53 protein-coding genes (2 of these 53 running past the window's edge) are annotated in these 56,415 nt (G+C 57.3%); 35 read left to right on the top strand and 18 right to left on the bottom strand.

Annotated elements, in window-relative coordinates; translation table 11 throughout:
* Positions 1-2,680: the 5' portion of a two-component sensor histidine kinase BarA gene (barA, locus tag O1721_RS21935; protein ID WP_017692749.1), read on the bottom strand. Its footprint begins 80 nt before the window's first position; only the first 2,680 of its 2,760 coding nucleotides appear in the window; its start codon is at positions 2,678-2,680; its stop codon lies off the left edge, out of view.
* 57 nt (positions 2,681-2,737) lie between these two features.
* Here barA and rlmD point away from each other — a divergent pair, with 57 nt between their 5' ends.
* From rlmD to eno, 5 genes are all read left to right on the top strand, one after another.
* Positions 2,738-4,036 (top strand): 23S rRNA (uracil(1939)-C(5))-methyltransferase RlmD, encoded by a 1,299-nt coding sequence (gene rlmD / locus O1721_RS21930; protein WP_032649329.1) that lies wholly within the window; start codon positions 2,738-2,740, stop codon positions 4,034-4,036.
* 51 nt (positions 4,037-4,087) lie between these two features.
* Positions 4,088-6,319: a GTP diphosphokinase gene (gene relA / locus O1721_RS21925; protein WP_003862722.1), complete on the top strand. Its 2,232-nt coding sequence runs from the start codon at positions 4,088-4,090 to the stop codon at positions 6,317-6,319.
* A 67-nt stretch (positions 6,320-6,386) separates the two neighbouring features.
* A complete protein-coding gene (gene mazG, locus O1721_RS21920; protein ID WP_017382826.1) occupies positions 6,387-7,178 on the top strand; it encodes a nucleoside triphosphate pyrophosphohydrolase in 792 nt (263 codons plus the stop codon).
* Between the two features lie 223 nt (positions 7,179-7,401).
* Entirely contained in the window at positions 7,402-9,039 is a 1,638-nt protein-coding gene (gene pyrG, locus O1721_RS21915; RefSeq protein ID WP_003862718.1) for a glutamine hydrolyzing CTP synthase, read from the top strand.
* 82 nt (positions 9,040-9,121) lie between these two features.
* Entirely contained in the window at positions 9,122-10,420 is a 1,299-nt protein-coding gene (gene eno, locus O1721_RS21910; RefSeq protein WP_006811784.1) for a phosphopyruvate hydratase, read from the top strand.
* A gap of 52 nt (positions 10,421-10,472) precedes the next feature.
* On the opposite strand, the gene O1721_RS21905 is transcribed toward eno, so the two are convergent.
* Positions 10,473-11,297: a MurR/RpiR family transcriptional regulator gene (locus tag O1721_RS21905; RefSeq protein ID WP_015571725.1), complete on the bottom strand. Its 825-nt coding sequence runs from the start codon at positions 11,295-11,297 to the stop codon at positions 10,473-10,475.
* A gap of 166 nt (positions 11,298-11,463) precedes the next feature.
* On the opposite strand from O1721_RS21905, the gene O1721_RS21900 reads away from it, so the two are divergent.
* The 3 genes from O1721_RS21900 to queE are packed head-to-tail and all read left to right on the top strand — an operon-like array spanning position 11,464 to position 14,456.
* Positions 11,464-13,023: a maltose/glucose-specific PTS transporter subunit IIC gene (locus O1721_RS21900; protein WP_017382825.1), complete on the top strand. Its 1,560-nt coding sequence runs from the start codon at positions 11,464-11,466 to the stop codon at positions 13,021-13,023.
* Complete coding sequence (locus tag O1721_RS21895; RefSeq protein ID WP_032649326.1) at positions 13,023-13,730, top strand: N-acetylmannosamine-6-phosphate 2-epimerase; 708 nt, start codon at positions 13,023-13,025, stop codon at positions 13,728-13,730. The genes O1721_RS21900 and O1721_RS21895 overlap by 1 nt, the downstream gene beginning before the upstream one ends.
* Before the next feature lie 54 nt (positions 13,731-13,784).
* Positions 13,785-14,456, top strand: coding sequence for a 7-carboxy-7-deazaguanine synthase QueE (queE, locus tag O1721_RS21890; protein WP_006811780.1), 672 nt, complete (start codon positions 13,785-13,787; stop codon positions 14,454-14,456).
* A 17-nt stretch (positions 14,457-14,473) separates the two neighbouring features.
* Here queE and O1721_RS21885 read toward each other — a convergent pair whose 3' ends face one another.
* Both O1721_RS21885 and O1721_RS21880 read right to left on the bottom strand, forming a co-directional pair.
* Positions 14,474-15,871: an MFS transporter gene (locus tag O1721_RS21885; protein ID WP_032649324.1), complete on the bottom strand. Its 1,398-nt coding sequence runs from the start codon at positions 15,869-15,871 to the stop codon at positions 14,474-14,476.
* A gap of 27 nt (positions 15,872-15,898) precedes the next feature.
* Positions 15,899-17,068, bottom strand: a complete 1,170-nt coding sequence (locus tag O1721_RS21880) for a M20 aminoacylase family protein (RefSeq protein WP_023304334.1) — start codon at positions 17,066-17,068, stop codon at positions 15,899-15,901.
* 171 nt (positions 17,069-17,239) lie between these two features.
* On the opposite strand from O1721_RS21880, the gene O1721_RS21875 reads away from it, so the two are divergent.
* A complete protein-coding gene (locus tag O1721_RS21875; protein ID WP_032649322.1) occupies positions 17,240-19,594 on the top strand; it encodes a helix-turn-helix domain-containing protein in 2,355 nt (784 codons plus the stop codon).
* Here the strand turns inward: O1721_RS21875 and queD are convergent.
* A complete protein-coding gene (queD, locus tag O1721_RS21870; protein WP_006811776.1) occupies positions 19,579-19,944 on the bottom strand; it encodes a 6-carboxytetrahydropterin synthase QueD in 366 nt (121 codons plus the stop codon). The two genes, O1721_RS21875 and queD, sit on opposite strands and share 16 nt — an antisense overlap.
* Before the next feature lie 303 nt (positions 19,945-20,247).
* Here queD and cysJ point away from each other — a divergent pair, with 303 nt between their 5' ends.
* The 3 genes from cysJ (at position 20,248) to cysH (ending at position 24,599) form a co-directional block, all read left to right on the top strand.
* Positions 20,248-22,053, top strand: a complete 1,806-nt coding sequence (gene cysJ, locus O1721_RS21865) for an NADPH-dependent assimilatory sulfite reductase flavoprotein subunit (protein WP_032649320.1) — start codon at positions 20,248-20,250, stop codon at positions 22,051-22,053.
* Positions 22,053-23,765, top strand: coding sequence for an assimilatory sulfite reductase (NADPH) hemoprotein subunit (gene cysI, locus O1721_RS21860; protein WP_015571717.1), 1,713 nt, complete (start codon positions 22,053-22,055; stop codon positions 23,763-23,765). Before cysJ ends, cysI begins: the two co-directional genes overlap by 1 nt.
* 99 nt (positions 23,766-23,864) lie before the next feature.
* The gene (cysH, locus tag O1721_RS21855) at positions 23,865-24,599 is read left to right on the top strand and encodes a phosphoadenosine phosphosulfate reductase (RefSeq protein ID WP_017382820.1); all 735 of its coding nucleotides are present in this window, start codon (positions 23,865-23,867) and stop codon (positions 24,597-24,599) included.
* A gap of 93 nt (positions 24,600-24,692) precedes the next feature.
* Here the strand turns inward: cysH and O1721_RS21850 are convergent, their stop codons facing one another.
* Entirely contained in the window at positions 24,693-25,736 is a 1,044-nt protein-coding gene (locus O1721_RS21850) for an aminopeptidase (protein ID WP_015571715.1), read from the bottom strand.
* A gap of 237 nt (positions 25,737-25,973) precedes the next feature.
* Between O1721_RS21850 and cysG the strand changes: the two genes are divergently transcribed.
* The 11 genes from cysG (at position 25,974) to O1721_RS21795 (ending at position 34,682) form a co-directional block, all read left to right on the top strand.
* Complete coding sequence (gene cysG, locus O1721_RS21845) at positions 25,974-27,332, top strand: siroheme synthase CysG (protein WP_023304331.1); 1,359 nt, start codon at positions 25,974-25,976, stop codon at positions 27,330-27,332.
* Positions 27,333-27,341: 9 nt separating this feature from the next.
* Positions 27,342-28,250, top strand: a complete 909-nt coding sequence (gene cysD / locus O1721_RS21840) for a sulfate adenylyltransferase subunit CysD (RefSeq protein WP_006811770.1) — start codon at positions 27,342-27,344, stop codon at positions 28,248-28,250.
* A gap of 9 nt (positions 28,251-28,259) precedes the next feature.
* Positions 28,260-29,684, top strand: a complete 1,425-nt coding sequence (gene cysN, locus O1721_RS21835; RefSeq protein WP_032649318.1) for a sulfate adenylyltransferase subunit CysN — start codon at positions 28,260-28,262, stop codon at positions 29,682-29,684.
* Positions 29,684-30,289 carry an adenylyl-sulfate kinase gene (gene cysC / locus O1721_RS21830; RefSeq protein ID WP_015571713.1) on the top strand — a complete coding sequence of 202 codons (606 nt, stop codon included), beginning with the start codon at positions 29,684-29,686 and terminating at the stop codon, positions 30,287-30,289. The genes cysN and cysC overlap by 1 nt, the downstream gene beginning before the upstream one ends.
* A 58-nt stretch (positions 30,290-30,347) precedes the next feature.
* Positions 30,348-30,674, top strand: coding sequence for a DUF3561 family protein (locus O1721_RS21825; protein WP_032649313.1), 327 nt, complete (start codon positions 30,348-30,350; stop codon positions 30,672-30,674).
* A gap of 79 nt (positions 30,675-30,753) precedes the next feature.
* Positions 30,754-31,065, top strand: coding sequence for a cell division protein FtsB (gene ftsB, locus O1721_RS21820; RefSeq protein WP_003862095.1), 312 nt, complete (start codon positions 30,754-30,756; stop codon positions 31,063-31,065).
* A 19-nt stretch (positions 31,066-31,084) separates the two neighbouring features.
* Positions 31,085-31,795: a 2-C-methyl-D-erythritol 4-phosphate cytidylyltransferase gene (ispD, locus tag O1721_RS21815; RefSeq protein ID WP_032649312.1), complete on the top strand. Its 711-nt coding sequence runs from the start codon at positions 31,085-31,087 to the stop codon at positions 31,793-31,795.
* The gene (ispF, locus tag O1721_RS21810) at positions 31,795-32,274 is read left to right on the top strand and encodes a 2-C-methyl-D-erythritol 2,4-cyclodiphosphate synthase (protein ID WP_015571711.1); all 480 of its coding nucleotides are present in this window, start codon (positions 31,795-31,797) and stop codon (positions 32,272-32,274) included. The genes ispD and ispF overlap by 1 nt, the downstream gene beginning before the upstream one ends.
* Positions 32,271-33,320, top strand: coding sequence for a tRNA pseudouridine(13) synthase TruD (gene truD, locus O1721_RS21805; RefSeq protein ID WP_017382817.1), 1,050 nt, complete (start codon positions 32,271-32,273; stop codon positions 33,318-33,320). The genes ispF and truD overlap by 4 nt, the downstream gene beginning before the upstream one ends.
* On the top strand, positions 33,301-34,062 hold the full coding sequence (gene surE, locus O1721_RS21800) for a 5'/3'-nucleotidase SurE (protein ID WP_017382816.1): 762 nt from the start codon (positions 33,301-33,303) through the stop codon (positions 34,060-34,062). The genes truD and surE overlap by 20 nt, the downstream gene beginning before the upstream one ends.
* A complete protein-coding gene (locus O1721_RS21795) occupies positions 34,056-34,682 on the top strand; it encodes a protein-L-isoaspartate(D-aspartate) O-methyltransferase (protein ID WP_015571709.1) in 627 nt (208 codons plus the stop codon). Before surE ends, O1721_RS21795 begins: the two co-directional genes overlap by 7 nt.
* Before the next feature lie 94 nt (positions 34,683-34,776).
* Here O1721_RS21795 and O1721_RS21790 read toward each other — a convergent pair whose 3' ends face one another.
* Complete coding sequence (locus O1721_RS21790) at positions 34,777-34,917, bottom strand: peptidase (protein ID WP_223230135.1); 141 nt, start codon at positions 34,915-34,917, stop codon at positions 34,777-34,779.
* Between O1721_RS21790 and nlpD the strand changes: the two genes are divergently transcribed.
* The gene (gene nlpD, locus O1721_RS21785; protein ID WP_223259309.1) at positions 34,850-35,923 is read left to right on the top strand and encodes a murein hydrolase activator NlpD; all 1,074 of its coding nucleotides are present in this window, start codon (positions 34,850-34,852) and stop codon (positions 35,921-35,923) included. The two genes, O1721_RS21790 and nlpD, sit on opposite strands and share 68 nt — an antisense overlap.
* 59 nt (positions 35,924-35,982) lie before the next feature.
* Positions 35,983-36,975 carry an RNA polymerase sigma factor RpoS gene (gene rpoS / locus O1721_RS21780; RefSeq protein ID WP_013098493.1) on the top strand — a complete coding sequence of 331 codons (993 nt, stop codon included), beginning with the start codon at positions 35,983-35,985 and terminating at the stop codon, positions 36,973-36,975.
* Between the two features lie 50 nt (positions 36,976-37,025).
* Here rpoS and O1721_RS21775 read toward each other — a convergent pair whose 3' ends face one another.
* Positions 37,026-37,403, bottom strand: coding sequence for a DUF4440 domain-containing protein (locus tag O1721_RS21775; RefSeq protein WP_015571707.1), 378 nt, complete (start codon positions 37,401-37,403; stop codon positions 37,026-37,028).
* On the bottom strand, positions 37,400-38,602 hold the full coding sequence (locus O1721_RS21770; protein WP_032649309.1) for an MFS transporter: 1,203 nt from the start codon (positions 38,600-38,602) through the stop codon (positions 37,400-37,402). The genes O1721_RS21775 and O1721_RS21770 overlap by 4 nt, the downstream gene beginning before the upstream one ends.
* A 109-nt stretch (positions 38,603-38,711) precedes the next feature.
* Here O1721_RS21770 and O1721_RS21765 point away from each other — a divergent pair, with 109 nt between their 5' ends.
* Entirely contained in the window at positions 38,712-39,599 is an 888-nt protein-coding gene (locus O1721_RS21765) for a LysR family transcriptional regulator (protein ID WP_022649179.1), read from the top strand.
* On the opposite strand, the gene O1721_RS21760 is transcribed toward O1721_RS21765, so the two are convergent.
* Complete coding sequence (locus O1721_RS21760; protein WP_023304324.1) at positions 39,596-40,003, bottom strand: MarR family winged helix-turn-helix transcriptional regulator; 408 nt, start codon at positions 40,001-40,003, stop codon at positions 39,596-39,598. The genes O1721_RS21765 and O1721_RS21760 overlap by 4 nt on opposite strands.
* A gap of 173 nt (positions 40,004-40,176) precedes the next feature.
* On the opposite strand from O1721_RS21760, the gene O1721_RS21755 reads away from it, so the two are divergent.
* The 3 genes from O1721_RS21755 to O1721_RS21745 are packed head-to-tail and all read left to right on the top strand — an operon-like array spanning position 40,177 to position 42,428.
* A complete protein-coding gene (locus O1721_RS21755) occupies positions 40,177-40,779 on the top strand; it encodes a non-oxidative hydroxyarylic acid decarboxylases subunit B (protein ID WP_017692764.1) in 603 nt (200 codons plus the stop codon).
* Positions 40,769-42,196 carry a non-oxidative hydroxyarylic acid decarboxylases subunit C gene (locus O1721_RS21750; RefSeq protein ID WP_032649307.1) on the top strand — a complete coding sequence of 476 codons (1,428 nt, stop codon included), beginning with the start codon at positions 40,769-40,771 and terminating at the stop codon, positions 42,194-42,196. Before O1721_RS21755 ends, O1721_RS21750 begins: the two co-directional genes overlap by 11 nt.
* 10 nt (positions 42,197-42,206) lie before the next feature.
* Positions 42,207-42,428 (top strand): non-oxidative hydroxyarylic acid decarboxylases subunit D, encoded by a 222-nt coding sequence (locus O1721_RS21745; RefSeq protein WP_003862116.1) that lies wholly within the window; start codon positions 42,207-42,209, stop codon positions 42,426-42,428.
* 140 nt (positions 42,429-42,568) lie between these two features.
* On the opposite strand, the gene mutS is transcribed toward O1721_RS21745, so the two are convergent.
* Together mutS and O1721_RS21735 are read right to left on the bottom strand one after the other, a co-directional pair.
* Positions 42,569-45,130: a DNA mismatch repair protein MutS gene (mutS, locus tag O1721_RS21740; protein ID WP_017692766.1), complete on the bottom strand. Its 2,562-nt coding sequence runs from the start codon at positions 45,128-45,130 to the stop codon at positions 42,569-42,571.
* Between the two features lie 113 nt (positions 45,131-45,243).
* Positions 45,244-45,474 carry a SymE family type I addiction module toxin gene (locus tag O1721_RS21735; protein ID WP_017692767.1) on the bottom strand — a complete coding sequence of 77 codons (231 nt, stop codon included), beginning with the start codon at positions 45,472-45,474 and terminating at the stop codon, positions 45,244-45,246.
* Positions 45,475-45,649: 175 nt separating this feature from the next.
* On the opposite strand from O1721_RS21735, the gene O1721_RS21730 reads away from it, so the two are divergent.
* Complete coding sequence (locus O1721_RS21730) at positions 45,650-45,994, top strand: nitrous oxide-stimulated promoter family protein (RefSeq protein WP_022649174.1); 345 nt, start codon at positions 45,650-45,652, stop codon at positions 45,992-45,994.
* A gap of 61 nt (positions 45,995-46,055) precedes the next feature.
* On the opposite strand, the gene flhA is transcribed toward O1721_RS21730, so the two are convergent.
* The 6 genes from flhA to hypA all read right to left on the bottom strand — a co-directional run bounded on the left by flhA (position 46,056) and on the right by hypA (position 51,803).
* Entirely contained in the window at positions 46,056-48,128 is a 2,073-nt protein-coding gene (gene flhA / locus O1721_RS21725) for a formate hydrogenlyase transcriptional activator FlhA (protein WP_017382808.1), read from the bottom strand.
* A 62-nt stretch (positions 48,129-48,190) separates the two neighbouring features.
* The gene (gene hypE / locus O1721_RS21720) at positions 48,191-49,201 is read right to left on the bottom strand and encodes a hydrogenase expression/formation protein HypE (protein WP_017692768.1); all 1,011 of its coding nucleotides are present in this window, start codon (positions 49,199-49,201) and stop codon (positions 48,191-48,193) included.
* A complete protein-coding gene (hypD, locus tag O1721_RS21715) occupies positions 49,198-50,319 on the bottom strand; it encodes a hydrogenase formation protein HypD (protein WP_032649304.1) in 1,122 nt (373 codons plus the stop codon). Before hypD ends, hypE begins: the two co-directional genes overlap by 4 nt.
* Before the next feature lie 3 nt (positions 50,320-50,322).
* Positions 50,323-50,595: a HypC/HybG/HupF family hydrogenase formation chaperone gene (locus O1721_RS21710; RefSeq protein WP_023295333.1), complete on the bottom strand. Its 273-nt coding sequence runs from the start codon at positions 50,593-50,595 to the stop codon at positions 50,323-50,325.
* Positions 50,586-51,449 carry a hydrogenase nickel incorporation protein HypB gene (gene hypB, locus O1721_RS21705; RefSeq protein ID WP_023304320.1) on the bottom strand — a complete coding sequence of 288 codons (864 nt, stop codon included), beginning with the start codon at positions 51,447-51,449 and terminating at the stop codon, positions 50,586-50,588. Before hypB ends, O1721_RS21710 begins: the two co-directional genes overlap by 10 nt.
* Positions 51,450-51,452: 3 nt before the next feature.
* Positions 51,453-51,803: a hydrogenase maturation nickel metallochaperone HypA gene (gene hypA, locus O1721_RS21700; RefSeq protein ID WP_032104344.1), complete on the bottom strand. Its 351-nt coding sequence runs from the start codon at positions 51,801-51,803 to the stop codon at positions 51,453-51,455.
* A gap of 210 nt (positions 51,804-52,013) precedes the next feature.
* On the opposite strand from hypA, the gene hycA reads away from it, so the two are divergent.
* The 5 genes from hycA to hycE form a co-directional block, all read left to right on the top strand.
* Positions 52,014-52,478 carry a formate hydrogenlyase regulator HycA gene (gene hycA, locus O1721_RS21695; RefSeq protein WP_017382804.1) on the top strand — a complete coding sequence of 155 codons (465 nt, stop codon included), beginning with the start codon at positions 52,014-52,016 and terminating at the stop codon, positions 52,476-52,478.
* A 73-nt stretch (positions 52,479-52,551) separates the two neighbouring features.
* Positions 52,552-53,160 carry a 4Fe-4S dicluster domain-containing protein gene (locus tag O1721_RS21690; protein ID WP_032104345.1) on the top strand — a complete coding sequence of 203 codons (609 nt, stop codon included), beginning with the start codon at positions 52,552-52,554 and terminating at the stop codon, positions 53,158-53,160.
* Complete coding sequence (hycC, locus tag O1721_RS21685; protein ID WP_032104347.1) at positions 53,157-54,971, top strand: formate hydrogenlyase subunit 3; 1,815 nt, start codon at positions 53,157-53,159, stop codon at positions 54,969-54,971. Before O1721_RS21690 ends, hycC begins: the two co-directional genes overlap by 4 nt.
* 1 nt (position 54,972) lies before the next feature.
* On the top strand, positions 54,973-55,896 hold the full coding sequence (locus O1721_RS21680; RefSeq protein WP_032104348.1) for a respiratory chain complex I subunit 1 family protein: 924 nt from the start codon (positions 54,973-54,975) through the stop codon (positions 55,894-55,896).
* Between the two features lie 15 nt (positions 55,897-55,911).
* Positions 55,912-56,415: the start of a formate hydrogenlyase subunit HycE gene (hycE, locus tag O1721_RS21675; protein ID WP_032649302.1), read on the top strand. The gene runs 1,206 nt beyond the window's last position; only the first 504 of its 1,710 coding nucleotides appear in the window; the start codon lies at positions 55,912-55,914; its stop codon lies beyond the right edge, outside the window.

Raw genomic sequence — 56,415 nt, 5'->3', positions numbered from 1 at the left:
CGGATTCTGGCGTACCGGCGCGGAGCTGCTGTTCAAGCAACTGGCAGAGATTTTTCAACCGCGGTACGCCGCTGTAGCCGCAGCTGCCATGCAGTTTATGAATGGCTTCCAGCAGTCCTTCGGGGTTTTCACCCACCAGCTGTTCTTCAACCTTGTTACGGATCTCAGGCAGGAAGTCCACCAGCATTTGCAGCATATCGCGGGCCAGATCGGGTTTGCCTGCCGCCTGGCGCAGCGCCAGTTGCCAGTCAAACGTGGCGTTCTGGTTAACGCTGATCTCCGGCGATTCAGCTGTAATGGTGTATGTCCCGCCAATGTGCCCCGGCTTGTAGCGCAGCAGCAGGCTGTGCAGCTTCTCTTCGTCGATCGGTTTCGCCAGATAATCGTTCATGCCCGCACCCAGCAGTTTCTCCTTTTGCCCCGCCATCGCGTGCGCCGTCACGGCAATCACCGGCGTCTGCTGCTGGTGCGGAAGCTGGCGAATCAACTCGCAGGCGCGGATGCCATCCATGCCCGGCATCTGAATATCCATCAGGATCAGGTCGAACTGCATCTGTTTGGCTTGTTCCACGGCTTCGGCGCCGCTGGTACACAGCTCAACATGCTGAACCTGATCCTCAAGCAGCACGCCAATCAGCTTCAGGTTCGCCGGGTTATCGTCCACGGCCATCACCGTCATCGGCAGCTTATGTTCGTCGTTTTCCAGCGGCAGGGACTGATGCGTCAGACGGCAATATTCGGTCAACGCAGGTAACAGCCGTGTGGCGGTGAGGGGTTTCAGCAGACACGCCGCCGCTCCGTCGTTTTTCAGCTCTTCGGCGTTGATTTGGGCGTGGCACGGCAGCGCCAGCAGCAGGTAGTCCGTCATTGAGGCCGCCTTCGCCAGGCGTTCCTGCTGCATGGTCAGTTCTCCGGTAAACGTCACCGGAATCCCCAACAACAGGATATCGTAATGATCGTTCGCCAGCGCGGAGAAGGTCGGGCTGTAGATGACCTCCAGCGGCGTGCTGCTTAATACATCAAGCGTACACTGCGCCGCCGCGGCGTTCGGTTCCACATAGGCCAGACGCATCCCCTTCAGGCAGCCGGTGACCGGGCCGTCGGTCTGCACGTTCGGGTTAAGATCAAGGTTGATATGGAACCAGAAGGTTGAGCCCCGGTTAGGCTGGCTGTGGAAGGAGATATCGCCTCCCATCTCTTTCACCAGCTTTTGGGTGATCACCAGCCCCAGGCCCGTTCCGCCGTGACGACGGGAAATGCTCGCATCGGCCTGGCGGAAAGCCTGGAACAGACGCGTCTGATCGCGCTCCGGAATACCGATGCCGGTATCCCGGATCTGCACTTCAATCTGGACTTTGTTATTACTGAGCGCCCTTTTTTCGACCAGAATGTCGATGTTGCCGCTCTCGGTGAACTTAATCGCGTTGCCCACCAGATTGGTAATGACCTGTTGCAGGCGCAGCGGGTCGCCAATGACGTTATCCGGCACATCATTTTTAATATTGAGCGTCAGTTCCAGACCCTTATCATGCGATGAGTGGGCAAGAAGCGTGACCACGTCATCCAGCGTGCTGCGCAGCGGGAAGGGAATACTCTCCAGAATCAGCTTGCCCGCTTCCAGCTTCGAGAAGTCCAGTACGTCGTTAATAATGGTCAGCAGGTTGTTGGCTGAGCGTTCAATGGTATGCAGATGGTCACGCTGGGTCGGGTTCAGCTCGCTTTTGAGCGTCAGACGGGTGAAGCCAATCACCCCGTTCAGCGGCGTGCGCAGCTCGTGCGACATGTTCGCCAGGAACTCAGACTTAATTCGTGCCGCCTCCTGCGCACGTTTTTTCGCCAGATCCAGCTCCACGTTCTGGATCTCCATCTGCTCCAGCGTTTCGCGCAGGTCAGAGGTGGCCTGGTCAACGTTGTGCTGCATCTCTTCGTGATAAGCCGCCAGCGACATCGCCATTGAGTTGATGCCATTTTTCAGCATATCCAGCTCGCCGAGCATAAAGCCTTCCACGCGGCTGTCGAGCTGACCCCGGCGGATCCGGTCAACGGTATTCACCATGTTGCGGATAGGCCCGGTGACGTCGCGCATCAGTCGCCAGCCGAAGATCAGCGCGATGCCGATACAGAACAGCATCATCACGCCGGAGATGAAAATTTCTTTGTACTGCTGGAGCCGCACCGACTTGAGATCCAGCTCCAGCGCCACATATCCCAGCATATTATTGCTGGACTTCGCATCGGACTGGGCGGATTCGTCGGGTGAATAGCTTTCGGAGATAATCGGCGTGCGCAGGATCATGATATCGCCGCGCCGCAACACCGTAAGGTGACGCGGGAAGGGGGTACCCTCCGGGATTTTCAGCGACGTGGGATCCAGATGGAAATTCGAGGTGACGAACAGACGGTTATGCTCATCATAAACGGAAATGGCGCGCACGATCTCTGAATGACGGCGGTGCAGCACGCTGATTAACTGACCAATAGATTCACGGTTTTGCAGGTTCATGCCGTACTCGCTGGAGACGGCCAGCGGTTCGATAATGCTGGCCCCGGCATCTTCAAGCTGTCTCTGCAAATCGTTATAGCGATGCACCACAAAGAAAATGCTCAGCAGCAAACCGATGAGAACGGTAGGAGCGAGGATCAAAATCATCATGCGCGCGCGCAGGCTGTAGTTGGTCATGGAGTTCCGTTATGGGACAATCAGGCTAATTATGTTTATTTGAGAACAATCTCGGCGATGGCGCAATTCTACTCTGCAAAACGACGCGTGACGACGCGTCAGATCATAACTGTTGAAGCCACGGACCTCGATCCTTTTGGACAGGGGGTGGCGCGTCACAAGGGTAAGACACTGTTTATCACAGGTTTGCTGCCAGGAGAACGCGCAGATATTACGCTGACGGAAGACAAACGTCAGTATGCGCGCGGTCAGGTCAAGCGCCGTCTTAATGATAGCCCGGAGCGCGTGACGCCTCGCTGCCCCCATTTTGGCGTCTGCGGCGGCTGCCAGCAACAGCATGCCAGCACAGAATTACAGCAAAAAAGTAAAAGCAGCGCGCTGGCCCGCCTGGTCGGACACGACGTGAATGACATCATTGCCGATCGGCCCTGGGGCTACCGTCGCCGCGCTCGCCTGAGCCTCAGCTACCAGCCCAAAACCGAGCGGCTGGAGATGGGTTTTCGCAAAGCTGGCTCCAGCGATATCGTCTCTGTCACGCAGTGCCCTGTTTTGGCGCCCCATCTTGGGGCGTTGCTCCCGGACGTGCACCACTGTCTTGCATCGCTGGATGGCGTGCGTTCGCTGGGCCATGTCGAACTGGTGCTGGCCAACAGTGGCCCGCTGATGGTGCTGCGCCACACCGCGCCGCTGTCAAAGGCGGATCGCGAAAAACTGGAACGCTTTTCGCATTCTCATGAGCTTGCGCTTTTCCTCGCGCCGCAAAGCGAGATACTTGAGCAGGTCAGCGGAGAAGCGCCCTGGTATGCGTCAGACGGGCTACGCTTAACGTTCAGCCCGCGGGATTTTATCCAGGTTAACGACGGCGTGAACCAGCAGATGGTAGCGAACGCGCTGGCGTGGCTGGACGTACAGCCCACCGATCGGGTGCTCGATCTGTTCTGCGGTATGGGGAACTTTACCCTGCCGCTGGCCCGCAAAGCAGCAAGCGTGGTCGGGGTGGAAGGCGTTGAGGCGCTGGTGGTGAAAGGCCAGGAAAACGCCCAACAGAACGGCTTGCAAAATGTGACATTCTTTCATCAAAATCTTGAGGATGATGTTACTCAGCAACCGTGGGCTAAGCAGGGCTTTGATAAGATCCTGCTCGACCCGGCGCGCGCAGGTGCGCCGGGCGTGATGCAGCATATAATTAAACTCGCGCCTGAACGCGTGGTCTATGTTTCCTGTAACCCGGCGACGCTTGCCCGTGACAGCGAAGCATTATTGAGCGGGGGTTACCAGATTCGACGTCTGGCAATGCTGGACATGTTCCCGCACACTGGTCATCTGGAATCGATGGTGTTGTTCGAGCACATCTAATGAGTTTGGCTTGTCGACTTCGACAGGCCCTTGTCCCTAAAGGAGAGGACGATGGTTGCGGTAAGAAGTGCACATTTAAATAAAGCTGGTGAGTTTGACCCTCAAAAATGGATCGCAAGTCTGGGGATTTCCAGCCAGCAGTCGTGTGAACGCTTAACCGAAACCTGGGCCTATTGTTTACGCACAACGCAGGGGCATCCGGACGCTGAACTGCTGTTGTGGCGCGGCGTGGAGATGGTTGAAATTCTCTCCATGCTGAACATGGATATCGAAACGCTACAGGCCGCACTGCTGTTCCCCCTGGCGGACGCCGACGTGGTGACGGAAGACGTCCTGCGTGAAAGCGTCGGCCAGTCCGTCGTGGCGCTTATCCACGGCGTGCGTGACATGGCAGCCATTCGTCAGCTTAAAGCCGCGCAAACGGACTCTGTCTCTTCCGAGCAGGTGGATAACGTCCGTCGCATGCTGCTGGCGATGGTAGATGATTTCCGCTGCGTGGTTATCAAGCTGGCCGAACGGGTTGCCCATCTGCGTGAAGTGAAGGATGCGCCGGAAGACGAGCGCGTCCTGGCCGCTAAAGAGTGTACGAATATCTATGCGCCGCTGGCGAACCGTCTCGGTATCGGGCAACTGAAGTGGGAGCTGGAAGATTACTGCTTCCGCTATCTGCATCCGGCGGAATACAAACGCATTGCAAAATTGCTGCACGAACGCCGCATTGACCGCGAGCACTATATCGAGGAATTTGTCAGCGGGCTGCGCCAGTCGATGAAAGAGGAGAATGTGCGCGCCGAGGTCTACGGGCGTCCGAAGCACATCTACAGCATCTGGCGCAAAATGCAGAAGAAACATCTCGCCTTTGACGAGCTGTTTGACGTGCGCGCCGTACGTATCGTGGCGGAGCGTCTCCAGGACTGCTATGCCGCGCTGGGGATAGTGCATACTCACTTCCGCCATCTGCCGGATGAGTTCGATGACTACGTCGCCAACCCCAAACCAAACGGCTATCAGTCTATTCATACCGTGGTGCTCGGCCCTGGCGGCAAAACGGTGGAAATTCAGATCCGTACCAAACAGATGCACGAAGACGCCGAGCTGGGCGTGGCGGCGCACTGGAAATACAAAGAGGGTACCTCCGGTGGCGGTCGCTCCGGTCACGAGGACCGTATCGCCTGGCTGCGTAAGCTGATTGCGTGGCAGGAAGAGATGGCCGACTCCGGCGAAATGCTCGACGAAGTGCGCAGTCAGGTCTTCGACGATCGCGTCTACGTCTTTACCCCGAAAGGGGACGTGGTTGATTTGCCGGCAGGCTCCACGCCGCTCGATTTTGCCTACCACATCCACAGCGATGTGGGACACCGTTGCATCGGGGCGAAGATCGGCGGACGTATCGTACCGTTTACCTACCAGCTCCAGATGGGCGATCAGATTGAAATCATCACCCAGAAGCAGCCAAACCCAAGCCGCGACTGGCTGAATCCGAACCTCGGTTACGTTACCACCAGCCGTGGGCGCTCTAAAATCCACGCCTGGTTCCGCAAGCAGGATCGTGACAAGAACATCCTTGCCGGTCGTCAGATCCTGGACGACGAGCTGGAACATATCGGGATAAGCCTGAAAGAGGCGGAGAAATTCCTGCTGCCGCGCTACAACTTCAACGAGCTCGACGAACTGTTAGCGGCGATTGGTGGCGGCGATATCCGCCTGAACCAGATGGTGAACTTCCTGCAAGCGCAGTTCAACAAGCCAAGCGCAGCGGAGCAGGATGCGGCGGCGCTGAAACAACTCCAGCAGAAAACCTACGCTCCGCAGCAGCGCAGTAAGGACAATGGCCGCGTGGTGGTTGAAGGGGTGGGTAACCTCATGCACCATATTGCCCGCTGCTGCCAGCCGATCCCGGGAGACGATATTGTCGGCTTTATCACCCAGGGGCGCGGGATCTCGATTCACCGCTCCGACTGCGATCAGCTTGCAGAGCTGCAATCGCATGCGCCGGAACGTATCGTGGAAGCCGTCTGGGGGGAGAGCTACTCGGCGGGTTACTCGCTGGTGGTGCGCGTCACTGCCAACGACCGCAGCGGCCTGCTGCGCGACATCACCACCATTCTCGCCAACGAGAAGGTCAACGTGCTGGGCGTTGCCAGCCGCAGCGATACCCGCGAGCAGCTTGCCACCATCGATATGACTATCGAAATCTATAACCTTCAGGTGCTGGGCCGCGTACTCGGCAAACTGAATCAGGTGCCGGATGTGATTGACGCGCGTCGTCTGCACGGCGGCTAAACATCCTCTTCTGTAGGCCGGGTAAGGCAACGCCGCCACCCGGCTCAGGCATTTAATGGAATTTGTTATGACTCAAATCGACCGCCTGCTTGGCATCATGAAACGCCTGCGCGACCCGGAAAACGGCTGCCCGTGGGATAAAGAGCAGACTTTCGCCACCATTGCGCCTTACACGCTGGAAGAGACCTACGAAGTGCTGGACGCGATTTCGCGCGAAGATTTCGACGACCTGCGCGGTGAGCTGGGCGACCTGCTGTTCCAGGTTGTGTTCTACGCGCAGATGGCGCAGGAAGAGGGGCGCTTTAACTTTGACGATATCTGCGCCGCTATCAGCGACAAGCTGGAGCGTCGTCATCCGCATATTTTTGGCGATGCCTCCGCAGGCAACAGTGCGGAAGTGCTGGCGCGCTGGGAGCAGATAAAAAGCGCCGAACGCGCTGAAAAATCCCAGCACTCGGCGCTGGACGACATTCCCCTGAACCTTCCCGCGCTGATGCGCGCGCACAAAATTCAAAAGCGCTGCTCGGCGGTAGGGTTTGACTGGAACTCTCTCGGCCCGGTGCTGGAAAAAGTGCACGAAGAGATCGACGAAGTGATGCATGAAGCGCAGCAGGCCGTTGTGGATGAAGCAAAGCTGGAAGAGGAGATGGGCGATCTGCTGTTTGCGACCGTCAACCTTTCGCGCCACCTCGGTGTAAAAGCGGAAACCGCCCTGCAAAAAGCGAACATTAAATTCGAACGACGCTTTCGCGAAGTTGAGCGGATTGTGGCCTCGCGCGGCCTGGAAATGAGCGGGATTGACCTCGACGCGATGGAAGAAGTCTGGCAGGAAGTAAAACGCCAGGAACATGATCTCTAACGAGATTTTGCGATCAAGCGCAATTTGTGTGATTTTTTAAATGACAAGCGCTTGATTTGCGTCAAAAACATTTACCCAAAAGGGGCTATTTTCTCACTCCTTATGTTTGTCATGGCCTGGAGTGGAGACGGAGAATGAAAGTTTGTGGCGCTCGTCGTGTTCGGGTATACTACTTTCCCGTCCTGGTTATTCCATCGTTTCACCCTAACTTCTCAGGTTCAGCATGACAACGAACTATATTTTTGTGACCGGCGGGGTCGTATCCTCTCTGGGTAAAGGCATTGCCGCAGCCTCCCTCGCAGCCATTCTTGAAGCCCGTGGCCTCAATGTGACCATGATGAAACTGGATCCGTACATCAACGTCGATCCTGGCACCATGAGCCCAACCCAACACGGGGAAGTGTTCGTTACTGAAGACGGCGCTGAAACCGATCTGGATCTTGGCCACTACGAGCGTTTCATCCGTACCAAAATGACCCGTCGTAACAACTTTACGACTGGCCGTATCTACTCTGACGTTCTGCGTAAAGAGCGCCGTGGTGACTACCTGGGCGCGACCGTGCAGGTCATCCCACACATCACTAACGCCATTAAAGAGCGTGTCCTTGCCGGTGGCGAAGGGCATGACGTTGTGCTGGTTGAAATCGGCGGTACCGTAGGGGATATCGAATCCCTGCCGTTCCTCGAAGCGATTCGTCAGCTGGCGGTAGATATTGGTCGTGAGCACGCGCTGTTCATGCACCTGACGCTGGTGCCTTACATGGCGGCAGCAGGTGAAGTGAAAACCAAACCGACTCAGCACTCTGTTAAAGAGCTGCTCTCCATCGGTATTCAGCCTGACATCCTGGTTTGCCGTTCCGATCGCGCGATTCCGGCGAACGAACGCGCGAAAATTGCATTGTTCTGTAACGTGCCTGAAAAAGCCGTTATTTCAATGAAAGATGTCGATTCCATTTATAAAATCCCGGGCCTGTTGAAATCACAGGGTCTGGACGATTATATTTGTAAACGATTCAGCTTGAACTGTCCGGAAGCTAACCTGTCTGAATGGGAGCAGGTGATTTACGAAGAAGCCAATCCGGGCGGCGAAGTGACTATCGGTATGGTCGGCAAGTACATCGAACTGCCGGATGCCTATAAGTCAGTTATCGAAGCGCTGAAACACGGTGGTCTGAAGAATCGCGTCTCTGTGAACATCAAGCTGATTGATTCACAGGATGTGGAGACGCGCGGCGTTGAAATTCTTAAAGATCTGGATGCTATCCTCATCCCTGGCGGCTTCGGCTACCGTGGTGTTGAAGGCAAGATCGCCACTGCACGCTATGCGCGTGAAAACAATATTCCATACCTCGGTATCTGCCTGGGTATGCAGGTTGCGCTGATTGAATTTGCGCGCAACGTAGCGGGAATGGAAAACGCGAACTCTACGGAATTTGTGCCAGACTGTAAGTACCCTGTTGTGGCGCTGATTACGGAATGGCGCGACGAAGACGGTAACGTCGAAGTCCGTACCGAGAAGAGCGATCTGGGTGGCACCATGCGTCTTGGCGCACAGGCCTGCCAGCTGTCCGACGATAGCGTGGTACGCAAGCTGTACGGCGAGCCGGTCATCACCGAGCGCCATCGTCACCGCTATGAAGTCAACAACATGTTGTTGAAACAAATTGAAGCTGCGGGTCTGCGTGTTGCGGGCCGTTCCGGGGATGATCAGTTAGTCGAGATCATCGAAGTGCCTAACCATCCGTGGTTCGTGGCCTGCCAATTCCACCCGGAATTTACTTCAACGCCGCGTGACGGGCATCCGCTGTTTGCAGGCTTCGTGAAAGCCGCCAGCGAGTACCAGAAGCGTCAGGCGAAGTAAAAAAAGTTAGAACGGCAACGCGTACCTTTGGTACGCGTTGTTTGTCTGGAGTTTTAGTTTAACTTGTACTGAGGAAAATCTAATGTCCAAAATCGTTAAAGTCATCGGTCGTGAAATCATCGACTCCCGTGGTAACCCGACCGTTGAAGCTGAAGTTCATCTGGAAGGTGGTTTCGTCGGTATGGCAGCGGCTCCATCAGGTGCTTCTACAGGTTCCCGCGAAGCGCTGGAACTGCGTGATGGCGACAAATCCCGTTTCATGGGCAAAGGCGTACTGAAAGCGGTTGGCGCTGTTAACGGTCCTATTGCTCAGGCTATCGTTGGCAAAGATGCTAAAGATCAAGCTGGCATCGACAAGATCATGATCGATCTGGACGGTACTGAAAACAAATCTAACTTCGGTGCGAACGCAATCCTGGCCGTTTCCCTGGCGAACGCCAAAGCGGCAGCGGCAGCTAAAGGCATGCCACTGTTCGAGCACATCGCTGAACTGAACGGCACCCCAGGCAAATACTCCATGCCTGTACCAATGATGAACATCATCAACGGTGGTGAGCACGCAGACAACAACGTTGATATTCAGGAATTCATGATTCAGCCAGTTGGCGCGAAAACCCTGAAAGAAGCGGTACGTATGGGTTCTGAAGTGTTCCACAACCTGGCTAAAGTTCTGAAAGCTAAAGGCATGAACACGGCTGTTGGTGATGAAGGCGGCTACGCGCCAAACCTGGGTTCTAACGCAGAAGCACTGGCTGTTATCGCTGAAGCAGTTAAAGCAGCAGGCTACGAGCTGGGCAAAGACATCACCCTGGCGATGGACTGCGCAGCATCTGAATTCTACAAAGACGGTAAATACGTTCTGGCCGGCGAAGGCAACAAAGCGTTCACCTCTGAAGAGTTCACCCACTTCCTGGAAGACCTGACCAAACAGTACCCAATCGTTTCTATCGAAGACGGTCTGGACGAGTCTGACTGGGATGGTTTCGCATACCAGACCAAAGTACTGGGCGACAAAATCCAGCTGGTTGGTGACGATCTGTTCGTAACCAACACCAAGATCCTGAAAGAAGGCATCGAGAAAGGCATCGTTAACTCCATCCTGATCAAATTCAACCAGATCGGTTCTCTGACCGAAACGCTGGCTGCGATCAAAATGGCGAAAGACGCTGGCTACACCGCGGTTATCTCTCACCGTTCTGGCGAAACTGAAGACGCTACCATCGCTGACCTGGCTGTTGGTACCGCTGCTGGCCAGATCAAAACCGGTTCTATGAGCCGTTCTGACCGTGTTGCTAAATACAACCAGCTGATTCGTATCGAAGAAGCGCTGGGCGAAAAAGCACCTTACAACGGTCGTAAAGAGATCAAAGGCCAGGCATAAGCCTGAACCTTCGTTCTTATGAAAAAACCCGCTTCGGCGGGTTTTTTGTTTTCTATAGCAGAAGCGGCAACGTGGCGCTTGCCGTTTGCTGGCTAACGTCACCGTAATGGCTGTCTACTGCAATAAGGGAAGTGGTTAGCAGTTCAACCAGTAGCATCACGCCAACCTTGGCGTTGAGCGCACCCGCGCTCAGCGGTCCCTCGGGTTTGGCTGCAACCAGCTGTAAATCGCTCAGGGAGGCCAGCGGGCTGCGAGGCGTATTGCTGAGTGCCAGTACCTTAACGCCCCTCTTGCGGGCGAGTTTCACCACGTGAAGCAGATCCCGTGTAGAGCCGGAACTTGAGATGGCCACCACCAGCGTCTCTTTCGAGAGCGTCGTCGCATTCATGGCGGCGCGATGCATATCGCTAAACAGCTGTGCAGGTTTGCCGAGTCGCAGCAGCTTGTAATGCAAATACTCCCCCAGAATCGCGCTGGCCGCCACTCCGTAAATTTGCACTGACTGCGCCTGATGCAGGGCCAGTGTCGCCTGTTCAAGCTGGGCCCGGTCGAGGAGTTTTGCGGTATCTTGCAGCGCCTGGACAGACTCATCCACCACGTTATCTATTGCATCTCCTGCCTGACGCTCCGGCAAACCCTGCTGAATATCCAGCGCAAGCGCCATTTTAAATTCGTTATATCCCTTACAGCCCAGCGTGCGGCAAAGGCGTGTGACGCTGGCCTCGCTGGTGCCGCTTTCACGCGCCAGCTCGGTGATCGTCAGGTAGAGCACCCTGGCAGGATCGTTGAGGACAAACTCCCCCAGTTTTTGTTGCGTTGGGCTGTACCCGGAAGCCTCCTGGCGTAGCTTCAGCAGCAGGTTTTCATGGTCCGACATGCTAGATCCTTAATGCGTTTCTCTGCCAACTAGTGTGGCGGAAAGCGGGGGAAAGATGCCAGTCATTTCGAAAAAGTATGATCGGTGTCCTGGTTTTTGGTGGTAATTTTCACAATTAAAAATATATATGGTAAAAATTTTCATCAATAACCAGGGGGATAAAAAAATGATGCAAATGTTCAGCGGAGCGTCTTCCGGCGGATGGTTTGAAAAAGCGCAGCGCTTCGGCAAATCCTTTATGTTACCCATCGCCATACTGCCCGCAGCAGGTCTGTTGCTGGGGATCGGCGGGGCGCTATCGAATCCAAATACGCTTACTGCGTATCCATTTTTAGACGTTGGCTGGCTACAGGCCATCTTTACCATCATGAGCAGCGCAGGCTCGATTGTGTTTGCAAACCTGTCGGTACTGTTTGCTGTTGGGGTCGCCGTTGGGCTGGCGAAAAATGATAAAGGCACGGCAGGGCTGGCGGCGTTGCTCGCTTATCTGGTGATGAATGCCACTATCAATGCGCTGCTGATCCTGACCGGAAAACTGGCGCATGAGAACCCGGGCGCCGTAGGGCAGGGCATGACGCTGGGTATTCAGACGCTTGAAACGGGCGTGTTTGGTGGGGTAGTTATTGGGCTGGTGACCTGCGCACTGCATCATCGGTTTAATAAAATCGCGCTTCCGCAATTCCTGGGCTTTTTTGGCGGCTCACGCTTCGTTCCCATTATCAGCTCACTGGCGGCGATACTCGTCGGCGCGCTGATGACCGTGGTCTGGCCGCATTTTCAGAAGCTGATCTTTGGCCTCGGCGGGCTGGTGGATGCCACCGGCTATCTGGGGACGTTGCTGTACGGCTTCATCCTGCGCATGCTTGGCCCGTTTGGTTTGCACCACATCTTCTATCTTCCGTTCTGGACCACCGCGCTTGGCGGCAGTGAAATTGTTAACGGTCACCTGGTTGAGGGCACGCAGCGGATCTTCTTCGCCCAGCTCGCCGACCCGAACACGCAGCATTTCTATGAGGGCACGTCGCGCTTCATGTCCGGGCGCTTTATTACCATGATGTTTGGTCTGCTCGGCGCCTGCCTTGCGATGTACCACACGGCCAGGCCGGAGAACAAAAAGCGGGTTGCCGGGCTGCTGCTCTCTGCGGCGTTAACCTCATTCCTGACGGGAATTACCGAGCCCATAGAGTTCTCATTCCTGTTTATTGCCCCGGTGCTGTACGTCATTCATGCGCTGTTTGACGGGCTGGCGTTCATGCTCGCGCACATGCTGCACATCACCATCGGACAAACATTCTCCGGCGGGTTTATTGATTTCGTGCTGTTCGGCATTTTGCAGGGGGAAGCGAAAACTAACTGGATGTTCGTACCGCTGGTGGGCGTACCGTGGTTCTTCCTTTACTACTGTACCTTCCGCTATCTGATCAAACGTTTTGATTTTGCCACGCCGGGCCGTGAAAAGGAGGCGTTGGCTGACGAGGCTACCCTGCCGCAAAGCGAGCGCGCCGCGGCGGTGATCGCCGGGCTGGGAGGAAAAGACAATCTGGATGACGTTGACTGCTGCGCCACGCGCCTTCGCGTCACGGTTAAAGACGGTAGCAAAGTCAATGAATCTGCACTGAAAGCGACCGGCGCCCGCGGCGTAATCGTCCGCGGCAACGGTGTCCAGGTCATCTATGGCCCGCACGTCACCATTATCAAAAACGAAGTAGAAGAGATCTTATCGTAATGAAAACTGTACTGGATAACCTGAAAGGAAAACTGGTCGTCTCCTGCCAGGCGCTGGAAAACGAACCGCTGCACAGCCCGTTTATTATGTCGCGAATGGCGCTGGCGGCGGCCCAGGGCGGTGCCGCTGCGATCCGCGCCAATAGCGTGGTGGATATCGAGGCTATCAAAGGGCTGGTCTCACTGCCGGTAATCGGCATCATCAAACGAGACTATCCGGACAGCGAGGTGTTCATCACCGCAACGCTCAAAGAAGTGGATGAGTTGATGGCGGTCGCCCCGGAGATCGTTGCGCTGGATGCGACCGCCCGGAAACGGCCCGGTGGCGGATCGCTGGACATGCTGATCGCGCAGATCCGCACCCGTTACCCTTCGCTGCTGCTGATGGCGGATATTGCCACCGTGCAGGAGGCCGTGGCCGCGCAGGCGCTGGGGTTTGATTGCGTCGGAACCACCCTTTACGGTTATACGGCGGAGACTGCGGGCCATTCGCTACCGGAAAATGACTGCGCGTTTTTGAAAGAGGTGCTGTCTGCCGTCACGATCCCCGTGATTGCTGAAGGTAACGTGGATACGCCTGAACGCGCGGCCAGGTGTCTGGCGCTGGGGGCGCACACGGTTGTCGTCGGCGGGGCGATCACCCGACCACAGCAAATTACGGAACGGTTTATGGCGGCAATTGGCGCGCAAAGCACCGATGGAGCATGATCATCTGACGGGGATCTGCGATACTTATCGTTTATCCCCTTAACAGAGTTGACTATGCAGTACCCGATTAACGAGATGTTCCAGACCCTGCAAGGCGAGGGTTACTTTACCGGCGTTCCCGCTATCTTTATTCGTTTACAGGGATGCCCGGTTGGCTGCGCCTGGTGTGATACCAAACATACGTGGGATAAGCTCGCAGATCGGGAAGTATCGCTGTTCAGCATTCTGGCGAAAACCAAAGAGAGCGATAAATGGGGCGCGGGTAGCGCAGAAGATCTGCTTGCCATTATTGGTCGTCAGGGCTGGACGGCGCGGCACGTGGTGATCACCGGCGGGGAACCCTGCATTCACGATCTGATGCCGCTCACCGAACTGCTCGAGAAGAACGGCTATAGCTGTCAGATCGAAACCAGCGGCACCCATGAAGTGCGCTGCTCCCATTCAACGTGGGTAACGGTTTCACCAAAAGTGAATATGCGTGGTGGGTATGACGTACTGTCGCAGGCGCTTGAGCGAGCTGATGAGATCAAACATCCGGTGGGGCGCGTGCGTGACATCGAAGCGCTGGACGAACTGCTGGCGACGCTGACGGACGAAAAGCAGCGCGTGATCGCGCTACAGCCTATCAGCCAGAAAGACGATGCGACCCGTCTGTGCATTGAAACCTGTATCGCCCGCAACTGGCGGCTGTCGATGCAGACGCACAAATATCTGAACATTGCCTGATACTTTTGTGGCCCCGCTTAACGCGGGGCTTTTGTTGTTGGCAGTAAAGCCCAGGTCACGACTGCCGACCCAAGGCAAATCGCACTGTTGAAAAGCAAGGCATACTGCGCGGCACTGGCCGTTCCCATCGGCAGCCATAGCGCGTACAGCGATGCGGTGACCGCGATACCCATTGCGCCGCCCAGGGAACTGCCCATCTTATAGATCCCAGAAGCCACCCCCACTTTGTTTTCAGGGGCATTCATTACCGCCGTGTCCGTTGAGGGCGTGGCGTAACATCCGAGCCCCAGCCCGAATAAAATATTGCTCAGAAAAACGGTAACAATGTAGACCTCTTTGCTTAAGAAGGTGCATGAAATCAGCGAAATACCTGTTGCGGTCAGCAGCGGGCCGGTCATCATCGGCAGCCTGGCACCATAGCGCTGAAGCAGTTTTTCACCCACCCGGATCATCGCCAGTACGGTAACCAGATACCCCAGCGTCATCATGCCGGTCTGTAGCGGTGACAGATGATGGCCCTGCTGCAACCAGATGCTGGCGATCATCATGGTGCCAATGCAGCCGTTGAGCAGGAAATTTGAGAATACCGAGGCGCTATAGGCCCGGTTTTTAAACAGGGCGAAATCGATCAGCGCCGCATCGCCTTTCCGCCGCCCGGTAACGATAAAGCACATCAGTGCAATCACGGCTCCACACAGTACAAGAAGCGATAAACTGCTGCTCCAGCCCCAGCTGTGTCCTTTGCTGATAAACAGATTGAACAGCACCAGCATAAGGACAAAACTCACCAGGCCGCTGATATCCAGTTTGTGTCGACACGCATCAGGGCAGCGGCTTTCCGGCGTGGCGCGGATAAGCAATAGCGCGACCAGCGCTACCACCATCGACAAAATAAAAATCCAGCGCCAGCCCAGCGTGGTGGCGATGGCGCCCCCCACAAACGAGCTCAGGCCACTCCCGCCCCATGAACCGATAACCCAGAAACTGATTGCGCGCTGGCGTGCTTTACCTTCATACCAGGTTTTAATCAGCGCCAGCGTGGCGGGCATAATGCAGGCCGCTGATAGCCCCTGTATCGCTCGTCCCAACAGAAACAGGACGGGCTCCCATGAAATGAACAGCAGACCACTCCCGATCATGCTCAGGATCAGGCCAATCATGGTCAGGCGCATGCGCCCAAACTTATCGGCAAACCCACCGCAGGCGACGACAAAACAGCCGCTGAACAACGCGCTCAGGCTGACGGCCAGCGTAAGGGTTTCGAGGGCAATATCGAGGCTATTCTGCATGGCCGGAACCACGTTGATAACCGACTGGGCAAACAGCCAGAATGTCAGAACGCTCATGACGATACCCGCCAGCAGCCGATCGTTACCGGCGTAGGCAGATGCGCCTGTCAGGGAAACGGTACTCATAGTGCAGCCCTCCCGGGAAGGTGCGAATCAGCGCAGATAGTGTTCGGTCAGTGCGGCCCACAGCGCCGCGCCGGTGAGGAGAATGTTGTCGTTAAAGTCGTAGCCCGGGTTATGCACCATGCAGCGGTCAGGCTCATCCCCGGCGCCAAGCGTGAAATAGCAGCCATTGGGATTTTTCTCGAGCATGAATGCAAAGTCCTCGCTGCCCATAAACGCATTCACCTCCGCGACGGCATCCTGACCGAACAGATCGGTGGCGACGCTGCGCACCATCTCGTTGGCTTGCGGATTGTTTTTCAGCACCGGGCTGCCGTTAATGTGTCGAATGGTGGCCGTCGCATTGAAACTTTCCGCCTGTGCAACGGCGATATCATGGATACGCTGTAGCACGGTTTGCCGCACGCTTTCATCCAGCGTGCGCACGGTAAGTTTCATCAATACTTTGTCGTTGATAATGTTAGGGGCGTGCCCGGCCTGAATGCTGCCTACGGTAACGACGGCTGGCTGGAAGGGGGTAATGTTGCGCGAAACAATGGACTGCAACGCGATAGTGATATGACAGGCAACCAGGGTGGCGTCAACGGTATGTTCTGGCACCGCGCCGTGACCACCCACGCCGTTAACCTCAATATGAAGGGTGTCGGAAGAGGCCATCATGGCGCCATCGCGCAGACCAATTTTTCCGAGGGGCTGTGACGGCATATTGTGTAGACCAAAGATGTGGTCGCAGGGGAACAGGTCAAACAAACCGTCCTCTACCATAACGCGTCCGCCATACAGAAGTTCTTCCGCGGGCTGAAAAATAAGGTGCAGCGTGCCGTTAAAATTACGGGTGCGTGCCAGGTACTCCGCTGCATACAGGAGCGTTGTGGTGTGGCCGTCATGACCGCAGCCGTGGAATTTACCCTCAACGGTACTGCTCCACGCCTTGCCGTTGTTTTCCTGCATTGGCAGCGCATCCATATCGGCGCGCAGACCCAGGCGTTTATGCCCGTTACCCACCTTCAGTGTGCCGACCACACCGGTTTTCGCCAGGCCGCGATGAACCTCATATCCCCATTCCTGAAGCAGCGCTGCAACGCGATCGCTCGTGTTGTGCTCCTCAAAACCAATTTCAGGATGCTGATGAAAATAGTGACGTAATTCAGTGAACCGGGCTTCGTTGCCACGCAGAGCTTCGATAATTGGATGTGTCATTTTTGTTATCCTTTTTCTGCCAAACGATGATAATTTCGAGTCTATGACGATCGTCCCGCCTGAAAATGCATTTTTTTGTTGTAAAGCGACGGCTTTATTTTGATTGTTTTTCATACAATTCAGTTATGACAAAAAAGATCAGGTCATTTTTTGTCTTTGGTGAGGGGTAAGATGGCGCAACGGGGAGATAAGTTTTGGATAGAGATTCAGGACATTCGCCACTGCGTGGAGGATGAAGGCGATACGCTAACGTTGCTCTGGGTGCTGGAAGGGCGGGCAGAGCTGAACACCGATGTGGGACATGACATCCTGGAGGCCAATACCCTTGCTATCATCAACCGTCATCGGCGCTGGCAGTTCACGAGCGAAACGGCAAATGTCACCCTGCGCGTAACCCTTTCCGGGCGCTGGGTCGTCCAGCTCTGCAATGATTTTTTTGCCCATGATTATGCTGTACCGGCAGAAGCCGGAGGCGTCTGGCCCCAATGCGATGCGCTTCGCGATCTGCTGCGCCAGCTTCTTGTGGTCACCCTCATCAACGACCCGCACCGCTACCGGCTGGAGGCGTACCGCTGGCTGAGCGAGATATTGCTGTTGCTGACCAGCCGCTTTCAACAGCCCGCCCGTATGCTGTCCCGGGAACTTTCATCAGCGCACAGCAAACGCATCGCCCGGGTGATAGAGCGGATCAATGCCAGTTATTCCCGCCGTATTACGCTTGCGGAAATCGCCGCGAGTGAATATGTCTCTGAAGCCTGGCTCTCTCGTCTCTTTCGCAAGGAGGTGGGGATCAGTTTCATGCAGTACATCACCCACCTGCGGCTGGAAAAGGCGGCCGACGCTCTCCGGCTGACGAACCGACCGCTGCACCAGATTGCGCTTGAGCAGGGTTTCGCCAGCACGCGTATGATGAGCGATCGGTTCAGGCGTGTTCACAATATGTCTCCGGGTGAGTTTCGTAAGGCCCGGCGCCAGCACCCGGAGGCGGCACGTATTCGGACGGACAGGCGTGAGCAGCGCTATCCGGTCGCCGTGGACAAGCTGTTTAGCCTGCTCAATGAACCGGTGGCGCGCGGTTGGGGAGCCTCGCCGCTCATCGTTCATCCGCAGCAGGAGCAGAGCCTGGATCTTGAGCAGCTTAATCCTCTTTCTGCCTCGCTGCGCCGTATGCGGGTGGTCATTACCCTGCGTGAGCTCGACGATTTGCTGCGTGAGGACGTTCGACAAAATCTGGAGGCGATAAATGAGGCCATTCCCATTGAGGGGATTGATATCGCCGAACCTTTTCTCAGCAGTCGTCTGTTTGCCACCGGGTGGGATGACCCCCAGATGGCGGGCTACGCCTGCTGGTACAATCTGCATCAGCTCTTCACCTGGCTGGCAAAAAAGCAGTGGACGGTGCTACTGCACACCGGCGTAACGACCCGTCGCGATCTTCTTACCCGTTTTTTACAACAGTCGGTTAATCATTTTTCGCCAGAGATCACCGCGGGCTGGCACTTCGTCATGCACTGGTCAACACAGGCAAGTGAGGAGACCCGGGAGCAGGTCTGGCTGGCCCAGCAAAAGGCAATACGAACTTATCTTCCGCAGGCAAAGTTTGGTTTATGGCACCGATTTGCCCCCGTCAGCGCGGGCGTAAGCGACGATACCCTGTTCAGTTCAGCCATCCTGATGCAGGCCGATTTTCTTGCCTGTTCTGCCGATGCTAATGAACTTCTCGATCCCGCGCAGCTGGAGGCAACCCCTCTCTCTTCAACGGAAAATTATCCGATACTGAAGGTCCGCCAGATCCTCGCTGCCCTTCGCCTGCGTAAATGTTCGCTTCCCGTCTGGCTTCTCTCCTGGAATACCCTCACCGGCAACACACGGGCGACAAACGGCTGGTTTTTTCGTGGGGCGCTGCTGATGCAGAACCTGCTCGGGCTTTCGGAGCAGGTCTGGCTGGCGGGATTCTGGCTTAATTCGGGCCTTCAGGGAGAAGCTCGTGCGAACAACACCATCGATACCTCAAGCCTGGCGCTACAGTATAACCATGGTCTGCCGCGTCCGGTTTATTGGGTACTCTGGCTCTGGCAACGTCTGCGGGGCGAGGTGCTGGTCAATGATAAGCGTGTCCTGCTTACGCGCCATCGCAATGGTTATCAGCTGTTGCTGCGTAATGTGGTGGTTTTTAATCCGCTCCTTTCCAGTGAAGAAGCATTCATCCAGCGTTTTCGCCAGCAGTATCATTTACACCTGAAGGGAATGCGCGGTAAATGGCGAATTAAATGTCATCTGTTTGATCAGCACAACGGCGCGCTCTATCCGTTACTTGAAGGGGTTGGCAGCGAAAGCGGCCCTGATGAAGAGATGTGGCGCTGGATAGCGCATAAAGCGCGTCCAACGCTTTCCGTACGCGATGAACGCCTTTATGACGGCTGGCAACTGAGTGAATCACTGGAGAGTAATGCGCTGGTGCTCTACGAGTTTACGCCGCTCGTGCCTCGTGAGGCCGCAACGGAGGAGATTCACTCCCCGCGGTAGACGCAGCCTGCCGTGCAGGTCTCTTTGATCATCACCGCGCTCAGCAGCGGCACCAGCGGTTTCATCTGATCCCAAATCCATTTCGCCAGCACTTCGCTGGTCGGGTTTTCAAGGCCCGGAATATCATTCAGATAGTAGTGATCGAGACGATCGTAGGTCGGCTTAAACGCAGCCTTCAGTTCGGCAAAGTCCATGATCCAGCCCGTATGGGGATCGACTTCACCGGTGATTTCAAGACGCACCATAAACGAGTGTCCATGCAGGCGGCCACATTTGTGTCCGGCAGGAACGTGTGGAAGGTGGTGTGCGGCTTCGAAGGTGAAATCTTTAAACAGTGTGGTGGACATCATAGCTCTCAGGAATGCGGAAAAAACCGCCGCATAGTACCGGAAAGCACAATTTTTATCATTAACTAAAACGGCTCTGAACGGTCACCGCCTCGTATTCATGGTGTTTATCGGCCTTTATTGTTTTATTTCAAATAGTTATTTAATCGCTTTTATCGTTAAGAACGATAACTAAAACAGGTTAGTCCATTTGGTTATTTATTATTTCCATCCCTTCTTTAATTGTTATTATCCCCGCCGTTAACCTTATCTTCAGTTTGGATTTATTCGCTTAAAGTCCGCTTTGCTACTGGAACATAACGACGCATGACAACACAGGCCCCACCTTCAAATTTGCTTCCCCTTAACCCGGAGCAACTGGCGCGCCTCCAGGCCGCGACTTCCGATTTTTCACCCACCCAGCTCGCCTGGGTCTCCGGCTATTTCTGGGGAATGCTCAATCAGCAGCCGGGTGCTGTGGCTGGCGTCCCGCCAACGGCCGTTGAAATTCCTGCCATCACGCTTATCTCCGCTTCGCAAACGGGTAATGCCCGTCGTGTGGCCGAAGCGCTGCGTGATGACCTGCTCGCCGCGAAGCTGAACGTTAACCTGGTCAACGCCGGGGATTATAAATTCAAACAGATCGCGTCAGAAAAACTGCTGGTGGTGGTGGCGTCAACGCAGGGGGAAGGTGAGCCTGCGGAAGAAGCCGTCGCGCTGCATAAGTTCCTGTTCTCGAAAAAAGCGCCCAGGCTGGAGGGCACCGCCTTTGCCGTCTTCGGCCTCGGTGATACGTCCTATGAATTTTTCTGCCAGTCCGGTAAAGACTTCGACAGCAAGCTGGCGGAGCTGGGTGCAGAGCGCCTGCTGGATCGCGTAGACGCTGATGTCGAATACCAGGCCGCCGCCGCCGAATGGCGGACGCGCATCGTTGAGGTGCTGAAGGCCCGCGTCCCGAAAGAGACGCCAGCGCAAGCCGCCGTTACCGCAGCGGGCACCGTCAACGAAATCCACACCAGCCCTTACACGAAAGAGGCGCCGCTGACGGCGAGCCTGTCGGTAAACCAGAAAATCACGGGCCGTGATTCGGAAAAAGACGTGCGCCATATCGAAATCGATCTCGGTGACTCCGGCCTGCGTTATCAGCCTGGCGATGCGCTGGGCGTCTGGTATCAGAACGATCCGGCGCTGGTGAAAGAGCTGGTCGAGCTGCTGTGGCTGAAAGGCACGGAGCCGGTCCAGGTGGAAGGTAAAACCTTACCGCTCTCTGAGGCGCTTCAGTGGCATTTCGAGCTGACGGTGAACACCGCCAATATCGTTGAAAACTACGCCACCTTAACGCGCAGCGAGTCCCTTCTGCCGCTGGTGGGGGACAAAGTGAAGTTACAGCATTACGCCGCGACGACGCCGATTGTCGACATGGTGCGTTTCTCCCCGGCACAGCTGGATGCCGACGCGCTGATCGGCCTGCTGCGTCCGCTGACGCCGCGTCTTTACTCCATCGCCTCTTCACAGGCGGAAGTGGAAAACGAAGTCCACATCACCGTTGGCGTGGTGCGTTACGACATCGAAGGCCGCGCGCGGGCGGGTGGGGCGTCGGGCTTCCTGGCCGACCGCGTGGAAGAAGAGGGCGAGGTGCGCGTCTTTATCGAACACAACGACAACTTCCGCCTGCCGGCGAACCCGGAAACGCCGGTGATCATGATTGGCCCGGGCACCGGCATCGCACCGTTCCGCGCCTTTATGCAGCAGCGTGCAGTGGACGAGGCGCCGGGTAAAAACTGGCTGTTCTTCGGCAACCCGCATTTTACTGAAGATTTCCTCTACCAGGTTGAATGGCAGCGCTACGTCAAAGAGGGCGTGCTGACCCGCATCGATCTGGCCTGGTCCCGCGATCAGAAAGAAAAAGTATACGTACAAGACAAACTGCGCGAACAGGGCGCAGAGCTGTGGCGCTGGATCAATGACGGCGCCCACATTTATGTCTGCGGCGACGCCAATCGCATGGCGAAAGACGTTGAGCAGGCACTGCTGGAAGTGATTGCCGAATTCGGCGGTATGGATGCCGAAACGGCGGATGAATTTTTAAGTGAGCTGCGCGTAGAGCGCCGTTATCAGCGAGATGTCTACTAATGAGCGAAAAACATCCTGGCCCACTGGTGGTCGAAGGCAAACTGTCTGATGCCGAGCGCATGAAGGTAGAGAGCAACTACCTGCGCGGTACCATTGCCGAAGATTTAAATGACGGCCTGACCGGCGGTTTCAAAGGCGACAACTTCCTGCTGATCCGTTTCCACGGTATGTACCAGCAGGACGACCGCGATATCCGCGCCGAACGTGCCGAACAGAAGCTGGAGCCGCGTCATGCGATGCTGCTGCGCTGCCGCCTGCCGGGTGGCATCATCACCACCAAACAGTGGCAGGCGATTGACAAGTTTGCCGGTGAAAACACGATTTACGGCAGCATCCGTCTGACTAACCGTCAGACCTTCCAGTTCCACGGCATTCTGAAGAAAAACGTCAAGCCGGTGCACCAGATGCTGCACTCCGTGGGGCTGGACGCGCTGGCGACCGCCAACGATATGAACCGTAACGTGCTTTGCACCTCGAACCCGTATGAGTCCGAGCTGCACGCCGAAGCGTACGAGTGGGCGAAGAAGATCTCCGAGCACCTGCTGCCACGCACGCGTGCCTATGCGGAGATCTGGCTCGATCAGGAGAAAGTCGCGACCACGGACGAAGAGCCGATCCTCGGTCAGACCTACCTGCCGCGCAAATTCAAGACCACGGTGGTTATCCCGCCGCAGAACGATATCGACCTGCACGCCAACGACATGAACTTCGTGGCGATTGCCGAAAATGGCAAGCTGGTCGGCTTTAACCTGCTGGTGGGCGGCGGTTTGTCCATCGAGCATGGGAACAAGAAAACCTACGCCCGCACCGCGAGCGAGTTCGGCTTCCTGCCGCTGGAGCACACGCTGGCCGTGGCTGAGGCGGTGGTTACTACCCAGCGCGACTGGGGCAACCGTACCGACCGTAAAAACGCGAAAACCAAATACACCCTGGAGCGCGTGGGCGTCGAGACGTTCAAAGAAGAAGTGGAGCGTCGCGCGGGGATCAAGTTTGAGCCGATCCGCCCTTACGAATTCACCGGTCGCGGCGATCGCATTGGCTGGGTGAAAGGTATCGATAATAAATGGCACCTGACGCTGTTTATTGAAAACGGTCGTATTCTGGATTATCCGGGCCGCCCGCTGAAAACCGGTCTGCTGGAAATTGCTAAGATCCATAAAGGCGAGTTCCGCATTACCGCCAACCAGAACCTGATTATTGCCGGCGTGCCGGAAAGCCAGAAGGCGAAGATCGAGAAGCTGGCGCGCGATCATGGGTTGATGAATGCGGTTAAACCGCAGCGTGAAAACTCGATGGCCTGCGTGTCGTTCCCGACCTGCCCGCTGGCGATGGCCGAAGCCGAGCGTTTCCTGCCGTCCTTCACTGATAAAGTGGAAGCGATTCTGGAAAAACACGGTATTCCGGACGAGCATATTGTTATGCGCGTCACCGGCTGCCCGAACGGCTGCGGTCGCGCGATGCTGGCCGAGCTGGGTCTGGTGGGCAAAGCGCCGGGTCGTTACAACGTGCACCTTGGCGGCAACCGTATGGGGACGCGCATTCCGCGTATGTACCGTGAAAATATTACGGAACCGGAAATTCTTGATTCCATCGACGAGCTTGTCGGGCGCTGGGCGAAAGAGCGTGAAGCGGGTGAAGGCTTCGGCGACTTTACGGTGCGTGCGGGCATCATTCGCCCGGTGCTCGATCCCGCCAGGGATTTCTGGGAGTAACACATCCTTTGCCCGGTGGCGCTTCGCTTACCGGGCCTACGGGTTTTGTAGGCCGGGCAAACGCAGTGCCGCCCGGCAAAACAGGCAAACGAGGTTCTTATGTCCGTACTCGATCTAAACGCCCTAAATGACCTGCCAAAAGTCGAACGCATTCTGGCCCTGGCAGAAACCAACGCCCAGCTGGAAAAACTCGACGCCGAAGGGCGCGTGGCGTGGGCGCTGGAAAACCTGCCGGGTGACTATGTGCTGTCGTCAAGCTTTGGCATCCAGGCGGCGGTCAGCCTGCACCTGGTGAATCGGATCCGCCCGGACATTCCGGTGATCCTCACCGATACCGGCTATCTGTTCCCGGAGACCTACCAGTTTATTGACGAGCTGACGGACAAGCTCAAGCTGAACCTCAAAGTTTACCGCGCGACGGAAAGCGCGGCCTGGCAGGAGGCGCGCTACGGCAAGCTGTGGGAACAGGGCGTTGAGGGCATTGAGAAATACAATGAGATCAACAAGGTCGAGCCGATGAACCGGGCGCTGAAAGAGTTGAACGCTCAGACCTGGTTCGCGGGCCTGCGCCGCGAGCAGTCCGGGAGCCGGGCAACGCTGCCGGTGCTGGCGGTGCAGCGCGGCGTGTTCAAAGTGCTGCCGATCATCGACTGGGATAACCGCACGGTGTACCAGTATCTGCAAAAGCACGGGCTGAAGTACCATCCGCTGTGGGATCAAGGCTACCTGTCGGTAGGCGACACCCACACCACGCGTAAATGGGAACCGGGAATGGCGGAAGAAGAGACGCGATTCTTTGGGCTGAAGCGCGAGTGTGGGCTGCACGAAGGGTAATGTTTTTTCGCCCGGTGGCGCTGCGCTTACCGGGCCTACAACGGCACAAAACGTAGGCCCGGTAAGGCGTAGCCGCCACCGGGCTTAACGACATCAGGCTTTCCCCGCTTTCGCCAGCTCCTTCACCAGCGGCAGCATCACCTTCACGACATCCCGGCTGCGGTGCTCAATCCGCTGCGGCAGCGCTTTATCAATGTGCTGCTGATTATCCAGCCGCACATCATGCCAGCTGGTCCCGTCCGGAAAGGCTTTCGATTTGCTGCGCTGCTGATAGCCATCTTTTTTGCCCAGCGCCCAGTTCGTCGCCTCGACGTACAGCACCGGAATGCCCGCTTTATCAAACACTTCACCGTCATTACAGCAGCCTGTGCCTTTAGGATACTGTGGGTTACCGCCCGGATTTGTCGCGGCATAGACGCCATGCGTGCGGGCAAGCGCCAGCGCGCGGTCGCGGGTGAGTTTACGTACGCTGCTCGGCGTGCTCTGTCCGCTATTAAAATAGAGCTTATCCCCCACGATCAGATTATCGAGGTTAATCACCAGCAACGTATTTTTCTTCTCCTCAGCGCTCATGCGCTTAAGGAGATTCTCAGCGCCGAGTTTTCCTTCTTCTTCGCCGCTGGTCGCAACAAAGCGAATGCTGTATTTCGTCGGAATATTCTTCAGGCGTTCGGCCAGCTCAAGCATCACGCCCAGACCCGCCGCATTGTCATCCAGTCCCTGAAGCGTCAGCCCGCCGAGGTTATTATCGACATCGGCGTCGCTCAACGGCGTGTAGGTATCAAGGTGCGCCATAATAATAATCTGCTCAGCCGCCTTTCCTTCGTGCGCCGCAATGACCGTGCTGCCGGTTACGTTATGCCAGTTTTGCGTTTTATTGCGTGTGGTATAGATGTAGCGGCTGTGGAAAGCGCGAATGTCGCTCTCATAGCCCATATCCGCAAATTGCTGACGGATATAGTCTGCTGAGAGCATCTCGGCTGGGGTTCCGGTCATACGGCCCGGAAAGACCGTCGCAATATGCCGCGCCTGCATACTGGCTATTTCACCGTAAGATTGATTTTTTGCCTGAGCCGGAAGGATAAAGCAAACGCCGAGCGCCAGGGCAACGAATCGGTGGCGCATTGCGGAAAACATAGTGAGTCCTTAAAAACAGAGCAAAATTTTAACCCGCATAGTATGAAACTGTGATCGGGTAGACACAATTTGAATTGCTCCTAAATGCCCGAAATTTCGCGTGTTAAGCACTTTTTGATATTTGCTTTTCCACGGCGTTATTCCATTGAGTAACTACTCATTCCAATTCGTAATTTCATTCGATCTAAGCCGCCCCCTATAGTCCCTTTATTCGTGGTTGTTAGTGAGTTGTTGCCTGTGGACTATCTCCCCCTTTTTGCTGCCTTAAAAGACCGACCGGTACTGGTTGTCGGGACGGGTGAAATTGCCGATCGCAAAATCGCCTTCCTGCAACGCGCCGGGGCGCAGGTGCAGATTGTTGCAGAGGCGGATTTTGAAGAGTCTCAGATCGACAGCGTGGTGCTGGTGATTGCGGCAACCGAAGATCGGGCGCTCAACCGCCGCATCTCCGACGCAGCCCAGGCCCGTCACCGTCTGGTGAACGTGGTAGACGACCAGCCGTTATGTTCATTTATCTTCCCGTCGATTGTCGACCGCTCGCCGTTGCTGGTGGCGATCTCCTCCGGCGGCACCGCCCCGGTGCTGGCGCGCGTGCTGCGGGAAAAAATCGAAGCGCTGCTGCCGACCAGCCTCGGACGCATGGCGGAGAAGGCCAGCTACTGGCGCAACCACCTGAAAACGCGTCTGACCAGCGTGACGGAACGCCGTCGCTTCTGGGAGCGTGTGTTTCGCGGCCGCTTTGCCAGCCTGATGCAGGCCGGTAACGAGACGGCGGCGCAACAAATTCTCGAAGACGAACTGGATAACCCCGGCAGTACGGGCGGGGAGATCATTCTGGTGGGCGCCGGGCCGGGCGATGCCGGGCTGCTCACGCTGCGTGGCCTCCAGGTTCTTCAGGATGCGGATGTCGTGTTCTATGACCACCTGGTCACCGACGGTATTCGCGAGCTGATCCGCCGTGACGCGGAGCAAATTTGCGTCGGCAAACGTGCCGGCGAGCACTCCGTGCCCCAGCACGACACCAACCAGATGCTGATTGCCGCTGCGAAAGCGGGCAAGACCGTGGTGCGCCTGAAAGGGGGCGACCCGTTTATCTTCGGTCGTGGTGGCGAGGAGTTGCAGGCGGCAGCCGAAGCGGGCGTTCCGTTTCAGGTGGTCCCAGGCATTACGGCGGCGTCTGCCGTTACGGCCTACGCCGGTATTCCGCTGACCCATCGCGATTACGCTCAGAGCGTGACCTTTGTGACCGGGCACTATAAAGCCGACAGCACGCCGTTTGACTGGTCGCATCTCGCCCAGAGCCGACAAACGCTGGCGATTTATATGGGCACGATGAAAGCGGCAGACATCAGCGAACAGCTTATTCAGCACGGTCGCGATGCGACGACGCCGGTAGCGGTGATCTCCCGCGGGACACGCGTCGATCAGCATGTCGCCATCGGCACCTTACAAGACCTTGCAACCCTGGCGAAAGACGCCCCAATGCCCGCCCTGATCGTGGTGGGAGAAGTGGTGCAGCTGCACAGCACGCTCGCCTGGTTCCAACACACAACCGACACAGAAGGCTTTGGCGCTTCTGTTATAAATTTGGCTTAAGGAACGGTTATGGACCAAAAACGACTTACTCACCTGCGGCAGCTCGAAGCGGAAAGTATCCACATTATCCGCGAAGTGGCCGCCGAGTTTTCTAACCCGGTGATGATGTACTCCATCGGTAAAGATTCCAGCGTCATGCTGCACCTGGCGCGTAAAGCGTTTTATCCGGGTACGCTGCCGTTCCCGCTGCTGCACGTGGATACCGGCTGGAAATTCCGCGAGATGTACGAGTTTCGTGACCGTACCGCCAAAGCCTACGGCTGCGAGCTGCTGGTGCACAAAAACCCGGAAGGGGTGGCGATGGGCATCAACCCGTTCGTGCACGGCAGCGCCAAGCATACCGACATCATGAAAACCGAAGGGCTGAAGCAGGCGCTGAATAAATACGGTTTTGATGCGGCCTTCGGCGGCGCGCGCCGTGACGAAGAGAAATCCCGCGCCAAAGAGCGTATCTACTCCTTCCGCGACCGCTTCCACCGCTGGGACCCGAAAAACCAGCGTCCGGAGCTGTGGCACAACTACAACGGCCAGATCAACAAGGGCGAAAGCATTCGCGTCTTCCCGCTCTCCAACTGGACCGAGCTGGATATCTGGCAGTACATCTATCTGGAAAATATTGAGATCGTTCCGCTGTATCTGGCGGCCGAACGCCCGGTGCTGGAGCGCGACGGCATGCTGATGATGATCGACGACGATCGCATTGATTTACAGCCGGGCGAAGTGATCAAAAAACAGATGGTCCGTTTCCGTACTCTCGGCTGCTGGCCGTTGACCGGCGCGGTGGAATCCAGTGCGCAGACGCTGCCCGAGATCATCGAGGAGATGCTGGTGTCGACCACCAGTGAGCGACAGGGCCGCGTGATTGACCGCGACCAGGCAGGCTCCATGGAGCTGAAGAAACGTCAGGGTTATTTCTAAGGAGCCGCCATGAATACGACTATTGCCCAACAAATTGCCGATGAAGGCGGCGTAGAAGCTTATCTGCACGCCCAACAGTACAAAAGCCTGCTGCGTTTCCTGACCTGCGGCAGCGTGGATGACGGGAAAAGTACCCTGATTGGTCGTCTGCTGCACGACACGCGCCAGATCTACGAAGATCAGCTCTCTTCCCTGCACAATGACAGTAAACGCCACGGCACCCAGGGCGAAAAACTCGACCTGGCGCTGCTGGTGGACGGCTTGCAGGCGGAGCGCGAGCAGGGCATTACCATTGATGTCGCCTATCGCTACTTCTCTACCGAAAAGCGCAAATTTATTATCGCCGACACCCCGGGGCACGAGCAGTACACCCGTAACATGGCGACCGGCGCGTCCACCTGTGACCTGGCGATCCTGCTGATCGACGCCCGTAAAGGTGTGCTGGATCAGACTCGTCGTCACAGCTTTATCTCTACGCTGCTTGGGATCAAACACCTGGTGGTGGCAGTGAACAAAATGGATCTGGTGGACTACAGCGAAGCGCGTTTCGACGAGATCCGCCAGAGCTACCTGACCTTTGCTGAACAGCTGCCGGGCAACCTCGATATTCGCTTTGTGCCGCTGTCGGCGCTGGAAGGGGATAACGTCGCCTCTCAGAGCGCGAACATACCGTGGTACAGCGGCCCGACGCTGCTGGAAGTGCTGGAAACCGTTGAAATTCAGCGCGTGGTCGATACCCAGCCGATGCGCTTCCCGGTGCAGTACGTGAACCGTCCGAACCTCGATTTCCGCGGCTTCTCCGGTACTCTCGCTTCAGGCTCCGTGAAGGTGGGTCAGCGCGTCAAGGTGCTGCCATCCGGCGTGGAATCGACCATCGCCCGTATCGTCACCTTTGATGGCGATCTGGACGAAGCCGGGGCAGGTGAAGCGGTAACCCTGGTACTGAAAGACGAAATTGATATCAGCCGCGGCGACCTGCTGGTCGACGCGCAGGAAACGCTGGCGGCGGTGCAGGGCGCATCCGTGGATGTAGTGTGGATGGCCGAACAGCCGCTGACCGCAGGCCAGAGCTATGACATTAAAATCGCCGGCAAGAAAACCCGCGCCCGCGTGGACGGCATTCAGTTCCAGGTGGACATCAACAACCTGACCCACCGTGACGTGAGCGAGCTGCCGCTGAACGGCATCGGTCTGGTGGATATGACCTTCGACGAGCCGCTGGTGCTGGATCCGTATCAGCAGAATCCGGTGACGGGCGGGCTGATCTTCATTGACCGCCTGACCAACGTCACCGTCGGTGCCGGCATGGTCCGCGAGCCTGACGCACAGGCGAGCGTGACGTCTGGGTTCAGCGCCTTCGAGCTGGAACTGAACGCGCTGGTGCGTAAGCACTTCCCGCACTGGGGCGCACGCGATCTGCTGGGAGGCAAGTAATGGCTGCCCATGATGAGAACGTCGTCTGGCATCCTCATCCGGTCACCGTCGCCCAGCGCGAACAGCTCCACGGTCACCGTGGGGTTGTGCTGTGGTTTACCGGGCTGTCTGGCTCCGGTAAATCCACGGTGGCAGGCGCGCTGGAAGAGGCGCTGCATCAGCAAGGGGTGAGCACCTACCTGCTGGACGGCGACAACGTGCGTCACGGCCTGTGCAGCGATTTAGGGTTCAGCGATGAAGACCGTAAAGAGAACATTCGTCGGGTAGGAGAGGTCGCCAGCCTGATGGCGGATGCCGGGCTGGTGGTGCTGACGGCGTTTATCTCACCGCACCGCGCCGAACGTCAGATGGTGCGCGAGCGTGTGGGGCAGAATCGCTTTATTGAAGTGTTTGTGGATACGCCGCTGGCAATCTGCGAAGCGCGCGATCCAAAAGGGCTGTACAAAAAAGCCCGCGCGGGAGAGCTGCGAAACTTCACCGGCATTGACTCGGTTTACGAAGCGCCTGAATCCCCTGAGATTCATCTGGAAGGCCAACAATTGGTAACAAATTTAGTAAGCCAATTATTAGACCTGCTCAGACGGGACGATATTATCAGATCCTGAGACGGTATCGTTCGGGAGCTGTCTTCCCGAGCGATGAGTCACGGTCACAGGATTAGCTATGCGCAACAGTGAAAACTACATGATTACCACCGGGTCGGAACCGTTAACGACCGACGACGAGACGACCTGGTCCTTCCCTGGGGCGATAGTCGGCTTCGCGTCGTGGTTACTGGCGCTGGGTATCCCGTTTTTGATCTATGGTGGTAACACCCTCTTTTTCTTCCTCTACACCTGGCCTTTCTTCCTGGCGCTGATGCCCGTTGCGGTGGTTGTGGGCGTGGCGCTGCACTCCCTTTTCAACGGCAAGCTCCTGTATAGTACGTTCATCACTATCGCCACCGTTGTGGTTATCTTTGGCCTGCTGTTTTTATGGCTGATGGGCTAACTTACGGCATAATTAAAACCCCGCAGTAGAGTCCAGCGGAAAGTTATGGGATGATGATGCCGTTTTTTCAGGGGGCAGGATGGGTAAACTAACGCTGCTGTTGCTGGCTTTGCTGGTCTGGCTGCAATATTCGCTGTGGTTCGGCAAAAACGGACTGCACGACTACAGCCGGGTGAGCGATGACGTCGCGGCACAGCAGGCTACAAACGCCAAACTTAAAGCGCGTAACGATCAACTTTTTGCTGAAATTGATGACCTCAATGGCGGCCAGGAGGCGATTGAGGAACGCGCACGCAATGAACTCAGTATGACTAAGCCGGGCGAAACGTTTTATCGCCTGGTTCCGGATGCGTCTAAACGCAATCAGGGCTCCGCACAAAACAATCGATAATCAGGCCCAGGATTACGACATGGCAGCAACTTTTTCGGACGTCTGTGCCGTGGTGCCGGCCGCAGGTTTTGGCCGGCGCATGCAGACAGAATGTCCTAAGCAGTACCTCTCAATTGGCGATAAAACGATCCTCGAGCACGCCGTGGCAGCGCTGCTGGCGCATGCCCGGGTGAAACGCGTGGTTATTGCCATCAGCCCCGGCGATGCGCGTTTTGCGCAACTCCCGCTGGCAAATCATCCTCAGATTACCGTTGTTGACGGCGGCGCCGAGCGGGCCGACTCTGTTCTGGCGGGCATTCAGGCTGCCGGGAACGCGCAGTGGGTGCTGGTGCACGATGCCGCGCGTCCCTGTCTGCATCACGACGATCTGTCACGTCTGCTGGCCCTGAGTGAAACCAGTAACGTGGGCGGCATTCTGGCCGCCCCGGTGCGTGACACCATGAAGCGTGCCGAACCGGGTAAACCGGCGATTGCCCACACCGTCGAGCGCGTGGATTTATGGCACGCGCTGACGCCACAATTTTTTCCCCGCCAATTACTCCACGACTGCTTAACGCGTGCGCTTAAAGAAGGTGCGACCATTACGGACGAAGCCTCGGCGCTGGAGTATTGCGGTTTCCACCCAACGCTTGTTGAAGGGCGCGCTGATAATATAAAAGTGACGCGCCCGGAAGACTTACAGCTCGCGGAATTTTATCTTACCCGTACGACCCCTCAGGAGAAGGCATAATGCGTATTGGACACGGTTTTGATGTACACGCCTTTGGCGGCGTTGGCCCAATTATCATTGGCGGCGTGCGCATTCCATACGAAAAAGGTTTGCTGGCGCATTCTGATGGCGACGTGGCGCTGCATGCGCTGACCGACGCGCTGCTGGGTGCCGCCGCGTTGGGCGACATTGGTAAACTGTTCCCGGACACCGATCCTGCTTTTAAAGGCGCAGACAGCCGCGAACTGCTGCGCGAAGCCTGGCGTCGTATTCAGGCCAAAGGCTACACCCTCGGCAACGTTGATGTGACGATCATTGCTCAGGCACCGAAGATGCTGCCGCACATCCCTCAGATGCGCGTGTTTATCGCTGAAGATCTGGGCTGCCATATGGACGACGTCAACGTCAAAGCGACCACCACGGAGAAGCTGGGCTTTACCGGTCGTGGCGAAGGCATTGCCTGTGAAGCCGTGGCGCTGCTGGTGAAGGCGGTCAAATGACGGATTTCGACAACCTGACGTATCTGCACGGTAAACCGCAGGGCAAGGGTCTGCTGAAAGCCAACCCTGAAGATTTCGTGGTAGTGGAAGATCTGGGTTTTGAGCCGGACGGCGAAGGCGAGCACATCCTGGTGCGCATTCTGAAAAACGGCTGCAACACCCGCTTCGTGGCGGACGCGCTGGCAAAATTCCTCAACATTCACGCCCGCGAGGTGAGCTTTGCCGGTCAAAAGGATAAGCATGCCGTGACCGAACAGTGGCTTTGCGCCCGCGTGCCCGGCAATGCCATGCCCGATTTAAGCAAATTTGAGCTTGAGGGCTGTAAGGTACTGGAGTATGCCCGCCACAAACGCAAATTGCGTCCGGGAGCGTTGAAAGGCAACGATTTCACGCTGGTGCTGCGTGAAGTGACCGACCGCGATGACGTTGAAAAACGCCTTAAGGCCATTACCGAACGCGGCGTGCCAAACTATTTTGGCGCACAGCGCTTTGGCATTGGTGGCAGCAACCTGCTGGGCGCGCTGCGCTGGGCGCAAAGCAGCGCGCCGGTGCGCGACAGGAATAAACGCAGTTTTTGGTTGTCGGCAGCCCGCAGTGCGTTGTTTAATCAGATTGTGAGCGAACGGCTGAAAAAACCGGACGCGAATCAAGTTGTTGTCGGCGATGCGCTACAATTAGCGGGACGCGGAAGCTGGTTTGTGGCAACGGCCGATGAGATGGCCGATGCCCAGTCGCGCGTGGACGCTAAAGCGCTGATGATTACCGCCGCCTTGCCGGGCTCAGGCGACTGGGGAACCCAGGGCGAGGCGCTGGCCGCTGAGCAGTCAGCGGTGGCGGATGCGCCAGAATTACAATCATTGCTGGTGCGGGAAAAAGTCGAGGCGGCGCGCCGTGCGATGCTCCTCTACCCGCAACAGCTGAGCTGGAACTGGTGGGATGACGTAACCGTCGAGTTACGCTTCTGGCTGCCGGCAGGTAGCTTTGCCACCAGTGTTGTCAGGGAACTTATCAACACGTCGGGTGATTATGCGAATATTGCTGAGTAACGATGACGGGATCCATGCGCCAGGTATTCAGACGCTGGCGAAACACCTCCGCGAATTTGCGGATGTGCAGGTCGTGGCTCCCGATCGTAACCGCAGTGGCGCGTCTAACTCATTGACGCTGGAGTCTTCACTTCGCACCTTTACCTTTGAGAATGGCGATATTGCCGTCCAGATGGGGACGCCGACCGACTGCGTGTTTCTGGGCGTAAATGCGCTGATGCGCCCGCGGCCGGATGTTGTGGTCTCCGGCATCAATGCCGGGCCGAATCTTGGCGATGATGTGATTTACTCCGGCACCGTGGCCGCGGCGATGGAGGGGCGTCACCTGGGGTTCCCGGCGCTGGCGGTCTCGTTAAACGGCCACACCCACTATGACACTGCCGCCGCGGTAACCTGCTCTATTCTCCGTGCGCTTGGCCGCGAGCCGCTGCGTACCGGACGTATCCTCAATATTAACGTGCCGGATCTCCCGCTGGACGAGATCAAAGGGATCCGCGTGACGCGCTGCGGCAGTCGCCATCCGGCCGATCAGGTTATTCCCCAGCAGGATCCGCGCGGCAATACCCTGTACTGGATCGGCCCGCCGGGAGATAAATGCGATGCCGGGCCAGACACCGACTTCGCTGCTGTGGATGAGGGTTACGTTTCCGTTACGCCGTTGCACGTAGATTTAACCGCTTATAGCGCGCATGATGTGGTGTCGGACTGGTTAGATCGGGTCGGAGTGAACGCGCAATGGTAAGTAAACGTGTACAAACTCTTCTGGAACAATTACGCGCACAGGGGATCGCCAACGAGCAGGTGCTGGATGCGCTTGCCCAGGTTCCTCGTGAGAAGTTTGTAGATGAGGCGTTTGAACACAAAGCGTGGGAAAACGTGGCGCTGCCCATCGGGCAAGGCCAGACGATTTCGCAGCCTTACATGGTGGCGCGTATGACGGAGCTTCTGGAGTTAACGCCAGACTCCCGGGTGCTGGAAATTGGCACCGGTTCAGGGTATCAGACCGCGATCCTGGCCCACCTTGTGCACCATGTCTGTTCCGTGGAACGGATTAAAGGCTTGCAGTGGCAGGCGCGCCGTCGCCTGAAACAGCTTGATTTACATAATGTATCGACACGCCACGGCGATGGATGGCAGGGTTGGCAGGCTCGCGCCCCGTTTGACGCCATCATTGTCACGGCAGCGCCACCTGAAATCCCCGCTGCACTTCTCTCGCAGCTGGACGAGGGCGGCATTCTGGTTTTGCCCGTCGGCGATGAGCAGCAGCTTTTAAAGCGCGTTCGTCGACGCGGCGGCGAGTTTATTATCGATACCGTGGAAGCCGTGCGCTTTGTGCCCCTGGTTAAGGGCGAGCTGGCCTGAGACTCGGATTTTTCCAGGGTTATTGAGGCAAATTCAGCGTATGGTGTGGCGCGATAGGTTCGTGCCATCACGATTATTTTTAAGTCACTGGTAGTTAACACATTCCTGGGGGATAAATGAGCGCGGGAAGCCCAAAATTCACCATCAGCCGTGTTGCGGCATTATCACTGGTTTCGCTCTGGCTGGCAGGCTGTACAAGTTCTGACAATGCACCTGCGCCCGTCAGTTCCGTCAATGGAACCAGCGGCTCGGGTAACACGTCCAGCGGAATGTTGATTACCCCTCCGCCTAAAATGGGCACGTCCACGGCGCAGCAAACTCCGCAGATCCAGCCGGTTCAGCGTCCAGTTACGCAGCCTTCGCAGATTCAGCCAGTGGATCAGCCTGTTCAGACCGAAAATGGCCGCATAGTGTATAACCGCAAGTATGGGAACATTCCGAAAGGTAGCTATACCGGCGGCAGCACCTATACCGTGAAGCGCGGCGATACGCTGTTCTATATTGCCTGGATCACCGGCAACGATTTCCGCGATCTGGCACAGCGAAACAACGTCCAGGCCCCGTACGCTCTGGAAGTTGGGCAAACGCTTCAGGTTGGCAACGCGACGGGGACACCGCTTACGCCAGGCAACACCGTTTCAGCGGCCGACGTAACTGCGCAAAATAACAGCGTCACCCCTGCACAAAAAACCACCACGGTGGTTGCTTCACAACCTGTAATTACGTATTCTGAGGATTCAGGTGATCAGAGTGCTAACAAAATGTTGCCGAATAATAAAGGTACTGCGACTGTTGTCACAGCACCGACTACGGCACCTGTGGTTAGCTCTACTGTACCGACTGCAAGCAGTCAGAATGCCAGCTCGTCAATCACCACCTGGCGCTGGCCAACTGACGGCAAGATTATCGAGAACTTCGCTACCTCTGAGGGGGGCAACAAAGGGATCGATATCGCAGGCAGTAAAGGACAGGCAATCATCGCGACCGCAGACGGGCGCGTTGTCTATGCCGGTAACGCACTGCGCGGTTACGGTAATCTTATTATCATCAAACATAATGATGATTACCTGAGTGCCTACGCCCATAACGACACTATGCTGGTCCGGGAACAACAAGAAGTTAAGGCGGGGCAAAAAATCGCTACCATGGGTAGCACCGGAACCAGTTCTACACGCTTGCATTTTGAAATTCGTTACAAGGGGAAATCCGTAAACCCGCTGCAATATTTACCGCAGCGATAAATTGACGGGGCATGCCAGCCAGGGTGTCTCGTCCAGGGATCACGGGTAGGAGCCACCTTATGAGTCAGAATACGCTGAAAGTTCATGATTTAAATGAAGACGCGGAATTTGATGAGAACGGAGCAGAGGCTTTTGACGAAAAAGCCTTAGTAGAAGAGGAACCCAGTGATAACGATTTGGCTGAAGAAGAGCTGTTATCGCAGGGTGCCACACAGCGTGTGCTGGACGCGACTCAGCTTTACCTTGGGGAGATTGGTTACTCCCCACTGCTAACGGCCGAAGAAGAAGTCTATTTCGCACGTCGTGCTTTGCGTGGTGATGTTGCCTCGCGTCGTCGCATGATCGAAAGTAACCTGCGACTGGTCGTGAAAATTGCCCGCCGTTACGGCAATCGTGGTCTGGCTCTGCTGGATCTGATTGAAGAGGGCAACTTAGGTCTCATCCGCGCAGTTGAGAAGTTTGACCCGGAACGCGGGTTCCGTTTCTCAACCTACGCGACCTGGTGGATTCGTCAGACCATCGAACGGGCTATTATGAACCAGACCCGTACGATCCGACTGCCGATCCACATCGTCAAAGAGTTGAATGTTTATCTGCGTACCGCGCGCGAGTTGTCCCATAAACTGGACCACGAGCCAAGTGCGGAAGAGATTGCAGAGCAACTCGACAAACCGGTTGATGACGTAAGCCGTATGCTGCGTCTCAACGAGCGCATTACCTCGGTTGACACCCCGCTGGGTGGCGACTCCGAAAAAGCGCTGCTGGACATCCTGGCCGATGAAAAAGACAACGGCCCGGAAGACACCACGCAGGACGATGACATGAAACAGAGCATCGTCAAATGGTTGTTCGAACTGAACGCCAAACAGCGTGAAGTGCTGGCACGTCGTTTCGGTTTACTGGGGTATGAAGCTGCGACACTGGAAGACGTCGGCCGTGAGATTGGCCTGACCCGTGAACGTGTTCGTCAGATTCAGGTTGAAGGACTACGCCGCCTGCGTGAAATCCTGCAAGGGCAAGGTCTGAATATCGAAGCGCTGTTCCGCGAGTAAGCAACCATTCGTCAGAAAAGGCCCGTCGTGAGACGGGCCTTTTTTATGCCTTACGGCTGCGCCGTTTCGTGCAGCAAACGCCAGGTGATGTTATCCCCTTCCTGATTAAGCACTGCGGTTGACCAGCGCACGTTGACGGGCTGGCCTGGCCGGGTTTGCGTCTCCCGGTAATGGAGCACTGCGCCGTTGTCCCATGTCTGAAGCGTTGTTAACGCATCAATGTCGATCCTGAGCCCCGGTCGGGTTCCCCGCTGCGCATATAAAAATTGGGCAAGCGCGTGATGATCTAAAGGGTTGCCACTCGGTGGAACCATCAGAAAATCCGGACGGAAACGGGCGAGCAGGGCGTCCCGATCGCCTTCGCCTGCACCTAACCAGTTTTCAAGGGCGACGTGAATGTCGAGGATCTCTTGTTCGAAATGGGTCATGGTTGCTCCTGTTGCAGTTGCGCAAGTAACTGCGTGTTGTTAAGACGGTAGACGTACAGTACGGGCAGTAGGGTGATGACTGCGGCAAAAACAAACATCCCGTGCCAGGCGGCCAGCGGCGCGACATAATCCTGCATGAAGCTCAGCGCCTGCGCCAGCAGCAGAGCGCCCGCAAAAAAGCTCAACTGACGATTCAGATTCCATAGCGCGCTGGCATCGGGCATATCTTCCGGTCGCATCGTCAAAAACGCGCTGCTCTGAGCCGTACTGCTGCAAAGGCTTCCCCCCGCGCCCATCAGCGCAAACGCAACGGCAGGTAGCAGCATTGCCGGGCCGACGTTAACTAAAAGCAGAATGCCTGTCGCCTGCAAAAGGCAACCGATGACCACCAGCGGCCGGGGGCCGATACGGTTGAAATAGAGTCCTGTCGCGGTGATAGCCAAAAACGAAGCCACAGACCACGGCAGCATAAGCATGCCCGTTGCGGCGGGTGTCATATTGGCCTCGCTCTGGAGGTAATACATGCCCGTTACGTTCACGCCGATAAAAATGCCGGGTACGCACACATAGATAAGCATGGATAAGCGCAACAGCGGATCCGTCAGCAAAGACAGGTTTACTGTCCTGGTGGTGTTTATCGGCGACGGTTCTGTTTTAAGCCACGCGCAGGCCAAAGCAAAGGTGACAATGGCGACGGGCAGGGTGGCAAAAAATATCCAGCGCCAGCTGAATGTCTGAACCAGCATACCGCCCACAGCCGGTGAGCACGCGGGGGCAAGCAGTGCGACCAGCATCACCGCCGAGGAGAGTCTGGCCCGCTCATGAGGCTTAAACTGTTGCCAGGTCAGCGCCTGACCAACCGGGATCAGTAAACCCCCTCCGGCGCCCTGTACGACTCGCCAGGCAATCAGACTTTCCAGCGAAGATGAGAGACCCGCCGCAACGGAGGCCGCGCTAAAGAGAAGCAGTGAGAGCAGGATAACGCGTTTCGGCCCGACGCGGCGCGTCAGGATACTGCTGAAAGGGATGACTAACGTCAGTCCGGCAATGTATCCGTTACTTACCCAGGTAAGCGCGGAAGGTGTGGTATTGAAAGCGCGAGCCATCGCCGGAAAGGCGACGCTGGCAATAAACATGTTTATCAAATCAAGGAAAAAGCCGAGCAGAAAGACGACGGCGATTTTGCTGCGATACGTCATGGAAGTTCCTCCGGTGAGGTGGCGTATCGTATCGGCCCGCGCGTTACGGATAAACGCGATAAAGCACGATATACTGTCAACATTATTTTGACAGTTAACCAGGCAAGCGATGCTTAATTTACAGCGTACGGCGATGTTTATCGCCGTAGCGGACACCGGCAGTTTCACCGCCGCAGCGGAGGCGATGGGGCTGACAAAAGCGGTGGTCAGCTTTCATATTCGTCAGCTTGAAGAGGAGCTGGGCGTCACCCTGTTGCTGCGAACCACCCGACGCCTGACGCTGACCGAGGCGGGGAAGCTCTTTCATCAACGAAGCGTGATGCTGTTACGGGATGCAGAGCGATTGCAGGATGATGTTCGCGCCAACCACGCCGGGCTGACGGGAGAACTGCGGATCACCACCACGCCCGAATATGGCTCGCAGGTGGTGGTGCCTTTGCTGGCTGAATTTAGCCAGCTGCACCCGGACCTCCGCGTGCGGCATGTCTCGTCCTCTTTGCATGCCGATCTTATCGCCGAGCGCTTCGATGTCGCTATCCGGCTCGGCACGCTTGCAGATTCGCGCTACCACGCCGCGTTGATGACCTCCTTCACCATCCTGCCCGTGGCAACGCCAGGCTGGCTGGCAAACCATCCGGTTAACTCGCTGGAGCAGCTGGCGGAAGCGGACTGGATCATTCATGAGCGTTTAACCTCGCCGCTGCGCTGGCAGGTGAGAGGTGTTGATGAGCAGCCGGTTTCCTTTGAGATCAAGAGAGCGCCGCGCCTGTATGCAGACAGCGCCCAGGCGCTGATGGCTTTTGCCCTCGCGGGATGTGGAGTGGCGCTGCTGCCGGAGTGGCTGGTGCGAAACGCACTGGATGCAGGGGAACTGGTCTCGCTGTTACCGGCGTACACGTTCGCTCAGCAGGGCATCTATGCCGTTTATCCTGATGCCCGGCATGTGCCCGCGAAAGTGCGAACATTTATTGATTTTATGCGCGTCAGGGTTACTTAATCCTGCATCATCTTTTTAATGAGCGCTGAAAATTGCTCTCGTTCCGCGCCGTTAAGGCGCCCTAAAAACGTCTCATCCACCTCATTTCCAATCGGTTTACTGCTCTCAAGCAGGGCCTCACCTTCGGCCGTCAGAAAGACAAACCGACGGCGCTTGTCCGCCGGATCGTGCTCGCGCCTGACCAGGCCGCGTGCTTCCATGCGGCTCAGCATTTCTGCCAGCGTCGCTTTGGTGCTCACAGCGACTTCAGTCAGGGCAACCTGCTCAATGCCAGGATTTTCAGCAATTGACCGCATCACCGCATACTGTGGCTTTGTCAGTTCGGGCAATGCGTGCTGCCACTGGGCGGTATGCTGTTGAAAAAGCTGACGTAGCAGGTGAAAAGCTTCTTGTCTTAACTCCATGGACACTCCGACGGAAAAATACTCCCTCTATGATAGCCGCTCTCGGGCTGAATTTTAACGCGAGAGTTTTTTAGCGATTAGTGTGATCGTGTACGAACGATCTTGTCAGCAGCAGGATCAAGGCGTAGTTTAATTAATATGTTCGTATACGAACAAACTAATTGAGGTGCTGAATGAGATTGATTGTGGGAATGACGGGCGCAACGGGTGCGCCATTAGGCGTGGCGTTGTTGCAGGCGCTGCGGGAAATGCCGGAGGTGGAAACGCATCTGGTGATGTCGAAGTGGGCAAAAACCACGATTGAGCTGGAAACGCCCTTCACTGCGCATGACGTTGCTGCCCTGGCGGATGTCGTCCATAGCCCGGCCGATCAGGCTGCCACCATCTCCTCCGGCTCGTTTCGCACCGACGGCATGATCGTCATCCCGTGCAGCATGAAAACGCTGGCGGGTATCCGCGCGGGCTACGCCGAAGGGCTGGTTGGGCGTGCGGCAGACGTGGTGCTGAAAGAGGGACGCAAGCTGGTGCTGGTTCCCCGTGAGACGCCGCTCAGCACCATCCATCTCGAGAACATGCTTGCCCTTTCCCGCATGGGCGTGGCGATGGTGCCGCCTATGCCTGCGTACTACAACCACCCGCAAACCGCCGATGACATTACCCATCATATCGTGACCCGCGTTCTCGACCAGTTCGGTCTGGAGCATAAAAAAGCCCGACGCTGGGAAGGTTTGCAGGCAGCGAAACATTTTTCACAGGAGAATAAAGATGGCATTTGATGATTTGAGAAGCTTCTTGCAGGCGCTCGATGAGCAAGGGCAGCTGCTGAAAATTGAGGAAGAGGTAAACGCTGAGCCGGATTTAGCGGCGGCCGCCAACGCTACCGGGCGCATTGGCGATGGCGCGCCTGCGCTGTGGTTCGATAATATTCGCGGTTTCACCGATGCCCGTGTGGTGATGAACACTATCGGCTCGTGGCAAAACCACGCTATTTCGATGGGGCTGCCGGCGAATACCTCGGTGAAAAAACAGATCGACGAGTTTATTCGTCGCTGGGACAAATTTCCCGTCGCGCCAGAGCGTCGTGCAAACCCGGCCTGGGCGCAGAACACGGTGGACGGGGAAGACATTAACCTGTTCGACATTCTGCCGCTGTTCCGCCTGAACGACGGTGACGGGGGCTTTTATCTCGATAAAGCATGCGTTGTCTCCCGCGATCCGCTCGACCCCGATCACTTCGGCAAGCAGAACGTCGGGATCTATCGTATGGAAGTGAAGGGCAAGCGTAAGCTCGGCCTGCAACCGGTGCCGATGCACGATATTGCGTTGCATCTGCATAAGGCAGAAGAGCGCGGCGAAGACCTGCCAATTGCCATTACGCTGGGTAACGATCCGATCATCACCCTGATGGGCGCCACGCCGCTGAAATACGATCAATCCGAGTATGAAATGGCCGGTGCGCTACGTGAAAGCCCGTATCCGATTGCGACGGCTCCGCTGACCGGTTTCGATGTGCCGTGGGGGTCGGAAGTGATCCTGGAAGGGGTGATTGAAGGCCGGAAACGTGAAATTGAAGGGCCCTTCGGTGAGTTTACCGGTCACTACTCCGGCGGGCGCAACATGACGGTTGTGCGTATCGACAAAGTTTCTTACCGCACTAAACCGATTTTCGAATCTCTCTACCTGGGCATGCCGTGGACCGAGATTGATTATCTGATGGGGCCCGCCACCTGCGTACCGCTCTATCAGCAGCTGAAGGCGGAATTCCCGGAAGTGCAGGCGGTAAACGCCATGTACACCCACGGTCTGCTGGCGATTATCTCCACTAAAAAGCGTTACGGCGGTTTTGCCCGTGCGGTCGGGCTCCGCGCCATGACTACGCCACACGGTCTGGGTTACGTGAAGATGGTGATTATGGTGGATGAAGATGTCGATCCGTTTAACCTGCCGCAGGTGATGTGGGCGCTGTCATCGAAGGTCAATCCGGCAGGCGATCTGGTGCAGCTACCGAATATGTCTGTGCTCGAGCTTGACCCCGGCTCCAGCCCGGCGGGGATCACTGACAAGCTGATCATTGATGCCACCACCCCTGTTGCCCCGGACAACCGTGGTCACTACAGCCAGCCGGTACAGGATCTCCCTGAAACCAAAGCCTGGGCCGAAAAACTGACCGCGATGCTGGCGGCACGTCAATAAGGAGGAAAAAATGATTTGTCCACGTTGTGCCGATGAACATATTGAAGTGATGGCAACATCACCGGTGAAAGGTGTCTGGACGGTATACCAGTGTCAGCACTGTCTGTATACCTGGCGCGATACCGAACCGCTGCGCCGTACCAGCCGCGAGCATTACCCGGAAGCGTTCCGCATGACGCAGAAGGATATTGATGAGGCGCCGCAGGTGCCGACGATCCCGCCGCTGCTGTAAAAAAAGCCCGGTGGCGGCTGCGCTTACCGGGCGATAATATCGTGCGGTCCTTTGCCCGGTGGCGCTACGCTTACCGGGCCTACGGGTTTTGTAGGCCGGGTAAGGCGAAGCCGCCACCCGGCAAAAAAGACCGCAGAGAACTAAACCAGACTCTTCAACCGATAAATCCACTCCAGCGCCTGTCGCGGCGTCAGGGAATCCGGGTCGAGATTTTCCAGCGCTTCCACGGCCGGAGAGGTCTCTTCCGGGACCGCCAGCAGTGACATCTGCGTACCATCTATCTGCGTCGCCGCCGCATTCGGTGACAAACTTTCCAGTTCACGCAGTTTCTGACGCGCGCGCTTGATCACCTCTTTTGGCACGCCCGCCAGCGCCGCGACGGCCAGGCCATAACTCTTGCTTGCCGCGCCGTCCTGCACCGTGTGCATAAAGGCGATGGTGTCGCCGTGCTCAAGCGCATCAAGGTGGACGTTAGCCACGCCTTCCATTTTCTCTGGCAGCTGTGTCAGTTCGAAATAGTGCGTTGCGAACAGCGTCAGCGCCTTGATTTTATTTGCCAGACTTTCCGCGCACGCCCAGGCCAGGGACAGGCCGTCATAGGTGGAGGTACCGCGTCCTACTTCGTCCATCAACACCAGACTGTTCTCTGTCGCGTTATGCAGAATGTTGGCGGTTTCGGTCATCTCGACCATAAAGGTAGAGCGACCGCTCGCCAGATCGTCCGCAGCACCCACACGGGTGAAGATACGGTCGATAGGGCCAATCTCAACCTTCTGCGCCGGAACGTAGCTGCCGATGTAGGCGAGCAGCGCGATAAGGGCTGTCTGGCGCATATAGGTACTTTTACCGCCCATGTTGGGACCGGTAATGATCAGCATTCTTCGCTGCGGTGACAGGTTCAACGGGTTGGCAATAAACGGCTCGTTCAGCACCTGCTCAACCACCGGGTGGCGGCCTTCGGTAATGCGAATGCCGGGTTTGTCAGTAAAGGTCGGACAGGTGTAGTTCAGCGTATCGGCGCGCTCGGCCAGGTTTACCAGGACATCCAGCTCGGCCAGCGCAGCGGCGCTCAGTTGCAGGTCAGCCAGGTGCGGCATCAGGATGTCAAACAGCTCGTCATACAGCTGTTTCTCCAGCGCCAGCGCTTTACCTTTCGACGTGAGCACTTTGTCTTCGTACTCTTTCAGCTCAGGAATAATGTAGCGCTCGGCATTTTTCAGCGTCTGGCGGCGAACGTAGTGAATCGGCGCCAGGTGACTCTGCCCACGGCTGATCTGGATATAGTAACCGTGTACCGCGTTGTAGCCGACTTTCAGGGTGTCGAGCCCCAGACGTTCACGCTCGCGGATTTCCAGCTTATCCAGATAATCCGTCGCGCCATCGGCCAGCGCACGCCATTCGTCCAGCTCTTCGTTATAACCTGGAGCAATAACCCCGCCATCCCGCACCAGAACAGGCGGCGCATCAATGATGGCGCGTTCCAGCAGTTCGCGAAGCTCGGTAAATTCGCCCATGGTTTCGCGCAGCTTCTGCACTGGCGCGCTGTCGATCTCTCCCAGCTGAGCACGCAGTTCCGGCAACTGCTGGAACGCGTGACGCATACGGGCAAGATCGCGTGGACGCGCGGTGCGCAGTGCCAGGCGCGCCAGGATACGCTCAAGATCACCCACCTGACGCAGCACCGGCTGCAAGTCGGTGTAACGATCCTGCAATGCGGCAATGGTTTGCTGGCGGCCGATCAGCGTGTCGGTATTGCGGATCGGCATATGCAGCCAGCGTTTGAGCATACGGCTGCCCATGGGGGTAACCGTGCTGTCGAGAACCGACGCCAGCGTATTTTCCATGCCGCCAGCGAGGTTCTGAGTGATCTCCAGGTTGCGGCGCGTGGCGGCATCCATGATGATGCTGTCCTGCTGACGCTCCATGGTAATGGAACGGATATGGGGCAGGGCGGTACGCTGCGTATCCTTAACGTACTGCAACAGGCAGCCTGCGGCACACAGCCCGCGCGGGGCGTTTTCTACGCCAAAGCCAATCAAATCTCGCGTGCCAAATTGCAGGTTCAGCTGCTGGCGCGCGGTATCAATTTCGAACTCCCACAGTGGACGACGACGCAGGCCGCGGCGACCTTCAATCAGCGCCGTCTCGGCGAAATCCTCTGCATAAAGCAGTTCTGCCGGATTGGTGCGCTGTAGTTCAGCCGCCATGGTTTCACGGTCAGCCGGTTCACTCAGGCGAAAACGACCGGAGCTGATATCCAGCGTGGCGTAGCCAAACCCTTTACCGTCCTGCCAGATCGCCGCCAGCAGGTTATCCTGGCGCTCCTGAAGCAGGGCCTCATCACTGATGGTTCCCGGCGTCACGATGCGTACGACTTTGCGCTCAACGGGGCCTTTCGACGTGGCCGGGTCGCCAATTTGTTCGCAGATAGCGACAGACTCACCCTGGTTCACCAGCTTCGCCAGATAGTTTTCAACCGCGTGATGCGGGATACCTGCCATCGGGATGGGCTCGCCTGCTGACGCGCCACGTTTCGTCAGGGAAATGTCGAGCAGCTGAGACGCACGTTTCGCATCGTCATAAAAAAGCTCGTAAAAATCGCCCATACGGTAAAACAGCAAAATTTCCGGATGCTGTGCCTTCAGCTTCAGGTACTGCTGCATCATTGGCGTATGCGCGTCGAAATTGTCGATTGTGCTCATGGAGTTATGATATCCATTTCTTTGAAAATATTACGCTTTGAGCGGCTCAATGGCCGATTGTTCCTTCTATTGTCGCATGAAAAAAAGGTGCGGCGCAGAAAAAAGTCACGACTTTACGAGGCATCTTCCACCATTAATTCAATGATGATTTTCCCGTGCTCGACGCCCACCCGAACCTGCGAGTTGGTGGTAAATCCCGCTTGCTCAAGCCAGTCGCCTTTCAGGCTCAGCGCTGCGTGTACGCTGTAGCGTTTTGGAATTTTCGTTTTACGGTCTTCATGACGTTTTCTGAAGTAACCCACTTTCAAGTGACGATAGGGTTTGGCGATCGCGATCTCTTGCATAAGCTCTCCGGTGAATGCGGTCAAAGGTGGTTATTTATGCCTGTATAAAATACCAGTAAAACGCAGCGGGGGGCGGGGTAATTCTGGAAGGGCGCTTCAGAAAATGGAATGCAATGACTGAAAATGTGCGGATAAAAGGGTATTATAAATGCACTTTATTGTTGAGGACGACGTTATGTCCGGTAAACGTATTTCACGAGAAAAAAAGACGATCGCCAGAATGATCGCCCTGTACGAAAACAGGTGTCCGCACGCCATAAAAGAAGAGGGGCACTATTCGGCGCTCAAGGCTTATGCCGATAAGCGGCTGGATAAATGCGTGTTTGGTGAGGAAAAACCTGCCTGCAAACAGTGCCCTGTGCACTGTTATCAGCCCGCCCGACGGGAAGAGATGAAGCAGGTGATGCGCTGGGCAGGGCCACGTATGTTATGGCGCCATCCGATTCTGACCATCCGTCATCTGATCGACGATCGCCGTCCGGTTCCGGAATTACCCGAAAAGTATCGGCCCAAAAAATAACCGGCTCCGCGCCGCAGTGGGCGACAAATTACGCGCAGGGCGACGTCGCCGGAATGACGGGTTAATTCAGGCTCTCTTTATCGATTCCCAGACGCTTCATGCGCGAGAGCAGGGTGGTACGCTTCAGACCCAGCCGTTGCGCCGCACCTTTCGGTCCGGCTACCACGCCGTTGGTCTCCTTCAGCACTCGCATAATGAGCTGATATTCATCTTCTCCCTCTTTCGCAAGCTCGGTTGCGGTCACGGTCGTTTCAGAAGGAGTAACCTCTGGCAGGGAGAGCTGGAGCACGTTCCCGCGGGTCAGCAGGACCGCGCGTTCAATGACGTTTTCCAGCTCGCGCACGTTCCCCGGCCACTCCATCGCCGAGAGTGTGCGTAGCGTTTCGGCAGGAATACTGTCGATATTTCGCCCCATCCGGCGGGCAATCTTCGCGGTAAAGGCTTTCACCAGCAGCGGAATATCTTCCGGGCGCTCGCGCAGCGGCGGCAGGCAGATCGGGAAGACGTTCAGGCGATAGTAAAGATCGCTGCGAAACTCGCGGTCGGCGACCATTTTTTTCAGATCGCGATTGGTGGCGGCAATCAGACGCACGTCGGTCTGGATCAGCTTGTTGCTGCCGAGGCGCTCGAACTCCTGCTCCTGCAAAACGCGCAGCAGCTTGGGCTGAAGCTCCAGCGGCATATCGCCCACTTCGTCGAGGAACAACGAGCTTTTATCCGCCAGTTCAAAACGGCCCAGCCGCTGGCTGCTGGCGCCGGTAAAGGCGCCGCGCTCGTGGCCGAACAGGTCGCTTTCCAGTAAGCCCGCAGGCATCGCCGCGCAGTTCATCTTCACCATCCGGCGGCTATTGCGGTTGCTCAGATTGTGGATCGCCCGGGCAATCAGCTCTTTCCCGGTACCGGTTTCACCGAGGATCAGCACCGTGCTGTCGCTCTGCGCCACCATTTCCACCTGCTTAAGGACGCTGTACATGGCATCGCTGCGCCCGATGATTTCGCCAAACTCGCTGTCCACGTTGTTGAGCTGCTCGGTCAGCGCCAGGTTTTCGTCCACCAGCCTCTCCTTCAGGCGGTGGATCTCCTGATAGGCGAGGGCGTTATCCAGCGCAATGGAGATACGCTCTGCGATCTGGCGCAGCAGCTTCAGGTTAGCGGTGGTAAATACGGCTTCATCGCACTGCGCCAGTTTAAGCACGCCGAGCATGGTGTTGCCGGACATCAGCGGCAGCAGGCACAGGGTCTGGATCTTGTTGCCCCAGGTGTTGAACAACATCCGCTCGTAGGGGGCTACCGGATCCTGTTCATTGAGATTGAGCAGCAGGATCTCTTTGCTTTTAAATACCCGCTCGGACAGCGTTCCCGCTTCGTCCACTTCGCTCTGCTCGTGCGCCGGGTTGGCTTCATCAAGGTAGTGGGTGGAGTAGATGTTGAGCTTGCCTTTCCGGTTGCCGCGTAGCGCAATGCTGATGGCATCGATTTTAAAATAGTGATGGATCTCTTTTGACACTTCGCTGACCAACTCATCCATGTCCAGGCGGGAGAGCACGGCGTTGGTGATGGCAACCAGAATGCGGAAGTTATCGCGCTCGCGGCTCAGCAGGTCGTAGTCCACATTATTGGTGACGCGGCTTTGGATCTGCTCCGCGACAACGGCCACAATCTGGGTAAAGGTGTGCAGGCGTTCGTACTCCGCCTCGCTCCAGGGCTGGTCGGTATCGCGGATAAACTCGCAGCCGCCAAAAATTTGCCCTTCCACCGCCAGCGGCAGCATGCTGTAGTGGCCGAATGGGTGGTAAAGATTGCTCTCTGCCAGCTTCGGCCAGGCCTGGCGAAACTGGTCAAAATTGCAGTGCAGCGCTTCCGGGCGGGAGAGGATACGCCGCACCGGGCCGTGGGCCAGAAACGTTTCATCTTCATATTCGAAGATTTTGCCGTTATCACGCGTTGAGAAATAGCTCGCGCGGTGGGTTGCGCTATGCCAGAGCACAATGGCGGCGCTGTCCGCCAGCGCTGATTGCCTGACCAGCCGCGTCAGGGCATCGCTCAGCGCGCCGAGATCGGGCTGTTGTAAAAGTGTGCGCGTGATGTCAAACAGGCCCTGCTGTCCAAGATCGCTCATCGGTGTATACGGCATTGTTGCTTTCCAATAGAAACTGGCAAAAAGAGAAATTCAGCGCTGACCGCTTTTGGCGCGGTCTAGCAAATTCGGGGTAACGGTTCAGCGTGCGGCAGATCCAGCGTGCGCTTCACGCCGTAAAGCCCGGTCAGGCGCACCCCTTTGCGCTCAACCACGTCGCCGATGATGGCCGCGTCTTTCCCTAAAGGATGCGTGCGCAGCTGTGCAAGTACGGCTTCCGCCGCCGCGCGTTCCACGCCGATCACCAGCTTGCCCTCATTGGCAAAGTTAAGCGGGTTTAGACCTAGTAGCTCGCACAGCCCGCGCACGGCGGGCTTAACGGGCAGGCCGCGCTCGGTCAGCTCAATCCCGCAGCCGCAGCTTGCCGCGAACTCGTGCACGACGGCATTCACGCCGCCCCGCGTGGCGTCGCGCAGGGCTTTTACGCCCGGCATGTCGCGCAGCGTCTGGATCAGCGGCGTGAGTACCGCGCAGTCACTGCGCAGCTCGCCATCCAGCCCCAGGCCTTCGCGCAGGTTCAGGATGGTTGCCCCGTGGCAGCCCAGCGTGCCGCTGACAATCAGCACGTCGCCTGCGCAAAGCTGCTGCGCGCCCCAGTGAATGTCGGCAGGGATCGCGCCCATCCCGGCTGTGTTGATGAAGAGCTTATCCGCCGCGCCGCGCTGCACCACCTTGGTATCCCCGGTGACGATGGCGATCCCCGCCTCGCGTGCGGTGTGCGCCATGCTGTTGACCACCGCCGTGAGCGTCTCCATCGGTAACCCTTCTTCGAGGATAAACCCGCAGGAGAGGTAGCGGGGGATCGCGCCGCTGACGGCGACGTCGTTTGCCGTGCCGCAGACGGCGAGCTTGCCGATATCGCCTCCCGGGAAGAACAGCGGGTCAATCACGTAGCTGTCGGTAGAGAACGCCAGCCTGTCACCGTGGGCGGTCAGGGCCGCGAGGTCAATACGCGCCTGATCTTCCTGCTCGGCGAGCCAGGGGTTATTAAAGGCTTCCATAAACAGCCGGTTAATCAGCTGCTGCATCGCCTGTCCACCGCTTCCGTGCGCCATTTCCACCGTGTTCATGCTTCACACTCCTGGTTGCGATAGTGATACCACGCGGCGCATGCCCCTTCGGAAGAGACCATCAGCGCGCCAAACGCGGTTTGCGGGTTACAGGCGTTGCCAAATAACGGGCAGTGATGAGGTTTGCATTTGCCGGTGAGTACGTCGCCACAGCGGGCGCGGGGATCGTCGCACACCTGCTGCGGCTGCGGGCGGAAATGCGCTTCGGCGTCGAAGGCGCGATACGCGGGCGTCAGGTGTACGCCGGATTCGGCAATCAGCCCCAGTCCGCGCCACTCGCTGTCGCCTTCGACGCTAAACACGTCGGCTATGGCCTGCTGTGCCCGTCTGTTACCTGCATCGGGCACCACGCGACGATACTGATTTTCCACCGCACTCAGGGCCGCTATTTTCTGCTCAACCAGCATGGTCACGCCTTGCAGTAGATCAAGTGGCTCGAAACCAGCCACCACTAACGGACGATTGTACTGTTCAGCGATAAAACCGTAGGCTTCTGTGCCGATCACCATGCTGACGTGGCCCGGCGCCAGAAACGCGTCGATACCGTTATCCGGCGCTTCAAGCAGGCTGCGCAGCGTGGGAATAAGCGTGATGTGCTGGCAGAAAAAGTAAAAGTTTGTGACGTTGCAGGCTTTAGCCTGCTGGAGGGTAATGGCGGTGGCGGGCATGGTGGTTTCAAAACCCAGCCCGAAAAAGACGACCTTACGCTCAGGATTAGCCATCGCCAGCGTCAGGGCATCCATCGGTGAGTAGACGATCCGCACGTCTGCGCCGCGCGCCTTCGCCTGGAGCAGCGAGCCATTTTTTCCCGGTACACGCATGGCGTCGCCAAAGGTGCAAAAAATCACACCGGGGCGGCTGGCGATGTCGATACAGCTGTCGATGCGCCCCATCGGCAGCACGCACACCGGGCAGCCGGGGCCGTGGATAAACTCGATGTTCTCCGGCAGCAGCTGGTCGAGGCCAAATTTAAAGATGGCGTGGGTGTGTCCGCCGCACACCTCCATGATCCGCAGCGGTTTTTCTTTCGTGTAGTCCAGCAGCGAGGCGCGGGTCTTCAGGCGATCGATAAGCTGCAACACCTGCTCAGGCGCGCGATATTCATCAACGTAACGCATGTGTTAACGTTCCTCCCCATACAACAGGGCGCCCACGTCCGGCTCGACATCGAACATATTCTGTAGCGCGTCCAGCGTGTCGCGGGCTTCTTCCTCATTAATCACGCTCATGGCAAAACCCACGTGGACCAGCACCCACTGGCCGAGACGCGATGCGCCGGTCTCATCGTGGCTGCCTACCAGCGTCAGGTCGACATCGCGCAGGATGCCGCAGACCTCCACTTTGGCCTGATTGCCGTCGAGGGAATGAATTTGTCCGGGGACGCCTATGCACATCGTTCGTTCTCCAGCCAGTTCAGCCAGGCGTCCATCCCGTCGCCACGCGTGGCGGAAACCAGCAGGATCTCAATGTCCGGGTTCACTTCCCGGGCGTAAGCCAGGCACTTATCCACGTCGAAATTCAGGTACGGCAGCAGGTCGACCTTGTTCAGCAGCATGACGGAGGCGGCGGCAAACATATGCGGATATTTAAGCGGCTTGTCTTCCCCTTCGGTCACGGAGAGCACCGCCACTTTATGCCGCTCGCCGAGGTCGAAGCTTGCCGGGCAAACCAGGTTGCCGACGTTTTCAATAAACAGGATACCGTTATCCGCCAGCGGCAGGCGCGGGGCGGCGTCGGCAATCATCTGCGCGTCCAGGTGGCACCCTTTCCCGGTGTTGACCTGAATCGCAGGCGTACCGGTTTCGCGGATGCGCGCGGCGTCGTTTACCGTTTGCTGGTCGCCTTCGATTACGGCGCAGGAGACGTGTTCGTTCAGCCGTTTGAGGGTTTCGGTCAGCAGCGTGGTTTTACCGGAGCCGGGGCTGGAGACCAGGTTCAGCACCAGCTGTTCGCGCGCGGCAAAGCGGGCGCGATTGCGGGCGGCGAGCTGGTTATTTTTGTCCAGCACGTTGATCTCCACCTCCAGCATCTGGCGCTGGCTGATGCCCGGCGCGTGCGTACCCGCTTCGCCGTGGCCGTAATGGAGGTCGCCCGCGTCGGAACGCTGCGGGGCAAAGGTGATGCCGGTCAGGGCCGCCGCGGGACGTGGGGCAGGAGAAAAGGGCGCGGAGCGAAACGCGGAGTGGGGACGGTGTTCATCCCCTTCTATATACAGGTTGCCTTCAGCGCAACCGCAGGTACTACACATACATTACTCCTTCTCGATTTCGAGGCGTTGGATCTGCATACCGTCATCCGCCACGATGCGCAGCCCGCTGCTCTGGCACTGCGGACAGCGCTGTACCTTCGATGACAGCAGCGTGACGTACTCCTGACACTGCTCGCACCAGCACTCTGCCTGCTGCTCTTCAATATGCAGGTCGCAGCCTTCCGCCAGCGTGCCGCTGCACACCAGCTCAAAACAGAAGGTGAGGGCGCTGGTCTCGACGCAGGAAAACGCCCCGACCTTCAGCCAGACGCCGGTGACGCGTTTCGCGTGGTTTTGCACTGCCTGCTGTTCGATAAGTTCCAGTGCCCGCTGGCAGAGGGTGATTTCGTGCATGACGCCTCCTTAATGAATTGCCCCTTCAATGCAATAACGGTGCCAGCTTGATTTGCGTTACGGCGTGACGATGTCAACACTGTCGAAATGACACGTCGACACCGCGGCGGTGACAGTGCGCATCTCTTTAAAATCCATTTAAATCAACAAATTAAAAACTGGCACGAAATCTGCTTAACAGCCGCTAACTCCATTAACCGGATACCTTTTATGACTATTTGGGAAATTAGCGAAAAAGCGGATTACATCGCACAACGTCATCAGCAGCTCCAGGAGCAATGGCACCTGTACTGCAATTCACTGATCCAGGGGATCACGCTGTCGAAGGCCCATCTGCATCACGCCATGAGCTGTGCGGCGCAGGGGGATATGCGTTTTGTACTGTTCGGTCACTTTACGATTTACGTCACCCTGGCGGAGACCTTCAACAGCCACACGATTGAGTACTACGTCGAGACGAAAGAGGGCGACAGGCACTGCATCGCCCGGGCGCAGCTGATGGCGGACGGCATGGTGGACGGTCACGTCAGCAACCGCGATCGCCAGCAGGTGCTGGAGCACTATCTGGAGAAAATCGCGCCGGTTTACAACGGCCTCTACGCCGCCGTTGAGCATGACAGGCCAGTCAACCTGAAACAGCTGATCGACGGAAAATCCTCCGCGAACGTGGCCTGAAAAACGAGTGTCGAGAAGTGTCGATAAGACAGTTTTTTTTCGTCAAAAATGACCATCACCAGAGGATGACCCGGTGAACCGTTTTGTAATTGCTGACTCGATGGTCTGTATTGGCTGTCGGACCTGTGAGGCGGCGTGTTCGGAAACGCACCGCCTGCACGGGCTACAGTCCATGCCGCGCCTGCGCGTCATGCGTAATGAGAAAGAGTCTGCCCCGCAGCTCTGTCACCACTGTGAAGACGCCCCGTGCGCGGGCGTCTGTCCTGTCAATGCCATCACCCGCGTTGACGGCGCGGTACAGCTGAACGAAAGCCTGTGCGTGAGCTGCAAGCTGTGCGGCATCGCCTGTCCGTTCGGCGCTATTGAGTTTTCCGGCAGCCGTCCGCTGCATATTCCGGCGAATGCCAATACCCCAAAAGCGCCGCCTGCGCCACCAGCTCCGGCACGCGTGAGTACGCTGCTGGACTGGGTGCCGGGCATTCGCGCCGTTGCGGTGAAGTGCGATCTGTGCAGCTTCGATGAGCAGGGTCCGGCCTGCGTGCGGACCTGCCCGACCCGGGCGCTGGTCCTGGTCAACATCCGCGACATCGCTCGCACCAGCAAACGCAAGCGCGAGCTGACCATCAATACCGACGTCGGCGATCTTTCGCTGCTGCGGGCGCTTAACGAGGGGGCGAAATGAACGCGATAGTTATGATGACCAGCGGTGTGGCCTGGTTTGCCGCCGCCGCTGTCCTGGCGCTGCTCCTCTCCTTCCATAAAACGCTGAGCGGGGCGATCGCCGGTATCGGTGGGGCGGTCGGCAGCCTGATGACGCTGGCGGCGGGCGGGGTTGTCCTGATCGACGGCCAGTCCGTCGACACCCTCATCCCGCTGATTCACCACGCCGTTGAGCTTACGCCGCTGAACGCCATCTGGCTGATAACCTTTGGCCTGTGCGGGCTGTTTATCAGCCTGTTTAATGTCGACTGGCACCGACATCAGCACACCAAAGCCAACGGCCTGCTGGTTAACCTGTTGATGGCCGCCGCGGTCTGTACCGTTATCGCCAGCAACCTCGGCGCGCTGGTGGTGATGGCAGAAATCATGGCCCTGTGCGGCGTGTTCCTGACCGGATGCAGCGCCTCCGGCAAGCTGTGGTTTGCGCTCGGACGTCTCGGTACGCTGCTGCTGGCGCTGGCCTGCTGGCTGGTGTGGCAGCGTTTCGGCACGCTGGATTTTGCCGCGCTTAACGGTCAGCCGCTGGGCAACGACGTCTGGCTGTTGGGCGTAGTCGGTTTTGGCCTGCTGGCCGGGATTATCCCGCTGCACGGCTGGGTGCCGCAGGCGCATGCCAATGCCTCAGCCCCGGCCGCTGCGCTGTTCTCCACCGTGGTGATGAAGGTCGGTCTGTTCGGCATCCTGATGATAACCCTGACGGGCGGTCAGCCGCCGCTGTGGTGGGGCGTGGCGCTGCTGATTGCAGGGATGATCACCGCGTTCGTCGGCGGGCTCTACGCGCTGATGGAGCACAACATCCAGCGTCTGCTGGCGTACCACACCCTGGAGAACATCGGGATTATCCTGCTCGGCATGGGCGCGGGCGTCACCGGGCTGGCGCTCAACCAGCCGGCGCTGATTGCCGCCGGGTTTATTGGCGGTCTGTATCACCTTATCAACCACAGTCTGTTTAAAAGCACCCTGTTCCTCGGTGCGGGCAGCGTCTGGTTCCGCACCGGGCACCGCGATATTGAAAAGCTCGGCGGGATTGGCAAAAAAATGCCCGTCATTTCGCTGGCGATGCTGGTCGGGCTGATGGCGATGGCTGCGCTGCCGCCGCTGAACGGCTTTGCCGGCGAGTGGGTGATTTATCAGTCCTTCTTCGCCCTCGGCCAGAGCGAGGCGTTTATCGGGCGTTTACTCGGCCCGCTGCTGGCGGTGGGCCTGGCGATCACCGGCGCGCTGGCGGTGATGTGTATGGCGAAGGTTTACGGCGTCACCTTCCTGGGCGCGCCGCGCACCCGCGAAGCGGAAAACGCCTGTTGCGCCCCGGTACTGATGGCCACCAGCGTGGTCGCACTGGCGCTGTGCTGCATCGCGGGCGGGGTTGCCGCGCCGTGGCTGCTGCCGCTGCTGGGCCACGCCATTCCGCTGCCGCTGGTCACGGCGCATACCGTCGTTTCCCAGCCGATGATGGCGCTGCTGCTGATTGCCGCGCCGCTCCTGCCGTTCGTGCTGATGCTGTTCTTCAGACGCGACCGTCTCGCCTCCCGCTCGCGCGGCGCGGCGTGGGCCTGCGGCTACGAACACGAGCAGTCGATGGTCATCACCGCCCACGGTTTCGCCATGCCGGTGAAGGAAAACTTTGCCGCCGTGCTGAAGCTGCGCCACTGGCTGAACCCGGTGGGCTGGGTGCCGGGCTGGCAGGGTGCCGCCGTGCCCGTGCTGTTCCGCCGCCTGGCGCTGATCGAGCTGGCGGTGCTGGTGGTGATTGTCATTTCACGAGGAGCCTGACATGAGTCTGTTACTGGCAATTCTTCAGGCGCTGGTGCTGTTCGCCGTCGCGCCGCTGCTGTCGGGCATCACGCGCGTGGCGCGCGCCCGGCTGCACAATCGTCGCGGACCTGGCGTGCTCCAGGAGTACCGCGATCTCTTCAAACTGCTCTCCCGTCAGAGCGTCGCGCCGGATGCCGCAGGCTGGGTGTTCCGCCTGACGCCGTTTGTGATGGTGGGCGTGATGCTGACCATCGCCACCGCGCTGCCGGTAGTGACGGTGGGCTCGCCGCTGCCGGTGCTGGGCGATCTGATTACGCTGATCTACCTCTTCGCCATCGCGCGTTTCTTCTTTGCGATTGCGGGTCTGGATACCGGCAGCCCGTTTACGGGTATCGGCGCCAGCCGCGAGGCGATGCTCGGCGTGCTGGTTGAGCCAATTCTGCTGCTGGGGCTGTGGGTTGCCGCACAGGTTGCAGGCTCGACCCATATCAGTTTTATCACCGACACCGTTTACCACTGGCCGGTTTCACGTTCTCTCCCGCTGGTGCTGGCGCTCTGCGCCTGCGCGTTCGCCACCTTTATCGAGATGGGCAAGTTGCCGTTCGATCTCGCGGAAGCGGAGCAGGAATTACAGGAGGGGCCGCTCACCGAATACAGCGGCTACGGCTTTGCGGTGCTGAAGTGGGGCATCAGCCTCAAGCAGCTGGTGGTGTTGCAGATGTTCGTCGGCGTTTTCTTCCCGTGGGGGCAGATGACGCACTTCTCTGCGGGCGGCCTGCTGCTGGCCGTGGTGGTGGCTGTGCTCAAGCTGCTTATCGGCGTGCTGGTGATTGCCCTGTTTGAAAACAGCATGGCGCGCCTGCGTTTTGTTGAAACGTCACGCATCACCTGGGCCGGTTTTGGTTTTGCATTTTTAGCGTTCGTCTCCTTGCTGGTGGCGTGATTAAAGAGAGTGTTTATGTCTGAAGAAAAGAAAGGTCAGCAGTATCTCGCCGCGTTGCATCAGGCTTTCCCGGGCGTGGTGCTGGAGGAGTCCTGGCAAACCAAAGACCAGATCACCGTCACCATTAAGGTGAACTATCTGCCGGAAGTGGTGGAGTTTCTCTATTACCAGCAGGGCGGCTGGCTGTCAGTGCTGTTCGGCAACGACGAGCGTCAGCTGTGTGGCAACTATGCGGTGTACTACGTGATGTCGATGGAGCAGGGGGAGAAGTGCTGGCTCACCGTGCGCGTAGAGGTCGATCCGGCTAAACCGGAATACCCCTCCGTCACGCCGCGCGTGCCTGCCGCCGTCTGGGGCGAGCGCGAAGTGCGCGACATGTATGGTCTGGTGCCGGTTGGCCTGCCTGACGAGCGTCGCCTGGTGCTGCCGGACGACTGGCCGGATGAACTCTATCCGCTGCGCAAGGACAGCATGGACTATCGCCAGCGCCCGGCCCCGACCACCGACAGCGAAACCTAC

This window comes from Enterobacter cloacae complex sp. HYC033_NIDB, from assembly GCF_056673335.1.
The sequence above is the reverse complement of the archived record's forward strand: the minus strand, read 5'-3'. Positions and strand labels throughout refer to the sequence as shown.

What these genes read in the sequence shown, in the direction of transcription:
- rlmD (WP_032649329.1), top strand. Translation starts at nt 2,738, where the DNA reads ATGGCGCAATTCTACTCTGCAAAACGACGCGTGACGACGCGTCAGATC.
- relA (WP_003862722.1), top strand. Translation starts at nt 4,088, where the DNA reads ATGGTTGCGGTAAGAAGTGCACATTTAAATAAAGCTGGTGAGTTTGAC.
- mazG (WP_017382826.1), top strand. Translation starts at nt 6,387, where the DNA reads ATGACTCAAATCGACCGCCTGCTTGGCATCATGAAACGCCTGCGCGAC.
- pyrG (WP_003862718.1), top strand. Translation starts at nt 7,402, where the DNA reads ATGACAACGAACTATATTTTTGTGACCGGCGGGGTCGTATCCTCTCTG.
- eno (WP_006811784.1), top strand. Translation starts at nt 9,122, where the DNA reads ATGTCCAAAATCGTTAAAGTCATCGGTCGTGAAATCATCGACTCCCGT.
- O1721_RS21905 (WP_015571725.1), bottom strand. Translation starts at nt 11,297, where the DNA reads ATGTCGGACCATGAAAACCTGCTGCTGAAGCTACGCCAGGAGGCTTCC.
- O1721_RS21900 (WP_017382825.1), top strand. Translation starts at nt 11,464, where the DNA reads ATGATGCAAATGTTCAGCGGAGCGTCTTCCGGCGGATGGTTTGAAAAA.
- O1721_RS21895 (WP_032649326.1), top strand. Translation starts at nt 13,023, where the DNA reads ATGAAAACTGTACTGGATAACCTGAAAGGAAAACTGGTCGTCTCCTGC.
- queE (WP_006811780.1), top strand. Translation starts at nt 13,785, where the DNA reads ATGCAGTACCCGATTAACGAGATGTTCCAGACCCTGCAAGGCGAGGGT.
- O1721_RS21885 (WP_032649324.1), bottom strand. Translation starts at nt 15,871, where the DNA reads ATGAGTACCGTTTCCCTGACAGGCGCATCTGCCTACGCCGGTAACGAT.
- O1721_RS21880 (WP_023304334.1), bottom strand. Translation starts at nt 17,068, where the DNA reads ATGACACATCCAATTATCGAAGCTCTGCGTGGCAACGAAGCCCGGTTC.
- O1721_RS21875 (WP_032649322.1), top strand. Translation starts at nt 17,240, where the DNA reads ATGGCGCAACGGGGAGATAAGTTTTGGATAGAGATTCAGGACATTCGC.
- queD (WP_006811776.1), bottom strand. Translation starts at nt 19,944, where the DNA reads ATGATGTCCACCACACTGTTTAAAGATTTCACCTTCGAAGCCGCACAC.
- cysJ (WP_032649320.1), top strand. Translation starts at nt 20,248, where the DNA reads ATGACAACACAGGCCCCACCTTCAAATTTGCTTCCCCTTAACCCGGAG.
- cysI (WP_015571717.1), top strand. Translation starts at nt 22,053, where the DNA reads ATGAGCGAAAAACATCCTGGCCCACTGGTGGTCGAAGGCAAACTGTCT.
- cysH (WP_017382820.1), top strand. Translation starts at nt 23,865, where the DNA reads ATGTCCGTACTCGATCTAAACGCCCTAAATGACCTGCCAAAAGTCGAA.
- O1721_RS21850 (WP_015571715.1), bottom strand. Translation starts at nt 25,736, where the DNA reads ATGTTTTCCGCAATGCGCCACCGATTCGTTGCCCTGGCGCTCGGCGTT.
- cysD (WP_006811770.1), top strand. Translation starts at nt 27,342, where the DNA reads ATGGACCAAAAACGACTTACTCACCTGCGGCAGCTCGAAGCGGAAAGT.
- cysN (WP_032649318.1), top strand. Translation starts at nt 28,260, where the DNA reads ATGAATACGACTATTGCCCAACAAATTGCCGATGAAGGCGGCGTAGAA.
- cysC (WP_015571713.1), top strand. Translation starts at nt 29,684, where the DNA reads ATGGCTGCCCATGATGAGAACGTCGTCTGGCATCCTCATCCGGTCACC.
- O1721_RS21825 (WP_032649313.1), top strand. Translation starts at nt 30,348, where the DNA reads ATGCGCAACAGTGAAAACTACATGATTACCACCGGGTCGGAACCGTTA.
- ftsB (WP_003862095.1), top strand. Translation starts at nt 30,754, where the DNA reads ATGGGTAAACTAACGCTGCTGTTGCTGGCTTTGCTGGTCTGGCTGCAA.
- ispD (WP_032649312.1), top strand. Translation starts at nt 31,085, where the DNA reads ATGGCAGCAACTTTTTCGGACGTCTGTGCCGTGGTGCCGGCCGCAGGT.
- ispF (WP_015571711.1), top strand. Translation starts at nt 31,795, where the DNA reads ATGCGTATTGGACACGGTTTTGATGTACACGCCTTTGGCGGCGTTGGC.
- truD (WP_017382817.1), top strand. Translation starts at nt 32,271, where the DNA reads ATGACGGATTTCGACAACCTGACGTATCTGCACGGTAAACCGCAGGGC.
- surE (WP_017382816.1), top strand. Translation starts at nt 33,301, where the DNA reads ATGCGAATATTGCTGAGTAACGATGACGGGATCCATGCGCCAGGTATT.
- O1721_RS21795 (WP_015571709.1), top strand. Translation starts at nt 34,056, where the DNA reads ATGGTAAGTAAACGTGTACAAACTCTTCTGGAACAATTACGCGCACAG.
- rpoS (WP_013098493.1), top strand. Translation starts at nt 35,983, where the DNA reads ATGAGTCAGAATACGCTGAAAGTTCATGATTTAAATGAAGACGCGGAA.
- O1721_RS21775 (WP_015571707.1), bottom strand. Translation starts at nt 37,403, where the DNA reads ATGACCCATTTCGAACAAGAGATCCTCGACATTCACGTCGCCCTTGAA.
- O1721_RS21770 (WP_032649309.1), bottom strand. Translation starts at nt 38,602, where the DNA reads ATGACGTATCGCAGCAAAATCGCCGTCGTCTTTCTGCTCGGCTTTTTC.
- O1721_RS21765 (WP_022649179.1), top strand. Translation starts at nt 38,712, where the DNA reads ATGCTTAATTTACAGCGTACGGCGATGTTTATCGCCGTAGCGGACACC.
- O1721_RS21760 (WP_023304324.1), bottom strand. Translation starts at nt 40,003, where the DNA reads ATGGAGTTAAGACAAGAAGCTTTTCACCTGCTACGTCAGCTTTTTCAA.
- O1721_RS21755 (WP_017692764.1), top strand. Translation starts at nt 40,177, where the DNA reads ATGAGATTGATTGTGGGAATGACGGGCGCAACGGGTGCGCCATTAGGC.
- O1721_RS21750 (WP_032649307.1), top strand. Translation starts at nt 40,769, where the DNA reads ATGGCATTTGATGATTTGAGAAGCTTCTTGCAGGCGCTCGATGAGCAA.
- O1721_RS21745 (WP_003862116.1), top strand. Translation starts at nt 42,207, where the DNA reads ATGATTTGTCCACGTTGTGCCGATGAACATATTGAAGTGATGGCAACA.
- mutS (WP_017692766.1), bottom strand. Translation starts at nt 45,130, where the DNA reads ATGAGCACAATCGACAATTTCGACGCGCATACGCCAATGATGCAGCAG.
- O1721_RS21735 (WP_017692767.1), bottom strand. Translation starts at nt 45,474, where the DNA reads ATGCAAGAGATCGCGATCGCCAAACCCTATCGTCACTTGAAAGTGGGT.
- O1721_RS21730 (WP_022649174.1), top strand. Translation starts at nt 45,650, where the DNA reads ATGTCCGGTAAACGTATTTCACGAGAAAAAAAGACGATCGCCAGAATG.
- flhA (WP_017382808.1), bottom strand. Translation starts at nt 48,128, where the DNA reads ATGCCGTATACACCGATGAGCGATCTTGGACAGCAGGGCCTGTTTGAC.
- hypE (WP_017692768.1), bottom strand. Translation starts at nt 49,201, where the DNA reads ATGAACACGGTGGAAATGGCGCACGGAAGCGGTGGACAGGCGATGCAG.
- hypD (WP_032649304.1), bottom strand. Translation starts at nt 50,319, where the DNA reads ATGCGTTACGTTGATGAATATCGCGCGCCTGAGCAGGTGTTGCAGCTT.
- O1721_RS21710 (WP_023295333.1), bottom strand. Translation starts at nt 50,595, where the DNA reads ATGTGCATAGGCGTCCCCGGACAAATTCATTCCCTCGACGGCAATCAG.
- hypB (WP_023304320.1), bottom strand. Translation starts at nt 51,449, where the DNA reads ATGTGTAGTACCTGCGGTTGCGCTGAAGGCAACCTGTATATAGAAGGG.
- hypA (WP_032104344.1), bottom strand. Translation starts at nt 51,803, where the DNA reads ATGCACGAAATCACCCTCTGCCAGCGGGCACTGGAACTTATCGAACAG.
- hycA (WP_017382804.1), top strand. Translation starts at nt 52,014, where the DNA reads ATGACTATTTGGGAAATTAGCGAAAAAGCGGATTACATCGCACAACGT.
- hycC (WP_032104347.1), top strand. Translation starts at nt 53,157, where the DNA reads ATGAACGCGATAGTTATGATGACCAGCGGTGTGGCCTGGTTTGCCGCC.
- O1721_RS21680 (WP_032104348.1), top strand. Translation starts at nt 54,973, where the DNA reads ATGAGTCTGTTACTGGCAATTCTTCAGGCGCTGGTGCTGTTCGCCGTC.